61 protein-coding genes and 1 pseudogene are annotated in these 54,839 nt (G+C 51.8%); 24 read left to right on the top strand and 38 right to left on the bottom strand.

Annotation, left to right across the window (positions count from 1 at the left end; all coding sequences use genetic code 11):
- Positions 1–431: 431 nt before the first annotated feature.
- Both ACGYLY_RS27865 and ACGYLY_RS27860 read right to left on the bottom strand, forming a co-directional pair.
- The gene (locus ACGYLY_RS27865; RefSeq protein ID WP_395285919.1) at positions 432–1,748 is read right to left on the bottom strand and encodes a Cdc6/Cdc18 family protein; all 1,317 of its coding nucleotides are present in this window, start codon (positions 1,746–1,748) and stop codon (positions 432–434) included.
- Positions 1,749–2,209: 461 nt separating this feature from the next.
- Positions 2,210–2,470 carry a helix-turn-helix domain-containing protein gene (locus tag ACGYLY_RS27860; protein WP_395285920.1) on the bottom strand — a complete coding sequence of 87 codons (261 nt, stop codon included), beginning with the start codon at positions 2,468–2,470 and terminating at the stop codon, positions 2,210–2,212.
- Positions 2,471–2,715: 245 nt separating this feature from the next.
- On the opposite strand from ACGYLY_RS27860, the gene ACGYLY_RS27855 reads away from it, so the two are divergent.
- Entirely contained in the window at positions 2,716–3,969 is a 1,254-nt protein-coding gene (locus ACGYLY_RS27855) for an RNA-guided endonuclease InsQ/TnpB family protein (protein WP_395285921.1), read from the top strand.
- Between the two features lie 234 nt (positions 3,970–4,203).
- On the opposite strand, the gene ACGYLY_RS27850 is transcribed toward ACGYLY_RS27855, so the two are convergent.
- The 3 genes from ACGYLY_RS27850 to ACGYLY_RS27840 all read right to left on the bottom strand — a co-directional run bounded on the left by ACGYLY_RS27850 (position 4,204) and on the right by ACGYLY_RS27840 (position 5,955).
- Positions 4,204–4,695, bottom strand: coding sequence for a DNA-binding protein (locus ACGYLY_RS27850; protein WP_395285922.1), 492 nt, complete (start codon positions 4,693–4,695; stop codon positions 4,204–4,206).
- Positions 4,688–5,398, bottom strand: coding sequence for a nucleotidyltransferase domain-containing protein (locus ACGYLY_RS27845; protein WP_395285923.1), 711 nt, complete (start codon positions 5,396–5,398; stop codon positions 4,688–4,690). Before ACGYLY_RS27845 ends, ACGYLY_RS27850 begins: the two co-directional genes overlap by 8 nt.
- Before the next feature lie 137 nt (positions 5,399–5,535).
- Positions 5,536–5,955 carry a hypothetical protein gene (locus ACGYLY_RS27840; protein ID WP_395285924.1) on the bottom strand — a complete coding sequence of 140 codons (420 nt, stop codon included), beginning with the start codon at positions 5,953–5,955 and terminating at the stop codon, positions 5,536–5,538.
- 328 nt (positions 5,956–6,283) lie between these two features.
- Between ACGYLY_RS27840 and ACGYLY_RS27835 the strand changes: the two genes are divergently transcribed.
- On the top strand, positions 6,284–6,520 hold the full coding sequence (locus ACGYLY_RS27835; protein ID WP_395285925.1) for a hypothetical protein: 237 nt from the start codon (positions 6,284–6,286) through the stop codon (positions 6,518–6,520).
- Between the two features lie 69 nt (positions 6,521–6,589).
- On the opposite strand, the gene ACGYLY_RS27830 is transcribed toward ACGYLY_RS27835, so the two are convergent.
- Entirely contained in the window at positions 6,590–6,835 is a 246-nt protein-coding gene (locus tag ACGYLY_RS27830) for a HalOD1 output domain-containing protein (RefSeq protein ID WP_395285926.1), read from the bottom strand.
- A 943-nt stretch (positions 6,836–7,778) separates the two neighbouring features.
- On the opposite strand from ACGYLY_RS27830, the gene ACGYLY_RS27825 reads away from it, so the two are divergent.
- Positions 7,779–8,027, top strand: a complete 249-nt coding sequence (locus ACGYLY_RS27825; RefSeq protein ID WP_395285927.1) for a hypothetical protein — start codon at positions 7,779–7,781, stop codon at positions 8,025–8,027.
- A 4-nt stretch (positions 8,028–8,031) separates the two neighbouring features.
- On the top strand, positions 8,032–10,131 hold the full coding sequence (locus tag ACGYLY_RS27820) for a type B DNA-directed DNA polymerase (protein WP_395285928.1): 2,100 nt from the start codon (positions 8,032–8,034) through the stop codon (positions 10,129–10,131).
- 207 nt (positions 10,132–10,338) lie between these two features.
- On the opposite strand, the gene ACGYLY_RS27815 is transcribed toward ACGYLY_RS27820, so the two are convergent.
- Positions 10,339–10,497, bottom strand: a complete 159-nt coding sequence (locus ACGYLY_RS27815; protein WP_395285929.1) for a ribbon-helix-helix protein, CopG family — start codon at positions 10,495–10,497, stop codon at positions 10,339–10,341.
- A gap of 310 nt (positions 10,498–10,807) precedes the next feature.
- Here ACGYLY_RS27815 and ACGYLY_RS27810 point away from each other — a divergent pair, with 310 nt between their 5' ends.
- The gene (locus ACGYLY_RS27810) at positions 10,808–13,273 is read left to right on the top strand and encodes a PAS domain S-box protein (protein ID WP_395285930.1); all 2,466 of its coding nucleotides are present in this window, start codon (positions 10,808–10,810) and stop codon (positions 13,271–13,273) included.
- Between the two features lie 755 nt (positions 13,274–14,028).
- On the opposite strand, the gene ACGYLY_RS27805 is transcribed toward ACGYLY_RS27810, so the two are convergent.
- From ACGYLY_RS27805 to ACGYLY_RS27795, 3 genes are all read right to left on the bottom strand, one after another.
- Positions 14,029–14,280: a hypothetical protein gene (locus tag ACGYLY_RS27805; protein ID WP_395285931.1), complete on the bottom strand. Its 252-nt coding sequence runs from the start codon at positions 14,278–14,280 to the stop codon at positions 14,029–14,031.
- Positions 14,281–14,409: 129 nt separating this feature from the next.
- Positions 14,410–14,808 (bottom strand): type II toxin-antitoxin system VapC family toxin, encoded by a 399-nt coding sequence (locus ACGYLY_RS27800; RefSeq protein ID WP_395285932.1) that lies wholly within the window; start codon positions 14,806–14,808, stop codon positions 14,410–14,412.
- Positions 14,805–14,948 (bottom strand): hypothetical protein, encoded by a 144-nt coding sequence (locus ACGYLY_RS27795; protein WP_231186359.1) that lies wholly within the window; start codon positions 14,946–14,948, stop codon positions 14,805–14,807. Before ACGYLY_RS27795 ends, ACGYLY_RS27800 begins: the two co-directional genes overlap by 4 nt.
- A gap of 370 nt (positions 14,949–15,318) precedes the next feature.
- Between ACGYLY_RS27795 and ACGYLY_RS27790 the strand changes: the two genes are divergently transcribed.
- Positions 15,319–15,732, top strand: coding sequence for a HalOD1 output domain-containing protein (locus ACGYLY_RS27790; RefSeq protein ID WP_395285933.1), 414 nt, complete (start codon positions 15,319–15,321; stop codon positions 15,730–15,732).
- A 107-nt stretch (positions 15,733–15,839) separates the two neighbouring features.
- On the opposite strand, the gene ACGYLY_RS27785 is transcribed toward ACGYLY_RS27790, so the two are convergent.
- From ACGYLY_RS27785 to ACGYLY_RS27715, 15 genes are all read right to left on the bottom strand, one after another.
- Positions 15,840–16,022 carry a hypothetical protein gene (locus ACGYLY_RS27785; protein WP_395285934.1) on the bottom strand — a complete coding sequence of 61 codons (183 nt, stop codon included), beginning with the start codon at positions 16,020–16,022 and terminating at the stop codon, positions 15,840–15,842.
- A 441-nt stretch (positions 16,023–16,463) separates the two neighbouring features.
- Positions 16,464–16,715: a hypothetical protein gene (locus ACGYLY_RS27780; RefSeq protein ID WP_395285935.1), complete on the bottom strand. Its 252-nt coding sequence runs from the start codon at positions 16,713–16,715 to the stop codon at positions 16,464–16,466.
- Between the two features lie 90 nt (positions 16,716–16,805).
- Positions 16,806–17,579, bottom strand: coding sequence for an ABC transporter permease (locus tag ACGYLY_RS27775; RefSeq protein WP_395285936.1), 774 nt, complete (start codon positions 17,577–17,579; stop codon positions 16,806–16,808).
- Entirely contained in the window at positions 17,576–18,556 is a 981-nt protein-coding gene (locus tag ACGYLY_RS27770) for an ABC transporter ATP-binding protein (protein ID WP_395286017.1), read from the bottom strand. Before ACGYLY_RS27770 ends, ACGYLY_RS27775 begins: the two co-directional genes overlap by 4 nt.
- Before the next feature lie 944 nt (positions 18,557–19,500).
- Positions 19,501–19,674 (bottom strand): hypothetical protein, encoded by a 174-nt coding sequence (locus tag ACGYLY_RS27765; RefSeq protein WP_395285937.1) that lies wholly within the window; start codon positions 19,672–19,674, stop codon positions 19,501–19,503.
- A gap of 5 nt (positions 19,675–19,679) precedes the next feature.
- Positions 19,680–20,078, bottom strand: coding sequence for a hypothetical protein (locus ACGYLY_RS27760; protein ID WP_395285938.1), 399 nt, complete (start codon positions 20,076–20,078; stop codon positions 19,680–19,682).
- Between the two features lie 111 nt (positions 20,079–20,189).
- Positions 20,190–21,248, bottom strand: coding sequence for a DMT family transporter (locus tag ACGYLY_RS27755; RefSeq protein WP_395285939.1), 1,059 nt, complete (start codon positions 21,246–21,248; stop codon positions 20,190–20,192).
- 380 nt (positions 21,249–21,628) lie between these two features.
- Positions 21,629–21,946, bottom strand: a complete 318-nt coding sequence (locus ACGYLY_RS27750; RefSeq protein WP_395285940.1) for a hypothetical protein — start codon at positions 21,944–21,946, stop codon at positions 21,629–21,631.
- 365 nt (positions 21,947–22,311) lie between these two features.
- Positions 22,312–22,704: a PIN domain-containing protein gene (locus ACGYLY_RS27745; protein WP_395285941.1), complete on the bottom strand. Its 393-nt coding sequence runs from the start codon at positions 22,702–22,704 to the stop codon at positions 22,312–22,314.
- Positions 22,701–22,955 (bottom strand): antitoxin VapB family protein, encoded by a 255-nt coding sequence (locus ACGYLY_RS27740; RefSeq protein WP_395285942.1) that lies wholly within the window; start codon positions 22,953–22,955, stop codon positions 22,701–22,703. Before ACGYLY_RS27740 ends, ACGYLY_RS27745 begins: the two co-directional genes overlap by 4 nt.
- A gap of 785 nt (positions 22,956–23,740) precedes the next feature.
- Entirely contained in the window at positions 23,741–24,193 is a 453-nt protein-coding gene (locus tag ACGYLY_RS27735) for a TRAM domain-containing protein (RefSeq protein ID WP_395285943.1), read from the bottom strand.
- 145 nt (positions 24,194–24,338) lie between these two features.
- Positions 24,339–25,502, bottom strand: a complete 1,164-nt coding sequence (locus ACGYLY_RS27730; RefSeq protein WP_395285944.1) for a hypothetical protein — start codon at positions 25,500–25,502, stop codon at positions 24,339–24,341.
- 473 nt (positions 25,503–25,975) lie between these two features.
- The gene (locus ACGYLY_RS27725; RefSeq protein ID WP_395285945.1) at positions 25,976–26,308 is read right to left on the bottom strand and encodes a hypothetical protein; all 333 of its coding nucleotides are present in this window, start codon (positions 26,306–26,308) and stop codon (positions 25,976–25,978) included.
- Positions 26,305–26,685: a hypothetical protein gene (locus tag ACGYLY_RS27720; RefSeq protein ID WP_395285946.1), complete on the bottom strand. Its 381-nt coding sequence runs from the start codon at positions 26,683–26,685 to the stop codon at positions 26,305–26,307. The genes ACGYLY_RS27725 and ACGYLY_RS27720 overlap by 4 nt, the downstream gene beginning before the upstream one ends.
- 56 nt (positions 26,686–26,741) lie before the next feature.
- Positions 26,742–27,230, bottom strand: a complete 489-nt coding sequence (locus tag ACGYLY_RS27715; RefSeq protein ID WP_395285947.1) for a hypothetical protein — start codon at positions 27,228–27,230, stop codon at positions 26,742–26,744.
- A 286-nt stretch (positions 27,231–27,516) separates the two neighbouring features.
- Here ACGYLY_RS27715 and ACGYLY_RS27710 point away from each other — a divergent pair, with 286 nt between their 5' ends.
- Complete coding sequence (locus ACGYLY_RS27710) at positions 27,517–27,783, top strand: hypothetical protein (protein WP_395285948.1); 267 nt, start codon at positions 27,517–27,519, stop codon at positions 27,781–27,783.
- 33 nt (positions 27,784–27,816) lie between these two features.
- Here ACGYLY_RS27710 and ACGYLY_RS27705 read toward each other — a convergent pair whose 3' ends face one another.
- From ACGYLY_RS27705 to ACGYLY_RS27695, 3 genes are all read right to left on the bottom strand, one after another.
- A complete protein-coding gene (locus tag ACGYLY_RS27705) occupies positions 27,817–28,506 on the bottom strand; it encodes a DUF4145 domain-containing protein (protein WP_395285949.1) in 690 nt (229 codons plus the stop codon).
- 292 nt (positions 28,507–28,798) lie between these two features.
- Positions 28,799–29,950 (bottom strand): hypothetical protein, encoded by a 1,152-nt coding sequence (locus ACGYLY_RS27700; protein ID WP_395285950.1) that lies wholly within the window; start codon positions 29,948–29,950, stop codon positions 28,799–28,801.
- Positions 29,947–31,032, bottom strand: a complete 1,086-nt coding sequence (locus tag ACGYLY_RS27695; protein ID WP_395285951.1) for a hypothetical protein — start codon at positions 31,030–31,032, stop codon at positions 29,947–29,949. Before ACGYLY_RS27695 ends, ACGYLY_RS27700 begins: the two co-directional genes overlap by 4 nt.
- Positions 31,033–31,296: 264 nt before the next feature.
- Between ACGYLY_RS27695 and ACGYLY_RS27690 the strand changes: the two genes are divergently transcribed.
- Positions 31,297–32,721 carry a pentapeptide repeat-containing protein gene (locus ACGYLY_RS27690; RefSeq protein WP_395285952.1) on the top strand — a complete coding sequence of 475 codons (1,425 nt, stop codon included), beginning with the start codon at positions 31,297–31,299 and terminating at the stop codon, positions 32,719–32,721.
- 141 nt (positions 32,722–32,862) lie between these two features.
- Here ACGYLY_RS27690 and ACGYLY_RS27685 read toward each other — a convergent pair whose 3' ends face one another.
- A complete protein-coding gene (locus ACGYLY_RS27685) occupies positions 32,863–33,057 on the bottom strand; it encodes a hypothetical protein (RefSeq protein WP_395285953.1) in 195 nt (64 codons plus the stop codon).
- Between the two features lie 222 nt (positions 33,058–33,279).
- On the opposite strand from ACGYLY_RS27685, the gene ACGYLY_RS27680 reads away from it, so the two are divergent.
- Positions 33,280–33,699, top strand: coding sequence for an SWIM zinc finger family protein (locus ACGYLY_RS27680; RefSeq protein WP_395285954.1), 420 nt, complete (start codon positions 33,280–33,282; stop codon positions 33,697–33,699).
- Between the two features lie 280 nt (positions 33,700–33,979).
- Here the strand turns inward: ACGYLY_RS27680 and ACGYLY_RS27675 are convergent, their stop codons facing one another.
- The 3 genes from ACGYLY_RS27675 to ACGYLY_RS27665 all read right to left on the bottom strand — a co-directional run bounded on the left by ACGYLY_RS27675 (position 33,980) and on the right by ACGYLY_RS27665 (position 36,588).
- The gene (locus ACGYLY_RS27675) at positions 33,980–34,666 is read right to left on the bottom strand and encodes a TMEM175 family protein (protein WP_395285955.1); all 687 of its coding nucleotides are present in this window, start codon (positions 34,664–34,666) and stop codon (positions 33,980–33,982) included.
- Positions 34,663–35,820, bottom strand: a complete 1,158-nt coding sequence (locus tag ACGYLY_RS27670; RefSeq protein WP_395285956.1) for an epoxide hydrolase family protein — start codon at positions 35,818–35,820, stop codon at positions 34,663–34,665. Before ACGYLY_RS27670 ends, ACGYLY_RS27675 begins: the two co-directional genes overlap by 4 nt.
- 390 nt (positions 35,821–36,210) lie before the next feature.
- On the bottom strand, positions 36,211–36,588 hold the full coding sequence (locus ACGYLY_RS27665) for a hypothetical protein (protein WP_395285957.1): 378 nt from the start codon (positions 36,586–36,588) through the stop codon (positions 36,211–36,213).
- 374 nt (positions 36,589–36,962) lie between these two features.
- Between ACGYLY_RS27665 and ACGYLY_RS27660 the strand changes: the two genes are divergently transcribed.
- Positions 36,963–37,547, top strand: coding sequence for an alpha/beta fold hydrolase (locus ACGYLY_RS27660; RefSeq protein WP_395285958.1), 585 nt, complete (start codon positions 36,963–36,965; stop codon positions 37,545–37,547).
- A 331-nt stretch (positions 37,548–37,878) separates the two neighbouring features.
- Here the strand turns inward: ACGYLY_RS27660 and ACGYLY_RS27655 are convergent, their stop codons facing one another.
- Positions 37,879–38,616 (bottom strand): 3-keto-5-aminohexanoate cleavage protein, encoded by a 738-nt coding sequence (locus ACGYLY_RS27655; RefSeq protein WP_395285959.1) that lies wholly within the window; start codon positions 38,614–38,616, stop codon positions 37,879–37,881.
- 70 nt (positions 38,617–38,686) lie between these two features.
- Between ACGYLY_RS27655 and ACGYLY_RS27650 the strand changes: the two are divergent.
- Both ACGYLY_RS27650 and ACGYLY_RS27645 read left to right on the top strand, forming a co-directional pair.
- A pseudogene (locus ACGYLY_RS27650) lies at positions 38,687–38,800 on the top strand (hypothetical protein); the annotation flags it as partial.
- 296 nt (positions 38,801–39,096) lie between these two features.
- A complete protein-coding gene (locus tag ACGYLY_RS27645) occupies positions 39,097–40,023 on the top strand; it encodes a ketopantoate reductase family protein (protein WP_395285960.1) in 927 nt (308 codons plus the stop codon).
- 67 nt (positions 40,024–40,090) lie between these two features.
- Here ACGYLY_RS27645 and ACGYLY_RS27640 read toward each other — a convergent pair whose 3' ends face one another.
- The gene (locus ACGYLY_RS27640) at positions 40,091–40,345 is read right to left on the bottom strand and encodes a hypothetical protein (protein ID WP_395285961.1); all 255 of its coding nucleotides are present in this window, start codon (positions 40,343–40,345) and stop codon (positions 40,091–40,093) included.
- Between the two features lie 154 nt (positions 40,346–40,499).
- Between ACGYLY_RS27640 and sufB the strand changes: the two genes are divergently transcribed.
- Positions 40,500–41,930 carry a Fe-S cluster assembly protein SufB gene (sufB, locus tag ACGYLY_RS27635; protein ID WP_395285962.1) on the top strand — a complete coding sequence of 477 codons (1,431 nt, stop codon included), beginning with the start codon at positions 40,500–40,502 and terminating at the stop codon, positions 41,928–41,930.
- A gap of 16 nt (positions 41,931–41,946) precedes the next feature.
- On the opposite strand, the gene ACGYLY_RS27630 is transcribed toward sufB, so the two are convergent.
- Positions 41,947–42,177, bottom strand: coding sequence for a ribbon-helix-helix domain-containing protein (locus tag ACGYLY_RS27630; protein ID WP_395285963.1), 231 nt, complete (start codon positions 42,175–42,177; stop codon positions 41,947–41,949).
- A 283-nt stretch (positions 42,178–42,460) separates the two neighbouring features.
- Here ACGYLY_RS27630 and ACGYLY_RS27625 point away from each other — a divergent pair, with 283 nt between their 5' ends.
- Positions 42,461–42,679 (top strand): SWIM zinc finger family protein, encoded by a 219-nt coding sequence (locus ACGYLY_RS27625; RefSeq protein WP_395285964.1) that lies wholly within the window; start codon positions 42,461–42,463, stop codon positions 42,677–42,679.
- A gap of 27 nt (positions 42,680–42,706) precedes the next feature.
- Here ACGYLY_RS27625 and ACGYLY_RS27620 read toward each other — a convergent pair whose 3' ends face one another.
- Together ACGYLY_RS27620 and ACGYLY_RS27615 are read right to left on the bottom strand one after the other, a co-directional pair.
- Positions 42,707–43,597, bottom strand: coding sequence for a DUF3267 domain-containing protein (locus tag ACGYLY_RS27620; RefSeq protein ID WP_395285965.1), 891 nt, complete (start codon positions 43,595–43,597; stop codon positions 42,707–42,709).
- Between the two features lie 231 nt (positions 43,598–43,828).
- Positions 43,829–44,407, bottom strand: a complete 579-nt coding sequence (locus ACGYLY_RS27615; RefSeq protein ID WP_395285966.1) for a lysostaphin resistance A-like protein — start codon at positions 44,405–44,407, stop codon at positions 43,829–43,831.
- Positions 44,408–44,899: 492 nt separating this feature from the next.
- Here ACGYLY_RS27615 and ACGYLY_RS27610 point away from each other — a divergent pair, with 492 nt between their 5' ends.
- From ACGYLY_RS27610 to ACGYLY_RS27580, 7 genes are all read left to right on the top strand, one after another.
- The gene (locus ACGYLY_RS27610) at positions 44,900–45,247 is read left to right on the top strand and encodes an ArsR/SmtB family transcription factor (protein WP_395285967.1); all 348 of its coding nucleotides are present in this window, start codon (positions 44,900–44,902) and stop codon (positions 45,245–45,247) included.
- 1,575 nt (positions 45,248–46,822) lie between these two features.
- Positions 46,823–47,740, top strand: a complete 918-nt coding sequence (locus ACGYLY_RS27605; protein WP_395285968.1) for an ABC transporter ATP-binding protein — start codon at positions 46,823–46,825, stop codon at positions 47,738–47,740.
- On the top strand, positions 47,737–48,564 hold the full coding sequence (locus tag ACGYLY_RS27600) for an ABC transporter permease subunit (protein ID WP_395285969.1): 828 nt from the start codon (positions 47,737–47,739) through the stop codon (positions 48,562–48,564). The genes ACGYLY_RS27605 and ACGYLY_RS27600 overlap by 4 nt, the downstream gene beginning before the upstream one ends.
- A 718-nt stretch (positions 48,565–49,282) precedes the next feature.
- On the top strand, positions 49,283–49,669 hold the full coding sequence (locus ACGYLY_RS27595; protein ID WP_395285970.1) for a VanZ family protein: 387 nt from the start codon (positions 49,283–49,285) through the stop codon (positions 49,667–49,669).
- Positions 49,670–50,880: 1,211 nt separating this feature from the next.
- Positions 50,881–51,279: an SWIM zinc finger family protein gene (locus tag ACGYLY_RS27590; protein ID WP_395291315.1), complete on the top strand. Its 399-nt coding sequence runs from the start codon at positions 50,881–50,883 to the stop codon at positions 51,277–51,279.
- Positions 51,245–51,577 (top strand): SprT-like domain-containing protein, encoded by a 333-nt coding sequence (locus ACGYLY_RS27585; RefSeq protein WP_395285971.1) that lies wholly within the window; start codon positions 51,245–51,247, stop codon positions 51,575–51,577. Before ACGYLY_RS27590 ends, ACGYLY_RS27585 begins: the two co-directional genes overlap by 35 nt.
- A gap of 140 nt (positions 51,578–51,717) precedes the next feature.
- Positions 51,718–51,849 (top strand): hypothetical protein, encoded by a 132-nt coding sequence (locus ACGYLY_RS27580; protein ID WP_395285972.1) that lies wholly within the window; start codon positions 51,718–51,720, stop codon positions 51,847–51,849.
- Positions 51,850–52,245: 396 nt separating this feature from the next.
- On the opposite strand, the gene ACGYLY_RS27575 is transcribed toward ACGYLY_RS27580, so the two are convergent.
- The gene (locus ACGYLY_RS27575; RefSeq protein ID WP_395285973.1) at positions 52,246–52,659 is read right to left on the bottom strand and encodes a winged helix-turn-helix transcriptional regulator; all 414 of its coding nucleotides are present in this window, start codon (positions 52,657–52,659) and stop codon (positions 52,246–52,248) included.
- Positions 52,660–52,787: 128 nt separating this feature from the next.
- Here ACGYLY_RS27575 and ACGYLY_RS27570 point away from each other — a divergent pair, with 128 nt between their 5' ends.
- Genes ACGYLY_RS27570 through ACGYLY_RS27560 form a run of 3 tightly spaced genes read left to right on the top strand, consistent with a single transcriptional unit; the run spans position 52,788 to position 54,820 of the window.
- Positions 52,788–53,243 carry a DUF6069 family protein gene (locus ACGYLY_RS27570; protein WP_395285974.1) on the top strand — a complete coding sequence of 152 codons (456 nt, stop codon included), beginning with the start codon at positions 52,788–52,790 and terminating at the stop codon, positions 53,241–53,243.
- Complete coding sequence (locus tag ACGYLY_RS27565; RefSeq protein WP_395285975.1) at positions 53,243–53,845, top strand: NADPH-dependent FMN reductase; 603 nt, start codon at positions 53,243–53,245, stop codon at positions 53,843–53,845. The genes ACGYLY_RS27570 and ACGYLY_RS27565 overlap by 1 nt, the downstream gene beginning before the upstream one ends.
- A 9-nt stretch (positions 53,846–53,854) precedes the next feature.
- The gene (locus ACGYLY_RS27560) at positions 53,855–54,820 is read left to right on the top strand and encodes a WD40/YVTN/BNR-like repeat-containing protein (RefSeq protein ID WP_395285976.1); all 966 of its coding nucleotides are present in this window, start codon (positions 53,855–53,857) and stop codon (positions 54,818–54,820) included.
- The last annotated feature ends 19 nt before the right edge of the window (positions 54,821–54,839 follow it).

Genomic DNA, 54,839 nt, shown 5'->3' with positions numbered 1-54,839 from the left:
AGTTATCTGGGTTAGTCGAGTTATCTGGGTTAGTCGAGTTATCTGGGTTAGTCGAGTTATCTGGGTTAGTCGAGTTATCTGGGTTAGTCGAGTTATCTGGGTTAGTCGAGTTATCTGGGTTAGTCGAGTTATCTGGGTTAGTCGAGTTATCTGAGTTTGTCGAGTTACTATGGTTATTCAGGTTATCCATATACAGCATGTTATTCGCGTTAACTATAAAATTACGGGTTAGACATGCGAATGAAGGCGTGACTCATACAGTTGGGTGTTAGTATACTATACTAACCAGCATGGTCGCTCAACGAAATGAGCACCACCTGTTGCACCCAACAAGAGGGTGCCACTCGCTATATGGGCGCTAGTAGCACAATATCTGACAAATGCCAACAGTAGAAAACAAACAAGTCGGTAAAGGGAAGAAGAGGCTTGTATTAGGGTTCACCCAATGTTCTTCGGAACTTCTGTACGAATGAACGACTAGCAATATCGGCCAGCCTCCCTGACTCCCCATCCTCGTTTTGGGTAACAACTTCACGAGCAACATTATCGTCAATACCTCCCAGTTCGTACTTGCGGTAACTCCCGCCGGACTTACCCTCGTTGCTTTCCTCATAAGCAAGAAAATCGCGGACTAAGAGATCGGAGACACGTCGACGAAAACTCCGAAGAGAAAGAGTATCAGTGTCTGCTGCTTCTGCCACCAGGGAATAGGCCTTGTAAATATCCTTGCTACGGAGCGGCGGATAGCCAGCATCCTCAAGTTTCATTACGGCCATCATCGTCAGTTTGCCCTGAATTGGGAGTTGTCGTATTTCGTCTGCTGTTCGTCCTTGTTCCTCGCGCTGACGGGCTTCACGGACATCTTGCTCAGAGATAGTGTCGCCATCGCGCTCACGACATGACTTCCCAGAGAGGTACATAAGAGAGAGTGCATCGCGAGCGCTGCCAGATTCCTGCGCAACAAGGGCCGCAATTAGCGGAATGACATCGTCGCCCAGAACGCCGTAATCTGTCACCCCTGCTTCATCATGATACTCAACCCCAACGATACCTTTCGTAGCGCGTTGATACAGGATCTTGCGCAAGTCGTTTGCGTCATAAGGGGGAAACAGAATCTCCTCATCACACAAGCTATCCTGGACACGGGCCGACAAGCCACGTTTGAACGAGAAACTATTACAAATGCCAACAACACCAACTTTGGTTTTCTCTGGAGGGACGTTCCCATTATCATTACACCGAGGCAATGAATAAAGAATCTCGTCATCGGACCCGATCGAGTCGATCTCGTCAAGAACAATAACGCAGTGAGTTGCATCTATTTCACGGAGATGGCGATAAAGCGTATTATAAACGTCACCAGCAGGAACACCAGTCGTCGGAAAACGGTTAGCCTCTGTCCGGAATTTATTGATGAGATTGGCCGCAACCTGATAGGAGGTGTTGAGCTGCTTGCATTCGAGGGTTATTACTCTGACTGAGATCTCATCACCATTGACCGAGAGGTCGTTTGCATCCTCGATCAATCGATCCATCACGAGTTCTGTCCCTTTTGTTTTCCCTACGCCCGTTTTGCCATAGAGAAACACGTTCCGAGGTCGTTTTCCTCGGACAATCGGCTTGAACGTTTGTAGATATTCGTTTAGCTCCTCATCACGAGCTACCATCTCCTCAGGAGTATAGGAATCTCGGAAGACATCTTCATCCAAAAATATTGGATCGTCTGCGGATAGATGGCCTAATCCCATGCGTGTCGTATCAGTCTAATTCTATATAAATCCCCCTGACCGTAGTGACAGGAGTATCGTGAGTTACAGCCGTTGCATAGTCCACCCCACTTTGGCAGGAGTTGTGAACTATGATCGCCACACGGTCAGCGAGTAGCCATCGATAGTCAGACACCCCACTTTGTCATGAGTAAATGGCCGCGAGAAGCGTTCTTAGACACGTATTCTACGATACGAATCCCCCACACCCCCCACTTTGTCATGAGTAACGTTGTGCGAAGGGGGATTGTCCAGCGGTCACGATACTACTTCTAGCTAGGAAAATTATTTACCCTAATAGCACAAACAATACCCGTAGTATAGATAACCCAATTCAATTTGCTAGAATGATCAACTCTAGATTTTGATTTCGGTTACTTTGTCTCGATTTACTCATGACAAAGTGGGGTGGGGGTGATCGTCAGTCCGTGGAACTCTGGTAACTAAACGATTGGCTCAACAACAACGTGTTCGTGCTGCAGATACGGCTTCTTCGCACGCCCATCCGTTTCAAAGCTGATCACACCATGGCGGGCCAGCGTTTCGAGGTCACGACTCACTTGCCCCTTATCGCGGTCGAGTTGGCGTGCGAGATCACGGACTGATACAACCTCGTTCTCGGCGAGATATGTGATGAGGTCACGTCGTTTTGGAGTAAGGATTTCAGCCGCGCTTTCGTGGCTCAGGACATGGACGCCGTCCATTCCACCGCGAGCAAGCGCTCGTGCCATCTGTTTTCGGCGGTCACGGCGTGATTGCTCCGAGGAGGGTGTCGAGGGTGTATCCGATCGTGTGGATTCAGCGTGATTCGAGGTGGAGCCTCCGGCCTCAAGGAGCGAACGAAGTGAGCGAGTAGGCCGGAGAGGAAACCGGCCAGGATTACACAACCGCAGCACGGTGGCTACCCGACTCCCGGATGCTTAAGTGCCATTGAGTTATAATCTGAACCATGGAGGTGCGTCGAACTGCAGCGGTTAAACTCACCGTTCCTGACGAGTGGCGCGACGACCTCCACGAATCTGCCCGCCAGTTCCTCCACTGTGCAAACCGTGCGAGCGAATTCTGTTGGGACGATACCAGCTACAAAAACTGCATCACTGCCAACAACACAGCACGAAACGCACTCTACACGGAACTCCGGGCAGAAACAGACCTCACCGCGAACCTCGTTCAAGAAGCTATTCGACGCGCCGTGCAAGCAACAAAAGGCATCGTTGAACGATGGAAACAAGGCAAACGAGTGAGCCGACCAGAGTTCACGTCATGGAGCATGGTCTACGACAAGCGGAGCGCGACATTCTACCGCGACCGTGTTTCCCTTTCGACCGTCAACGGACGTGTCGAGTGCGACTTTGAACTGCCGGCGAGTAGTCCGACACCCTACGAACGATACGTTCTCTCGGAAGACTACGAGTTCCGAGCGAGTACGCTTCAATACGACAAAGCGACCGACGAGTTCTACTTCCATATCACCACACGAAAGTACGACGGGGAAGACGAAGACGATCCCAAGGTTTCGGCAGATACCGAGCACCAAACAGTTCTCGGTATCGATCTTGGCGTTAACAGTCTCGCGGTCGCTTCAACTGGTATGTTCTGGCAAGGCGATGACTACGACCACTGGTGCCGTGAGTTCGAAAAGCGGCGTGGTGAGATGCAACAGCGCGGAACGCAAGCCGCGCACAACGCGCTTCTACGCCTCGGCAAGCGCGAAGAAGCATGGCGAAAGCAGTACATCCACACAGTCGCCAACGAAATCGTCACGGAAGCCGTCGAACACGACTGTGACGTAATCGTGTTTGAAGAGTTGACCGATATCCGCGAACGGCTTCCACACGCGAAGTGGCACCACATCTGGGCATTCCGGCGTCTGTTCGAGTACGTCGAGTACAAGGCTCCGGAACGCGGCGTCACGGCGAAGCAGGTCGCGCCGAACCATACGTCTCAACGCTGTTCTCGAACGGACTGTGGGTTCACCCACGAGTGCAACCGCGACGGTGAACACTTCCACTGCCAGAAGTGCGGCTACGAAGTGAACGCGGACTATAACGCGGCGAAAAACATCGGGCTACGGTATGCTCGAAAGCGACACCACAGACTACGTTCCTCGTCCACGTCGGGGAGCGTAGACGCACCAGTAAACGTGCGTGTGAATGGTGGGATGGTGAACGGCAAGCGTCACCGGCCAATTGCTGGTGACTGATTGCCAGGAGTCCACATCAAAGCCCCACCCTCAGGGAGCGAGCGGGCTATCCCGTGAGCGATCAGGGTGGGGTAGTTTACACATGGTAATATTCTTACCGTTGTGTAGTAGCCACAACTACTAATCACTAGTTCTCGAGTTTCACGAATCGAACAGAGAAAGCACTCTCTGATTTGGATTCGGTCTACTCAAAATGCTGCTCTCAATAAGAATACGACTCCAAAGCGATGATTCTCATCTACAGAGACAATTGAAATGATCTCGTGGATGATCCCGCAGGAACGTATGTATCGTTATCGCAAGTTCGAGCATCGCATCCGCCTGCTCGGCGGTAACTGCCCGCCCTGAATAGTACGACGCCGCTCGGTTCTCGTTGTACAGTGCTTGGAAGTCTTCTTTCAAATCGTCGCTGATCACTCCCAGTTCAAACGCGCGTTGGTACGCGTATTCATGGTCCATGAAATCGTGGACTGCATCGTCGCTCATTGCGATAGCATAGAATTCGAATGAGCGTTCAATCGCCCCAAACGCGAGTTCTACGACTGCTGTATGGTAGCCATTTTGATCTTGAAGCGTCTGTGCAGCGGCAATCAGACGGCATGCCTTCTTGAGCTGTGCTTCCTCTTCGGTCAGTTCGGCAAGTCCTTCTTCCGGCGTTCCACCTCGCTCAAAGGATCGGTGTGCCGTATCGAGTGCATCTGTGACTACCTTTGGATCGTCACTCATCGACTAGGTCCTCCATGATTGATTGGAATTTCTCGAACTCTTCGGTCTCGGACAGCGTGATCCCGGAGACGACGGTTTCAGCGATGTCTTCTGTATGGGCGGGCACAGACGCAGGGGATTCAACAACAATATGAAAATCGTATCGTTCGCCATTGATTTGCTCCGATGCGAGTTCTTTCCCGATTTGCGCTGCTCGTCGTTGGTTGCGGCCTCGGTGTTCGCGGACCAGCACCCAGAGATCAATGTCGCTTTGTCGATCCGCTTCACCCCGTGCGACACTCCCGTAGACGAGAATTCCGAGGACATCATCGAGGTCTTCATTGAGTGTCTCGACAGCAGCTCGTACCGGTGCGTGGAATTCTGCCTGTGGGATACGGAGCAACGGATTATCTGGAATCATCACCCGTTCTCGATTGATACTGACGAGTTTCTTGTTTCCTTCCTGTCGAATGTGGACGAGGTCATTTGCTGCGAGCACGTCGACTGCTTTTCCGACGGTCCGATGTGTGACGTCCACCATGGACGCAAGTGTTCGGATCGTGTACTCCTTGAAAGGACGATCAATTAAAAATTGAAGCAATTTATCTGTTGCTTTGTGGCGATAGAGATTCGGGTTGCTTGCTGGCACTGGAACCTGTATCGTCGCTGCAGATGTTTCTTCACCTCCCGTTGACGCCGCGTGTTGGCTACTTTCGCTCTCCATAGATACCCTATGTAACCACTACTATAAAAACTTTATACGTATAAGATTTGAATAGGTGTATGAGAATTGCTGAGGTGATGGTCGCAATCAGCACGCAGCGAGAGTTAGTATCAAATACTAACTTGCGATAACCACTTTCAGACCTGCTCTTTCCGAATCGTCACGATATCTGCCGCTACACGCTCCGATCCTTCTGTTGCAATCACGAGCAGATTTGGCGCTGGCGTACAGGGCGCTCGATCACCGACGTGGAATCCTGCATCTGCAGCACCCGGTAGTTGGACTTGATAGCCATTCCCTGCGATATGGAGTGAAGCGTTTGTAACGCGGTGGATCGAGACGGTGTCGAGCGCGGCTGAGGTCGCCAGCTCGACCATATTCTCGTCTGTGATACGGTCGATGTCGACGACGAGAAGGAGGCCGTCGAATGCAAACACTCGGATGTCTGCGAAGCGAGTGGGTTCGTCGTCGGTCTCTTCAACGAGTCCAGCGGCTCTGGCTGGCTTTGTGACCTGGAGAGCGAGGCCATCGCCGGACCGTTTGATTGTGTTGGGCATTATCGGTTAGTATGACATACTAACCAATGAGTGTTTGCTTCGTCAGTCCTGTTCTCGGTTCAGTGATAGTGACGAGAATGGTCGAATCGAGTCTGCAGCGGTGCATTCAGTTTCACTTCCGCTGTGGTTGGCTGAAGACTTTATCCGTCGGGTACCAAGCATCGAGTGCAGTTAGCGTAACCCAGCAGACGATGTGGATTCTCGTACTCATCCCAACCCATACACCCACATCGGCTGTTTATTCCCCTTACTACACCCCACTCAGTAGTGGCACGAACAGACTCTGACCGAGGGTTTACCTGTGCGGTAGCTCAATTGGAGCGTACGAATGGGTCCAAACGAGACGTCGCCACTCTCTCCACTCGCCCAAGACGCGCTTGATGCGCTCGCGAGAAATCTTCCAGAAGAGCGCGAGCTCACCTACGGGCACGCCTATTCGATTTTGGACGATGAAGAGGATCTTGGACGACCATCTGCCGAAGATATTATCGAACGATTGCACGATAAGGGCCATATTTACGAAGTGGAGGGAAAGATTCGACTCACGGATTACAGCTCTGAATAGCGACGTCAGTCTCGGTAGTGCTTATTGGTCGATTCGATACGAAAATCTCCTGGACGTTGTTTGGGGTGGTTAGTTCAGGATGGCACTTTCGCTCTCGGTACGTTGTGATCCAAGTGGTTCGTAGATGCGGACGGTGTTGTCGCTCCGAACGCTAACGAGGTGGTTCTCAATCACAAACCGCACTTCGACACCACTCTGTTTTGAGCCACTTGCTTCGATAAGCTCTTCGAGGGCATCCGGATTGACGTGCTGGTATAAATTGAGCGACGTCTGGCCACCTGGTGGTCTCAGTGTCTCGACGACCGTTTCGATCACACTCACTGGTAGTGAGTGATCTGGATCAATCGATTGGGTCGCGATTAGGGCGTATTGTGGTGGGGAATTTGAGCCAGTAGATGTGTTCTCGTTTTCGAACCAGTTTGTTGTCTCGACGGTTCGTATGTTACTGGGCATATTTTCCCTTTGTCCTGTAACTATTTGAGTAATAGCTGCCTACCTCCAAAACTCCCTGAACGTCACTAGAAAAGTTGACTTACAAGGGTATATTGTGGTTTTAGTGCGCTAAATAGATACTAAAATCAAATTTTGTGCTTACGGTATCTCTTTTATACTCCCGACCAGTGGTTTACATGCACTCACACAGCCCACAGCAGAGACACACTGTCTGGTGCCATCACCCAGAGACATCCATCATAATTGGCTCCCTGTGAGTTGCCTCCCGAACTGCCGCCATCCTCCCTTTCTGACTGGATCTTCCATAGCTTATTGCATACTGATTGTGATGAGTCGTTGGCTTTCGGAAGCACGAATCGGAAACAGACAAATCGAGGAGGATTTGCTCGATATGGCCGGGTTGCTTTGGAGTGAAATTGATGTACGTTTCGGTCCGATAGTCCAGTGCACACCGCTTCGGAGCATCTATCGACCTCCGAGGAACTAATCTCGTCACTCATAGTGTTATCTTCGATCGATTCATCGAGCCGATTTCTCCACAAGTAGCTCCATACCGCCCGAATTTCGCATATGGAGTGAACTCCTATCTAGTCGAAAACGCTTGGGCTGAGTCGAATGCGTTGCACCCTTCTCACGGTGGTGTCGTCCGGTCAGAACTCCCGTCAATAGCGGTCTTGCTCCTCCCAGTATGGTAGTCAGCAGGTGGCGCTACCGATGCGTGTTGACCGGGGTATTTCACCTATTGGAATATTCGGAAGCGACCCTGGCTTGCCTAAGGGACTCTCGGTGGTCGTGTTTACTTGCAATGAGCCAAACCAGCCAAATCGCGACGGGATGGGACGAGTATCGCCGAGCGCTTCGACCAACTGATCAAGCAGTCTTTGATCGACTTTTCGAGTATGCCCAGCTGCATACCGATCCAAGCACGGTTCACAAGCCATTGTTCGTCGAGACGCCCATTCTCATCTCGATGTTGCTCGAACAGCAGATCCAGATCGACGATTTAGAAGAACGGCTTGATCACGTAGAGGAAGATTTGAACGGCCAGGGATGAGGTCATGGTGTACAAAATCGACTACGTCGACGGCGACGTGCTCAGATGGTCGGTAACTGAGACGGGGGTGGAGTGTGAAGTCGATGAATCGTATACACCCACAATCTACGTGTCCATCCATGGCGACGGTGAGTTTTCAACAGCACGTGCTGCACTTCGTGATCATCCCGCTGTTGCTCGGGTTGTCGTCGTTGATGAACGTGTGAGTTTTCGGCACGATCCCGAGCAAGTACTTCAGGCGGATGTGGTGGACCTTAAGGCGGTAAATTCAGTGGCACGAATGGTGAGTAAGTGGGGCTCTCCCGGTGAGTATCGCTGCTACAACGTTGATTTCTCGCGGGAGTTTCGCTATTGTCTTGAAGAGGAGATTGATCCATTGCCGAAACACGAACTCTCACAGATGCAGATTGCCGTCTCGGAGACAGAACTCGCGAGTGAGCGGGTTACTGAACTCACGATCGATGATGAGACGGTGACTGGGAGTGGCGAATACGTGTTAGCAACATTTTCGGCTCGTGTGGAGTCAGTTGATCCGGATGTACTCTTCCTGAATACCAGCGACCTCATTCCCATTCTCTTCCAGCAGGCCAATCGGCTCGATGTGGAGTTCCAGCTTGGACGACGTCCGGGGTGGCAGCAACTGGCGGGTGAATCAACCTACGAAAGTTATGGCCAAGTCGGACACTCCCCGGCACGGTACAATCTCCCAGGTCGGGTGATTATCGATGGCTCGAATACGTTCATGTGGAATCAGACGAATCTCGATGGTTGTCTGTATCTCGTTGAGCAGTCGGGCAAACCACTGCAGGAGTTGGCGTGGTCGTCAATCGGGAATATTCTGACTGGCATTCAGATCCAGGAAGCTCGGGAACGTGATGTTCTTGTTCCGTGGCGTTCGTGGCGTCACGAGAAATTCAAAACGATGCGCCAATTGCACGATGCCGACCGAGGTGGGTTCACCTTTGCGCCGGACGTCGGGTTACACGAGGACGTTCACGAACTCGATTTCTCCTCGTTGTACCCGAATATCATCGTCACGCGGAACGTGAGTCCCGAGAAGATCCGGTGTGAGTGCCATGCCGATCGGGAGGACGTGCCGGGTATTGGGTATTCGATTTGTGATGAGCGTGGCTATCTTCCGGATGTGCTTGAGCCGTTGATCGAGGACCGTGATGCGATCAAAGCCGAGATTCGAGCGACTGAGGATGAAGAGCGTCGTGAGGAGTTGGAAGGCCAATCGAGTGCGATCAAGTGGATTCTAGTCTCCTGTTTCGGCTATCAGGGCTTCTCGAATGCGAAGTTCGGACGAATCGAGTGCCACGAGGCGATCAACGCGTATGCGCGGGAGATTCTGTTGGAGACGAAAGCAGTGCTGGAGGAGCATGGGTGGCGGATTGTGCATGGTATCGTCGATAGTGTGTGGGTCACACCGATCGACGGCGAGGAACAGAGGTCGTTGTCTGCGCTTGTATCGGAGATTTCTGAAGAAGTAGAGATCCGACTTGAGCACGAAGCGCACTACGACTGGATCTCGTTCGTTCCGTTGCGTGATTCGGATGCTGGTGCCTTGACGAAGTACTTCGGGAAGGTTGCTGGTGAAGACGAGTACAAGTATCGGGGCATCGAGTGTCGCCAGCGAAGCACACCGTCGTATATTGACGATGCGCAGAAAGCGTTGATTCGAGCGGTGGATGCGTATCGTGATCCAGAGGCAGTTTGTGAGGAATTACGGTTGTGGGTTGATCGCCTTGAACGGGGAGCGGTTGATCCGAATGAGTTGGTGATCACGAATCGGGTTTCGAAACAACGAGAGGACTACACGCAATCAACGCGGAGTGTGGCGGCACTGGAGCGAGCGGCTGATTTGGGGCTGGCGCGGTCGCCTGGTCAGAGTGTGTCGTATATGGTGGTGGAGGATACAAAGCAGTCGCGAGAGCGGGTGAGGTTGGCAAGTGAGGAGTTGGACGAGTATGATGTCGGGTTTTATCGACAGTTGTTGGTTCGTGCGGCAGCGAGTGTGGTATCGCCACTTGGGTGGCGTGAATCGGATATCGAGCAGGAATTGGGGCAGTATACCGAGTCGAGTTTGGCGTCGTTTGGGTGAGGAATGGCGAGAAAATCGGTATTAAGATAGCGCAACTTTGCGTTGAGGAGGGAGACAAACGAGTGGTTCGTTGATGAGGAGTGCCTCATCTATGAATGCCGACACTGTGGCACATCGCTGGCAGCCACCGACCAAGTGTGTTCTACGTGTGGGTCGATCGAAATTGTCGAATTTGACGTGTCGTGATCTTTCCGCGACAGACTTAGATTACTTATCACGAGCTTTCAACCACTGATCGAGGAGCTCACGGATTGCTGCATCACGGTTCTCTCGATGGTGAGCAAATGCAATGTCATCGATTTGTTCAAGTTCCTCGGCTGTGAATTCGAGGGTGACTGAATCCATATCGAGAAAGTCCTGATCCATCAAGGGAAGTCTCGAGCGCCCTCAATAAGTAGATTTGTCAGACACCCATTTGGCTTATGGATACATTCTCGTAAGCGATCATGGACGGTTACAGCTCTCAGATTGCTACAAACACCACTGACACACTATCCTGATAACGTGTGTATTGAGGTCGTAGAGTGGAAATTCTACCGAAGAAAATTGGTTATTACTTTTCTCTTTAGTAATCATCCATGATCCGGACCAGAGTGGATGAAATAATCCGAAGTGTTATAGTGGTTCTTGCTCTTCATTTGCTCCACTAAATGGTGTTACACCACCGCATATCACCATGACCCACCAACCTGATCACGATACAGCTGCTGAAGAGTTCGCAGCGCATCTTAGCACTGAAACCACCTTTTTTCGTGACCTCGTCGAACATGCACTCGATGGGTTTCTCACCTTCGATCCGAGCGGAACCATCGTATACTCAAATCACGCAGTGGAACGCCTTTTCGGGTGGTCTAAAGACGATCTCGTCGGTCAATCATTCCTGCAATTGTTTCCAGACCAACACCGGGAAGCCTATCGTGAATCATTCTCTCGACGTGTCTATGATGATCCGCGGGAGGTGAACCATGAGTACGCTGAACGAGTCGGATTGCACAAGGACGGGTACGAATTGCCCTTAGCGTTCTCGCTTTTTGAACATGAGTACGAAGGACAGCAACTTTTCACGGCAATCATCCGTGATATCTCGGAGCGAAAACAGCGAGAGACAGAACTCGAGAATGCCAAACAAAAATACGCAAAACTCGTTGAAACCACCCCTGATGCGATTTTCATCGCGGATGCTGAAACAGGAATGGTCGAGGACGTCAATCAGGCCGCTGTCTCACTCATGGGGAAACCACCGCACGAGCTCTGTGGGATGCATCAATCGGAGCTCCATCCTCCTGACCAAGCAGACCAATATACGGCAAACTTCCAAGAGCACGTTGAGCGCGGTGGCGTCCGCGGTGATTCGACGGGTGTGATTCGGCACGATATGGACCAGCACGTCGTTCACGACGATGGCTCTCGCGTTCCTGTCGAAGTTAGCTCCGGCGTTACTGAACTGGACGGGAAAACAGTCATACAGGGAATCTTCCGGGATATCTCTGAACGGCAAGAATGGGAAGAAGAGCTCCGACAGGAACGCGATCTCACGGAACGAATTCTTGAAACGAGTCCGATTGCAATCGGCGTCTTCACACTTGATAGGCAACTCGTTCGGGCGAATGAACAAGTTGAAGAGATTCTTGGGGTTTCAGTAGACCAGTTGACAAGCCTTCCCACCTTAGATGAGGAATTTACCCTGTATGATGCCGAGAACCGACCCATCGATCCTCAAAACGGTTTAATGACAGAAGTCATCGAGACTGGTAGCCCAGTATACGATTATGAAGCTATTCTTGAGCGAGCAGACGGAGAGCGGTGTTGGATTTCGTTGAATGCAGCTCCGCTCTGGTCGCCAGATGGTGATCTCGAATATCTTGTTTTGGTTGGCGAGGATATCTCCGAACGAAAAGAACGCGAAAACGCTATCGAACAACAGCACGATCGCCTCGAAACGCTGAATCGGATTAACCGACTCATCCGCGAGGTCAACCAAACGCTGGTTCGAACGACAACGCGAGACGAAATTGAGACCAGCGTTTGTGAGCGACTCGCTGCCTCCGATCTCTATCAGGACGCGTTCATCGGTGAACGTGCGTTACCGAGTGGTAGAATTAAGCCCCGTACTGGTGCAAACCTTGATGCAAGCTATTTCGATTTACTAGACGAAGTCGATTCGACGGAGACGAGTACTGGTGGTGCCGCCGAAGCGATCCGAACACAAGAACTCCAACTGATTACGTCAATCCAATCTGATTCTCGATTTCCCGATTCATTGCGAGACGAAGCACTGGCTCGGGGGTATTGCTCTGTGTTGTGTATCCCGATCGTGTATCGTGAGACGACATATGGAGTGTTGGTCGTCCATGCCTCCCGATCTGACGCATTCAGCGAGCGAGAACAAGCGGTCTTCGAGGAACTAGGTGAGACGATTGGTTACGCGATCCATGCTGCGGAGAGTAAGAAACTACTCCATACCGATAGCCATTATGAACTCACATTTGATCTCACCGAGACGACAGCGTTTTTTGTTACTGCATCTGCTGATTTACAGTGCTCGATCACGCTCGAAGATCTCGTGCCTTCAACGGACAAAGAACTGCTCTACTATATCACGCTGGAGAACGCTCCAGCCGACGCGTTTCTCGAGATGGCACGCAACCAGCCGATTGTTAGAAAGGCTCGCTGTATCAGCACAGCGGCGGAGAGCAGTTTGCTCGAAATCGTGTTTATGGGGGCGTCGACGTCTCCACAAGTTCTCATCGAACGGGGTGCCCGCATCAAACACGCGAAGGTGACTGAAGGGAGGGGGTCGCTTGTTGCTGAAGCCCCTGCCGATGCTGATATCCGTGCGCTTACGGATGCTGTGCAGTCAATTTATTCAAATGCTCGTCTTACAGCGAAACAGGAGGTCAAGCGTTCTCGCCCACCGCTCAGAAGACAGCACGCGCGGCTGAGGGACCAATTGACTGACCGCCAGCAAGCATCCTTGACCGCAGCATATAATGCAGGCTTCTTCGAGTGGCCGCGTGAGAGTACTGGTGAAGCGGTTGCTGATTCACTCGGGGTTTCGGCACCGACGTTCCACCAGCATCTCAGAGCAAGCGAACGGAAGCTCTTGGCAGTGTTCTTCGGGGAAGCAGAACCGATGGACTAGCACGCAGGTCCTAACTGTTTAGGAGTGCTGCTTTTTGAGAGAGGTTTACAAGCAAGATCCATGAGTACACCGCAATCGACGAGTACGACAAATCTTTCCACAGGCCATGTGGTAGGCCTGCTGAGGCATGAACAGCGTCGTGCAATCATTACGTATTTCGATCAAGAGACGACCGATCGCGCCAGCGTTGACGACCTCATTGAATATATCGTCTCTTTGGATTCGAGGAGCGGAACAACGTCAACTGAGCACCGTGAGCGGGTTAGAATCGGGTTGTTCCACAACCACTTGCCACGATTAGCGGATGCTGGCGTGCTTGAATACGACCAGCGGAGTGAAACGATACGCTATTGGGGGTGATTCTCGACTCGAAGCGCTTCTCGAGACTGCTCCCAGCAATAAAAAATCGATTTGACTCTTCACCCGAGCGCTGGAAAGCGGAATTGAGCGAGAGAACGAACGTTCTCTAATAGACGGAAGTTACTCTCGTGAGATATTTGTGGGTCACCAAACGCTGTACGATTGTGATTATATTCCCTCTTTCCGTCGGTTGTCGCCAAACTGTACCGTCGATTATACCGTTGTAATAGAGGGGGGTCGCTCTCGCGACCCCCTCGCTTTCGCAGAAATAGACGCACTCCACCGTAACCAACCGATTACTACCACCATGTGTCACCTGCAACGCGGTGTGAATCTCGTGTGGTGGCTTGGTTCGAATGGGGGTTCGTCGAACCCCCGTGATTACAACGCTATAATTAGCGTCCTCCGTTGCCTCCCGCGTTGGCTTCGTGTGCTCGCATCCACCCGGCTAAGTCGGGATGAGCGAACGTGATTTCGATGTGATGCCCCCCGACGCCCATTGCATCGTCCACACACAACGTCCGTGACTCTTTGTAGGTCTCGCCGGGAACGCGTTCGGCCATTTCCTCCATCACGCGATAGCCGTCGTTTGTGTACACACAGCCATAGTGCGTTGCAACTTCTCGATAGCCTAACCGTGCGACCATCACGTCATTCGTCTTGGCGACGTTCTTCGCGTGCTCGAGGACATCGAGATACTTGTTCTCAACTTACTGGTGTTTTTATTTGCGTGAGAATGAAGCGAACGCTGGTACCCACTGATTCAATAACACTGTCTATGACTCGTCGATGATTTCTTCTGGTGAGCGTGCTCCTGCTTCGATGAGTTCCTTGTCGAACGAGACTAATGTCGTGTCTTGGCTTTCGGCGCATGCTAAAATAAGACAGTCCATCGGATAGAGCAGTGTTTCCTGATGCCGTTTGTTTGCAGTAAGCATGTCGGATGCATCTGGAACGACAATTTCAACCTGGGATGTGACCCGTCGTTCTAATTCGGCAACACGCTCTTGTTTGAGTTGCTTCTTTTTCCCGAGGACACTCCGCAACTCCATCACATTTAGCAGCGAAGTGTAGAAGTCTGCCTTGTGGTTCAAGAAGTCAACTGCAACATCTCCTCGGTTCGGTTCATCTGTAAGTGCCGCAATGAAAATATTCGTATCGACAAAATACCTCATTCGCGTTCCCGTAGCTCCCGAACCGCAGCAACAGAATCCACGTCAAGCTCGCTTGCTTCGCCAGCAAGCGCGTCACCTAATCGCGCTTTTTCATCGGTGGTTTTCGTCAGATCCGTGAAGTCGCTCGCTAAGATACTCATTACATAGCCATTTGTGTGCCAGCCTAAGAAACCTTCCCCCTCACAATGAAATACCGTACCGCGCGCTTCCCAGAAGAGGAGAGCTTCTTCCCGTTCCTTCTCCTATTACTCGCCGGTTCGGTCGCGCACTTTTTTTATTAGTCCTGATTCGATTCTCGCCGATATCCCCGAAGTTGTCGTTCATCTGGGGGTTTCAATTATTCTCCTTGGATTTATCTATCGAACCTCGCGCCACGGGTACGACGAGAGCCAGCTCAAGCAGATTATCCGATTCGGCTGGATCGGGGCACTCGGAGCGTCGAGTACAGGAGCTGTGTGGATAATTCTCAACCTCTCTCGGGAGTCACCCATCGTCAGCCTGACTAACGAGATGATAACCGGCATCAGCATCGGAATCGCAGGGGGAATTCTCGTCGGCCAATACTCTCTCCAGACTATTCAACGGGCTGAGTCTGTAGAAGCCTTCGAACCAAGACACAACCGGGTGGTGACCGAATCGACGTGGACACACCAATCTCACCCGAATCCTATCCTTGCTGAGATTGTCACACAGATCGCAGACCTCAAAGATACCGACCCTCTGTCAATAACTCCTATCTCGGAATATATCGATCCGGACGTGCTTGCGAAATTGACCGAGGAAACCGAAACGGAGTGGCAGATAGCATTCCAGATCGAAAACTACGAGGTTCACGTAAGCAGTCACGGGACCGTCACGGTGTACGAGACTGATTACAGAGGAGATGGGGCTGGAGAGGTTTCCAGCCCTCGCGATACGTCATGACCAGCATAGACCATCCAATCCGTCGACTAATCCTCTCTATCCTCTCTGAGCACAGTGAACACACTCGGTCGGAGCTCGCTAAACGGCTCGCAACCGATTCAGATATCTCAACGTGTGATACCCATCATCTTGAGATCGTTCTCCACCACAATCATCTTCCCCGACTTGACGATGAACAGTATATCGAGTACGACCCGCGGTCGGGCGATCTTAGGCGCTGGGAGGATCCCGAGGTAATTCGAGCTCATCTTGGCGAGTGAACAATCGTGTCCCGCGGTTCGGTCGGTCATCAACAGACCTGTTCCCCATCCTTCTGACTGCGGAGAGAACACGGTCGAGTTGATAGGTATGTCCACCTACTCCACGGATGATTCACTGCAAAGAGGCGGAAGAAACGATAGCTGCTTGTTGCATCATCCTCTCTATCTGGCACACCATCCCGAACAGGTCATTGGTGGTTGACGTTCAACTACTGGCCAGTCTGCTCGGAACACTTTGCCCCGTTCTCAACCAAGCCGTCCTCGACTGTCGCTAGCGGGAGTCGTCGATTACACCGTTGTAATAAGGGGGGGTTGACTCTGCCAACCCCCCTCGTTTCGCAGAAATAGACGCACTCCACCGTAACCAACACACTACTACCACCAATGTGTCACCGGCAATGCGGTGTGAATCTCGTGTGGTGGCTTGTTCGAGAGGGGGTTCGCAGAACCCCCGTGATTACAACGCTATAATCAGCGTCCTCCGTTTCCTCCCGCGTTCGCTTCATGGGCTCGCATCCATCCGACGAGGTCGGGGTGGGCGAACGTGATTTCGATGTGATGCCCGCCGACGCCCATTGCGTCGTCCACACACAGCGTTCGAGATTCTTTGTAGCTCACGCCGGGCACACGTTCGGCCATCTCTTCCATGACGCGATACCCGTCGTTCTTGTACGCACAGCCGTAATGCGTCGCCACCTCTCGATAGCCCAACCGTGCAACCATCACATCGTTCGTCTTGGCGACGTTCTTCGCGTGCTCAAGAACATCGAGATACTTGTCCTCAACTTGCTGACTCTCTTGAGAATTGGTCGCTTAGTACTGTCCAAGTAGCCCGTCTCGGCGGGCACGATGTTGGGACCATCGGAACACAACGTAGCCTAAGCCCAAGTAGACCACTGCAGTGAGTAGCAGGATCAACAGTTCGGCCGACGGCAGTTCCCAGAGAGTGCGATTTTGTTCCATACTTTGGCGGAGGAGGTAACTTCCTTGCGCAAGTGGAAGTAACTTCAGCCACGGGAAATCTCCAACTGGTGCGGCAATGAGACCAATGAATCCGATATTCATGAGCTGGATGAAACTCTCGATGCGCTTGTACACCAGTGCAAGTCCAGCAAACACGAAGCCAACACCGACTGCAGAACAGAGGGTTACCATCCCAAGGATGAGAATTGAGCCGCTGTTCAGATGGAGGGATTTGCCCGTTGTCAGTAACATCAACAAGAGCATGATCACTCCCCACGTGAAATTGAACAGCATGCTCACGATCGCTTTCACTGCCATCACTACCCGCAAGCCAAACGGAGACATGTAGAGTTGTTCTAACGTTCCCCACTGAGCTTCCAAGGTCACGGTCCAAGCGAGACTGCCAAATGCGAGTGAAGCAATCGTCCAGAGGAAAAATCCGACAATCACGCCGTCAAATGATCGAGTGATTGCAGGTCCCACGAGTAGTTGACCGCCGAAGAAGATAGCGATGAAATACACGTAAATCGTGAGCACCTGCGAGAGACTATTGACTGGGTACCGAACAAGCAAAGTCAGATCCTTTACTGCGATCGCTTTGATCAGGGGTCGGAATGCACTCATTGATGGTCCTCCTGAAGTAGGTTCGCTGGAGTCGCGTCGTCTGTGAGCTTGAGGAACGCGTCACTGAGGTTCTGTTCGAGTGATCGCACCGAGCGTAATGTAACGTCTTTCTGGTGAAGTGTCTCCATGAGGTCGTAGAAGGAATTCCCAGATTGGAGTCGAACCTCAAATTCGATCTGATTCGACGTTCGTGTCCAACTGTGTGCGTCGTAGTGTTCGGTGAGCATCGTACGGAGGTGGTCTGGTAGCGACGGTTCGGTACTGATTCGATACGATTGGGTCTGGAAGAGATCAATGAGTTCGTTGACACTGCTGTCCTTTATAATTCGACCATCATGCAGGATGATAACCCGATCACAGATTGCCTCGACGAGGTCCATATTGTGGCTGCTCAGGACAACAGTCATCGATTCGACTTCTGTAAGTCGACGAATCTCGCGTCGAAGTTCGAGTGAACTCTCGATGTCCAATCCGAGTGTTGGTTCATCGAGAAAGACAACGGTTGTCTGTCGTGCAAGCGTACAGATGAGTGATGCTTTTTGTTTCATTCCGCGTGAGAGCTCGCTGATTGGCATGTCTGCTTTCTCTATGAGGTCGAACTGTTTGAGCAACTGTTCGTGACGATCTGATGCATCGTCTGGATCGATACCATTGAGGCTCGCAAAGAAGGCGAGATTCTCACGGACTGTCAATCGCCAATAGATGTTTCGTGCCCCTTCCAACATCGCGGCAACGTGGTGATACCGATCAAGTCGGTCGTCTGCTCCGTCAGTACCGGCGAATTGAATGGATCCGCTTGTCGGTTTGACGAGCCCGAGAATCATCTTGAGCAGGGTCGTTTTCCCGGCTCCGTTTGGACCGAGAATACCGACTACTGTCCCAGGTTCGATGTCGAAATCGACGCTATCGACGGCTCGAAAGGCTGAGTCGTCCTCTCCGTAAACCTTCGTGATGTCTTGGACGGAAATCACAGGCATTGACTCCCTGTTTGTGGAATTGCCTGCAGTCATCCGAGAATCACCCCCGTTGCGCTTACTCGGGGCACCCACGGTGGATTCTGAGATACTGAGCTCTGAGAGATTACGGTAGGTATGCTGGTCAGAACACTGCTATTGCTACGAAAACTCCGTACTAGCGAATCGTGGTTGCTCTGTTTGCAGATTCTCGTCCCTATACAGCGTATCTGGGTCTGCTTTCCAGGGATTTGGTAGCAGAGACGGCTGTCCGAAATCTCAGCTGCAGTGCGTTGGTCTTGCGTTATGCGGGGGTTGTGTGCCAGTTGTTTGGCTACTGTCGACATGTGGTTGATGTGGCTTCATGGGATATGGTTGGAACTACGCAACGCGTAGAACAATGGTGCTTGTAGCTGGAGTTCACACTACAGTGCGTGGTCTACGCCATGCAGAGCGAACAGATCGCAAAAAGCCAGCTACAATAGTATCATTGGAAACCAGTTGACCTCTCCGATACTTAGCCTTTTTTGTAGTATGTGATCGCTTGCCTAGGCCCTTTTTTGCTAAAATCCTATTCGTTCGTCATCTCGCGGAGTGAATCCCCATTCGCGTTTCTGAAGTTCTCGGTCCGCTGCAACAGAGTCAATCAATAGATCACTAAGACACATCTTATCTCGTCCTTTGCGCGCCAGACCGAGCATCTTCTGCCGTTTTTGCACCCCCAACGTGACTCTCAAGTGAGTAAGGAGTATCATTGTCCCGCTCCGACCACAGACGCGGTGGCCAGTACCAGCTCTCCCCCTCCCGCTGGCTCCTAGCCGATAGATGCCGATACAACTGCCGTACTTACGAGTAACCGTACGGCGTCAGTCCCGAACTGTGTCAATTCGAGACGTCCACGACCGCGTTTGCGTTGGTATTCGTGTTAGATTTGTGTCCCTCTCGGGCGTGATTTGGCTCCGACCACGCTACTCTCCGGCAACCCCGTCTGTGGTCGGAGTGTCGTTTGTGTTCTCCGCTGAAACCTCACCGGGCAGCTCGACATCGGCCTTGAGGACAAGACGTGTTTCTTGGTAGCTCAATCCGTCCTTGGATCGCTGGCGTTTGATCTTCCCGAGGCGGCCATTCGAGAGTTCGTGCATTGCGTCTATCGTCCGCCGGGCAAGTGGAAGTAGGTCTTGCCGTCGTCTTTCGTGATGCATTCCAGTTTGTTGCCATCGACAGTGATCTGCTCTTTGTCGACATTGTCGGCGAGCAAGTGGGCACTTTTCTCGAACTCCCGGGCTTGTAACTCATCGATGCGTTCGCCAGCGGACTGCGTTTTGCGGGCCAGTGCCTTTCTGTGGGCTTTCGCTTTGGCTGCCTTGTTTTCTCTGGCATCGACTCGTTGTTCGAGCTCGTCGATTCGCTCGTCTTTCTCAGCGACTTCCTGCTCGAGGTTGTCAACACGGTCAGTGAGCGACTGGACATGGTCAACGAGGTCGCTAACCGAGACGTCGTTATCATCGAGAACACTGGACGCTCCGGACGTAGTGGGGTTACTCATTGGCGGACACCTCCACGATACTGTGATGTCCTCTGCTGACGTGGAGAGACGCTCATGCATATATTGTGTGAAATAGAGAATCGACGAAGTTAGTCCGCTGTTGGAAGCGAATCAGATTCCCGATTCGGTGACGACATACGCGTTCCCGTTCACGACAACCACACCGTCATCCTCCTGTGATACGGATCGTGAACCCACCACAGGCACGCTTGTAAGACTCGTCAAAACCACACGCCCTTTCAGCACCACAAATCCACTCATAATGAGGATGAACCCAGCCAGGGTTGCGGGCGTGACGTGATCGCCAAGAAGCAGCCACCCCGCAATTGCCGTGACGACTGGTGTCGCATAATTCACCAAGCTGGTTTCGTTTGGCCCGACGGTTTCCACCAACTCGAAATAGAGAACGTATGCGAGTGCACTCGCAAAGACCCCGAGGTACACTAACGGAGCGATTACATCGATAGCTACGGCAGCTTGTGGGATTGGTTCGCCAACAAGTCCGTAACTGATGCCGTGGAGAATAATCGCGCTGACAGCCATGCTCCAGGCGTGTAGTGGAATCATTGACATTGATCGAACGTATCGTGCAGCGAGAACTGAGCCGAGCGCAAATGCACTGGTTGATGCGGCGATGAGTCCGACACCAACGAGTTGCCCGGTCGTTGCAGTGTCCGGATTGGCGATTACGATAATGCCAGCGAGTCCAAGGAGTGTACTGACAGCTCCACGCGCACCCAATCGTTCATCGGCGAGCAAGACGTATGCGAATACCGGTGTCAATACCGGCGTGAGACTGATGAGCACTGCCGCGATAGCACTGGTCACATACTGCTGGCCAACAAATAGGAAAATCGATGGAACGCTAATAATCAACACGCTCCCAACGGCAATGAGTTGGAGATCACCGATGGATTGCGGGCGAATATCTTTTCGTAGTATGAGCGCGGTGCTAATGAGGGCGAGACTGGCAATGTCGTATCTCATCGCGGCGAATAAGACCGGTGGGAGTGATTCAAGGCCGAGATTCATTGCGACAAAGGAGCCGCCCCAGAGGCATGCAACGGCAACGAACAGGAAGGCAGGGTGTTGAAGAGTGTTATGGCGGCGCATGTTGGTTGAGAGGGTTGTAACGTATGCAATATGTTGTAATGAATCTGTTCGGAACATTGTTATCAGGGAACACCCTTGCGGATCCGGTCAGAAATCGATTAGTGGTTAGTATCCAATACTAACACAGACGAGTTCCACTCCTTGGGAGCAGATTTCTCGCGGTGATACGCGAATGGCTTCTTTTAGACTTGTTCCAATCATACTCGTACTCGGTAAACAGCTCTCGCGTTACACTGTCGTAACGCACCCCGAACGTCCAGTGTAACGCACAATGAGTCCTTCTTTCGCCTCGCAATCGAGAGGAGAAAAGAAGGATTCGTTACACCCCACAGTAACCAGATGATAATTACGAATCAGAACGGACGCAATTTGCGTCCGTTCCTCATCTCCGCTGGTACTGTGGGGGCGGTGGTGTTACGCCCGTTCGTGGGCGGGCGTTACGACAGCGTAACGCCCTCCGTGCCTGTGGTGTCCTCTGACATTCCGACCGTGTCGTCCGTTGCGCTCGTGACTGGGGTTGCGTCCCAGAGAGCCTCGTCCTCGGCTGTAACCGCGTCTAATCGATCGTCTTGCTGGGTACGTTTTTTGTCCTCGAGATGGTTGTTGACGCGACTCATGTACGTTTCCCACTCGTCTTGATCGGCGACGAGCGTGAGCTTCGATCCGCCCGTTGAGAGCGTAATCAGATTGTCCTGGTCGTGTGGATCTCGCTCGTCTTGAGGCTTCTCACTCGAGAGCTTCGCGACGAATTTCATCGTTCGGCGCACTGGTTCCGATTTGTATCGAGCCCGTGTTCATCGAGGATGTTCCGCACCTGTGCAGACGAGAGTTTCCACTTGCCCTGTTCTTTCACCGCTCTCGCGTGGAATGTTTCCCACACGAACGTGGCTCGATATTTGTCCCCCGAAAGGCCGTGGGTCTCTGTTTTTAGTGCCTTGGTCTTGCGGTGGATGGGAACAAGTTGCTTTGGGTCGGCTGTGACAGTACCGCTGGTTGTACTCCCATCCGCGGCATTTTCACAATCATCAAGTGTGCCGTCGGGGAGATCAGTTCCGGTGTGCACGTCGACGATCTTCCGATCCCAACCAGCGAGCAAGAGCAGCGCGTTGCCAAAAAGATGCTAATATTCCTTTACGAGGACACCGTCAATGCGGTCAAAATGATCCACATTACGGGTGACAACTGGTTCTTCGACTTCGATTGCAGTCGCTGCAATCAAACAATCGTCAAGCCCAACGGTTATCCCATCGTTTTGTAACTCACCGTAGAAGCGTCCACCACGGCGGGCAATCGATTGGGTGACTGGGATGATCTCTTTACTCGCGGTGACGTCGGTGATTTCGGTGTACTCCGCAAGCGAGTTATCGACACGCGGAACACCTGCTTGTAGTTCAGCAAGCGTGATTGCCGACACGCGAAGTGGTTCTGGCGACGCTTCGAGGTCACGTGCAGATGCCACTGCATCTGGATCTGTGTGACGCAGATCGAGGAGAAATGTCGTATCCAGAATCACGTGTCGTCCTCGTGCTCGTTACGGAGGCTCTCACGGACAGCATCTGCGCCCTCACTAAGACTATTCCCGGCGCGCTCGACAGACTCAGCATAGCCATCGTCTGGTGAGCCAGTGCCGACGATTTCAAGTAGCGATCGTTCCCCTGCTAATCGCTCGACAACATCGCTGAAGCTTTCACCCTTTCGTTTCCGGGCTTTCAACCGTTCGTACGCACTCTCATTGAGTGCAACGGTTTTGGTGTCGGAGCTCATATTTATAGACTAGTGTGCAAATTCTATAAGGGTTTGTGTTCTGCTATCCTGTACGACGTTCTTTGCACATTCGAGGTCATTGAGATAATTATCCTTGATCTGCCAACTCTCTACGCGCTTTTTGAGGACGTTCACGAGTTCAGTATTCTGTTCTGAGTGCTGGACCGTCTTGAAGAGTTGGCGACCTGCATTCGAACAAAACGAATCGAGAAAGCCACCACGATGCGTTTCTCGATTGCTTGGCTGTCATCGTCAGAGACGAGTGATATCACAATCAGTCGTGTTCTCGTCGTTCGCGTTTCTCCCGCAGTCGTCCGGGGGGAGGGCCGAAACCAACGAAGAGAGACGCCGATTCTTCAACAACACGCGAGAAAACACACGGTAACTGGCAACCAAACAAAATTAAATCGCTTACAATTGGGGGAAATTTTAAATAGCTATGTACTCTAGAAGTCCGTAGGAGAGCTTTTGTGGTGACGGACGACCACGAGTCGTCCGGAACGGCGTGGTTTGTCGGTGCGTCGTGTCCCTTCGTGGTTCGTGTGTCTTCGTGGTGCTGTCCTCCGTGAGAACCGTCTTCGGTTTCATCGACTGGACGGCTTCAGGGGAATCGTGTGGACGAGAAGAAGACCGACAGTTGTGATATCACTCTGTTTGAGGGTGTTTCGTGGTATCGAGAACAGGGTATTCTGCAGAATTGGATTTTGCGGTTGGATGACGATTCGCCGAGTGATATCACTCCTATCGAGTTGTTGTTGAGGAGGCGAGGCGTAGGAATGGACGCTTTACTCGTAGTAGGCTTTACGCTCGACGACCTCAGCAAAGGCAACAGTGGGTGTGACGTTGTTGACCTCGACTGTAACGCGGTCACGCTTCTCCGTGTCGGGCACGATGATCACGTACCCACGGTCGACGCGGGCGATGCCATCGCCCTGCTCGCCAACACCTTCGATTTCGACCGTTCGGCGATCGCCTTCTTCGACTGGAGCTGTCGAGTCCCTCGACTGTCGATTGTGATTCTGTTCTTGTGACTTCTGCTCTTGTTGTTTCGTCGGTGCTGTCTCTCGCTTTGTGCTCTCTGCTGGTGACGGCTGTTTCAGTATTGCCACGCGGTATGCACCATTTGGTTGGATGTCGCCATCCACAATCTCACGGGTCGGCACGGTAAGCGTGTATGATCCATCATCTGCTTCTATTTCACTGCTAAAGAGACAGTATAATTCGTCAGGGATTTCCATCTATCTATATCCTTATTCTGTGACTACATGAATCTGTATTTGTATCCTCCATTAGAGCCAGCATTACGGGAATGAGACGTGATTCAGCAATCAGAATGAGAGAGCTATCGCTATCGACCGCAGGCGACCACTGCCGGAGCACTCGTTAGTCGAAATGGGCGGCGGCGAGCAATGCGTCGTCGAGTGACTCGATGACTGTGACTTTCACGTCCGCGGAGAGCTCGTCAAATTGTTCCCGAGCATCATGCAGGTTCGAGTGCAATGCGTTGAACGCCGCTTTATCGTCTTGTGCCGGATTGTCGTACTCACCTGACTGGAGGGCAGCAGCATGCATGCGGCCGACGTGCTTGGCACGTGCGAGGTCTCCCATCCAATAGACGAGATCCTCAATCCACATCTGTCGCACTTCCTCATCGGTTGCGCTGTCGAGGTCAGCGGCCACTTCCTCTGAGTCTGTGTTGGCGATTTCTTTCTGTCTTGCTTTCCACGCGTCGATATCGGTGATCATGTCGGCGCGTTCACGGACAGTCTGTGAGGTATCCACTTCTGCCTGGAGTCGCTCCTCGAGCCGATTTTTGCTCCGGTAGTACGATTCTGCAGTCGGTGCCGGATTCTCGTAGAGGTGGGCAGCGACGAGTTCTGTGTACGTCTCGCGGATATGCGCTTTCCCGCGTTCCTGCTCATCGGCCGTGATTCGATTCGTGAGATGCAGACAATACTCATCGATGAGATCCTCGATCATCGGTCGTGGGAGAATACCGTTCTCAGTCGCCTTCGAACGAGCCAACGCCGTGAGAATGCGGGCTGTTGGTCGATGGCTGGCTTTCAGCGTCTCCTCGCCAATCCGGCTCTCGTGAATCTCGAGATCGTCGTGCCAATAGCCACCATCCTCCGGATTTGTGACGGCATTACGCAACGTCTCCCAGTCAAGCTCGGGACCAGGTTCCGCGAGGTCGTCTGGTGTGACTGTGAGATAGTACGAGTTCGGTTCGTACTCTGTGACGGAGTCGGTTGTATTGGTTTCAAGATCGAGTTCATCGACGGTGAGCTCATCGTTTGCGAGTGCCTGGAGGTCCTCGACAGACACTCGACCCTGTTCGATGTGCTGGGGATTGAGGTCATCGAACGCTTCGGTGTAGGTCTCCTCAATGAGTGAGCGAAGCAGTGCACCCTGCGAACAGTCGTTGAGTGCTGCAAGTGCATCGAGTTGGGCGTCGCCTTGACTGTCCGTCCAGAAGGTTTTCTGGACGTTTTTCGGCTTTGGCTGGGACGGATGTGATTGGCTGACCGCGTCGATTGTTGCCCCCATCTACCGGTCACCTCCTGAAACCGAATCTGCTGTTTCTGGTGGTTTCAGCGGTGCTTTTTTGACGAATTCAGTGGAAATCGTGGGGTCCTCATTGTCGTGTCTCTTCACTGGTACTGCAGTGTCCTCTGCTGGCGTCGAAAGACGCGGCAGATGAGCAATGGTAGTGAGCGAACCGATACAGCGAGACGTCGTGTCAGTGGCGGTGTGAGTGTACTCGAGAACAGTCATGGCAGAATCGGGCTGACTGGTGCAGTGGAAAGTGGCTTGCTGGATTTCGTCCTGTGCAGTCGTCGTAATCGGTGGAGCCGTCAGAACGAGATCCGGTCCAGAGCGTGTCGGTGGGTTCGTTGCTTTGACCGTGCAAATCGTCCGCGGCAACTCGGTCGTGGTAATGCGAACGCAGTCATTCGGTGCGAGGTGTGTGACGAGTGCGTCGGCATCGCGCGGATTCAACGGCGCGGGCGCATACCCACTCACGCCTGCTCACCTCCCGTCGGGTTGACGATGCACTCGACAGTGGCGTACGTGCGCAACCAGGCGTACGAGCCGGAGGGGGTGCGTCCGTAATGATCGAGATCGGCCTCGGTGTGCTCGTACTCGTCGTAATAGCTGTACTGCAGTCGGTACAAGTCGTTCGACGGCGTGGCGACGTACAGGACGTGTTCACCGGGCTCGGGACCACGACAAGAGAGTGTGGGCTCCGAATGCTCACACTGATAGACGATACCCGTCAGCGTGCGCTTCCGCGTGTGGATCTGAATCGGGTCCGTACACTCTAAAGCAAGCACAGTACGCTGGTCGGTCATTGGTCTGCCTCCCGTTTTTGACGAAGGCGCTGACAGAGCTGGCAGGGTGCGTATTGGTCGTCTTGTGCCGCTTCACGCGTGCAATAGGCGAGTGGATTGTCGGTATGCAGCGTACAGAGCGAGTGGTTGTCCGCGTCGAGTTCGTGATAGGCAAAGGCATCGCCTACAAATTGATCGACGATGGCGACCGTCTCATCGCCAGGATAGGGGTCGGCGGCGATGCGCTGGTCGCGTTCGGCATCGGTGAGATTGCTGGTGAACCGGCTGTCACAGTAATGGGAGTCGGTGATCTTCACCGCGTAGGTACCACAGTGGGGACAGCGTTCGAATGTGTTCTCGATCTCCTCGACGGTGATCGAGGTAGACGTGCGGGTCATCGTCCCTCACCACCGATGGCTGTCGCTCTCTGAGAAGGGCGTTCTTGGGGGTGCATCTACGCGTGTACCTCTGTGGTGGTGTGGGTGGCGTCGATGCCATAGCACTGTTCGAGGATGTGTTGGTAGTGCGTGCGGGTTTTGGCTTGCGTTTCGCCCGGTGGTGTCGAGGGGAGCTGTGGATTGCCCGTTTTGGTGGTGGCTACCGAGCGGTACGTGTCGGTGTCCTCGGGAATCTGGAAGCCCTCCTCGCCGTAGTCGATTGGGCAGCGACGTTCGAAGAATTGCTGGCAGTCCGGCGTGGCGTAGATGCAGTACAGGTAGGGCGCTTGGCTGGTGGTCTTGGTTCGGGTTTGAAAGCCCACGCGGAGTTCGACGAGGTACGCGCGGGTGATTGGCTCGTCGGTAGTGGGTGTGGGTTGGTCTGGATCCTGAGCGGCGGTGTCGGGTGTGGGTTCGAGGCGCTTGATCGGGTGGAAGGTTTTTGCGCCGAATTGGGCCTCGAGTGAGAGTAGTCCGCCGTTGGGTTTCTCGTCGAAGGACGCCATTAGTTGAGTCCTCCGACAGCGGGTGGTTGGTAGTCGATGCGTTTTTCTACGGAAAGGGTATTGCTAGTCATGCTTCTGTAGTCCAGAAGCGCGGTCGGTGTTGCAACCACCGGCCTTTCTTCGAAGGTATCCCGCGCTTCTTAGTTACTACTTCAACCGATAGGGACTTAATTGTACCGAATACAGTACAAAATACCATATTTGAATAAGGCAACCGTAAATAGTATGAATCTCACGATGGTACATCGTACCGTATATGGTGAAGCAAGGAACAAATCAGCAAGTAATGGCACGACGCGCGATTCTAACCGAGACTGAACGAAAGTATCTCAATGGCGAACTTGAGGAAGTCGATTCTAACCGTGCCTCATCGATGAATTGGCGAATTGAGAAGAAGGTTGATCAATTAAAAGACGACTACGCACTTCTCTGCGAGACCCGCCCGGAGATTGCGAACCAGATCCATGACATTGTCTGCACAGAGGACCTTGATGAACGTGTTTCTCGTCTCGAATCAGAAATAGAGCAGCTCCGTAACCAATTACAAGAGTAATAATTGAATGGAAACAATCGTACTCGACCATTTCTAATTGGTTTCTGGTACAGTCATTCCCTCATAATCCTCAGGATCTACACGATTATATAAGTATGCAAGCACTTGTGTTCCGATATCGATTATATTGTATGCATCCTTTTTGCTGATTTCACCTCCATGCAGGGCTTCGTTCCGCAGATCACGTATTTGGTGAATAGCATTTAGAAGCTCCTTTGGGATATCCTCATCCTCGTGTAATATCTTGAATAATTCCTGAAAATTACGTGGATTGCTATTCTGATTTTCTTGTATTAGTGCCCTCAAAGCATCTTCTAATTCAATCCATAGGGTAGACACTGCGACCTTTGGGTCGTCGTCCGCATAGGTGAGTAGTTGATTTTTAACCCTGTTTTGGCGTTCGACAGTTTGCCCGGTCCTGGAAGCCGCGTCGTTTGCTGTAGCCGACAAGGTGGCCACGCTTTGACGTGTTTCCTCGATTTGTCGGTCAAGTTCAGCTTCGAAAGGACCCCATTTAACACGCTGAATATACTGAACATAGGGAAGAATTAGAAGAACACCAATGAGTGCAACGTGAATAAACGTGAGCTCAAATGCACTTGGGAAGATGATATCACCGATAAGAAGGATAAGAACGAGAAAGAAAATGATGGGTGCAGAATAGCGACGGATTGTGTCTTCCAGGTCCCGGAAATGCTGTTTGATAGATCCCGTTCTACTCATGTGTGTCCATCTTCATTTATATTAGAAAACAACTATGGAAAATATCTGTCAATATTCAATTCATGATCGCTCTCTACTTCAGTTAGAACTAGCTGGTTTGCTACCGATGAACACTTGCAGTCTTAGACCAAAGATGAGGTTCACCCATTTCCAAAATTATAGGTGGATAGTTGGCTCAGTGTCCGTTAGTGACTTGTGTATTTGTTCACTGCTATAATTCCGACCACCGTATCTGGCACTCGACAGCGGATGCCAACTCAGAAGGTTAATTAAATTCTTTCAAGAAAAACCGTCACGCGTCAGAGAAATTCGTCAATGAACGCTGCTCTCCCTCCTCTTCGCGAATATCCATTAAAGTCCGGCGTCGTGCTTCTATTTCTATTTTAAAGTCAGTTGCCAGTTCAGTGTAATTGTCTCGAACTGCACCGATTGTAGTCTTTGAACCTTGTGTTCCAGTCTTATACCGGTAATAGTCGGACCCGTCATCCAAGCGCGTTTGACTCTGTGTGAGTGATTCAATTAGGTCCATACCACTCCATCTGAGCACCATTTCTTCAACCATCGGTGAGGCTGCGTCAATCGCATCACTCCCCGACAGTACTCGGGTAAGATAGGTTTCTAGATCCTCACTGGAGAAGTGCGTAATCTGCGCGCCATCCCGTTTTCGTTGGGCGATCATTTCGCCGACTGTTGCCTCAGCAATCGTCTCGTGATGCGAATCGACAAAAAAGTCGGGGAGAGAGTGTATGCCCTTCGCGACCTTGATACCTTGTTGCAGCGGCTCCGAAAGATCGTAATCAGGTAAGCACTCATCTGGAGATCGACGATTAATGTCAGTATGCGCCTGAATCCGCTCCTCATCGGTTCCAACGACCTTCCAGAGATAGATTTGTTCGGACAACCCCACACCAACCTCCATAGTTTCAATTGCCTCTACAGCCTGACGCTCGCTAGTACTCGAAATGACGATGGTACCTTCGATTCGACGTTCATCGACACTCATTCCACTCAGGTCCTCTTGCAGAAGTCGTGTATTTGCTCGCATCGTAGCAATTGCCTCGGTAAGCTCCGTTATGGCTGTCTGTGGACGCTGTCGCTCCTGAAGCACTAATATCCCGAGCACGGAGCCGGACTCCGAATGTCCAAGTGCAATATCGACTATCGGTGCATCAAGAGTTTCTAGTGGCCTAATTCCTTTCAGTTCCCAGCCACATCTCCTAGCTATTGGATTCTGTCGATGAAACGCCGCTATAATACGTTTCCGTTGTTCATCTCTTGCAATTGCTTCGGAACGGAGGTTGTAGTAGCTGGCTTCTGACCTCTCAGCCCACTCGCTGGTTTGGATACTCTCACGGTGTTCTCCCTTACGGGAGTCCCAATGCTCGGAGCGTTCTTCTTCGTATCTGCGGTAGACCTCATCCCACTCCAGCCCGTCACCGCTCATGCTTCAAGTTGCTCAATGTTCGCACGATCATCGATGTAGTCTTGGATGAATTCAAAAAGGTGGTAAAACGACCCAATGTCCTGTTCTTCACGTGGGAAGACACGAATTTCGTCCTGATTTGCTCGGAGATCAAAGAAAAGGTTATGCTCGTCATCATAAACCTTCCCCGAGAAAAAGAGTGAACCTTCCTCATCATACTGATTTAGAACAATGTAGTTGTCATTTTCTAGCTCAGAAATAAAACCATCTATCTCGTGATACTCTAACTCATTCTGAAGGGAAATGACAGCAGGCGTAGCGCTGGGTAGTGTAAAGGAATCAGACATCCGAAGCATCTCGAAATCACTGTCTCGGTACGCATCGGCGATTCTGAGACTCTCACGGATACAGTCCCCGACGTACTCGAAGAGTACAGTAAGCGAGCCTGACTTAAGGGTAAAGATACCTTCCTTAGTGATACGGAACTTCAGCGCACTAGGGATATCAAACTGCATAATGTGCGGCAATACTCCCAGCTCGTTTTCCCAGCGGCGAAGTTGTTGCAGGCCGTCGTCAGCATAATAGTTGACAGTACGGCTCATATCACTGCTGACATTCGTGGCTGTCGGCATGTCTGTCCGCTTTGTTCGCTTGGCAATGAACTCAGTAACTTTCGCACTGGGTTCAGCTTCTACAATGCGTTCTCGTGCGTTACTCAGAACATGAGGACTCAAGTACAGATAGTGAACATCCGGTGCGGCGCTGAAGAAGGGTTCAATACCACCTTCAATCTCGATTGTTTTCCGCTGATTAGTGTACAGGAAGAAGAGACCATGATCTGAGTCGAACGTTAAATATGCCTCTGCGATCGAGTCGTCGCTGGAACCGTACTGATTCTCTACCTTCTTGACAGCCCCATATTCTTCTTTAACGGTGAACCTATGATCAGCAAGGCGCTGTTCAAACCCCGATTGATCGAGAGAAGTTATCCCAGAGATGATATAGAGATTCCGTGAGCTGAGGTCTGAGTAGTGATTACTCAGGTACTCATTAAAATCGAAGCGGTCACGGAAGTTCGACCGCTCAAGCTCAAATAACTCCATACCTCACCTACTCATCCGCCTGGTAATTAAATCATTGTATTGAGGATAGCGCGTAAGCGTTTTTCCGGGACATTTATTTGATAGTCATGACACTGTTGGTAATTGATGAGTCTACACTCTTCCTGCGGATTCACTGTTGACCCATCAGTGCTTCCGCAGTTCGTACAGCCAGAACCATGTAGTCGGGAGCGCGCTGAGGGTGAGAGATGGTGTATTCTGCATACGAAAGAATCTAATAAAGATATATCAACAGTTGCCACAGCGATGGAAGAGGAGTCGTCCCGGATTGATGGGATTCAGCTTGAGGATATTTCATCAGGGTCGAACCTTCCCCTCTCAGGCCGAACACTTTACGCGGCACAGTTCGATGGTGCAGATCTCAGTGATGCTGATTTCACAGAAACGACGTTAACGAACAGTTCGTTCGTCGGTGCGACTCTTGACGCAGCGAGCTTCGATAACGACTCAGACCTAACTGGAACTGACCTAACTGAGGCGAGTCTCCGTGGAACGAAGTTTTTGGGGGCACGTCTTGAGAACTGCACCCTTACTGATGCTACCGCATATTCAGTTGAATGTCCGGGAGCTAAACTTATGGATACAGACTTATCTGGGGCAAACCTAGATGATGCAACGTTCACTGGTGCTAATCTTCGAAATGCTGTTCTTAATAATGCGATTCTTCGTCGAGCCAATTTCGTAGGCTGTAATCTCGAAAACGCAAACCTAGCCGAAGCCGATCTTCGAGATTGTTCGCTCGTTCTGTCCATGCTTAAGGACGCCGATGTCCGGGATGTTATCGCTGACCACCGAACAAATCTCGGAGAGTCACTAACCAAGCGTGAACAAACATGCATCGAAGAGGTTGATAACCTGTTGCCTGGTCTCGGGTATCGATTAAACTCTGATACAATCACAAACCTTCAAGGTCGATGCTGGTATGAACTCATCGCTGATACTTCTCCGGAACAACTGGAGCTTGGGCGGCTGAATTCGGGACATTCATTGTCTGATTCTAATCTTAACCTAGAAGATTCCGAGAACGGGCACAAAACTAGCGGAGACGATATGATTGATGAACCGAATTCCGAAACAAATATTGAGGCTAACAGAACACAATCTTCTGCTACAAATTTAGTGAGCTCGTGGTGGGAACGGGTCATGCGGAAGTTCCGAAGTGATACCCAAGGAGCGACTGAGCAATTGGAGATTGCGGCGCATGTGTACCGAGATTATCAGCGTATTTTCAGTGAAAACCATCTCTCACGGAAGCATCGAATATATCGTATTCGTCAGGGACATGCACAACGGAAGCACCAATTAGCGGCGGGCCATTCCAGAAATTGGATTAAGGCTGCCATCTCTCGGTGGACGTTCCTCTATGGCGAAAGTCCGAGTCGGGTGGTACTTTGTTCGGGATTCCTTATCGCATTTTTCGCTGGTATATACCCAATTTTCGGTATTAAATCACCAAGCGGTGTTGAATTTCGGTACCAATTGACGACGAATATCAATGCCGAAGCCTTCTTAGCTGCAATTCAAGTAAGCCTCGGTCAATTCTTTGGCATCTCAAGTGGCGGCTACACACCAATTGATGGCGGTAACTTTGTCGGCCAATTGCAGTTAGTAGTTGGAACAATATTTATTTCGCTCTTCATATTTACATTAGGTCGTCGTGCAACCAATTAACAAGTATCTTCACTTACTCCGATGACTAACTAAACCCGCTAAATTCTTTGTGGGATATCATGGGTCTGTCACCCTCGTCAAACTGGAAGCACTGTTGCGGTCAAGATCACAGACCCCAGTATCTACACGGGATTCAATCACTTACTCTTCGTTGATCCCTTCACAAACAATCTCACGGAGTTCTTCGAGCTTGTCGGGTCGATGCTCGGCAAGCACAGCAATATCCTTCGGGAGTTCCTCGATAATTCGCTTACTCACCCGATAAACGGCCTGATCACGCTGTTGGTTCGAGGGGTCGCTCTCACCACTAATATGCTCTCGATCGGTTTCTGTCATAATCGCTCGGTATCGACTCATTGTATGCGGTTTTTTGTACCATCATATTTCAATCTATGCACCTCTGCCTACTTCAACTCTATGCACTGGTGCAAAGTCGACGGCTTTACTATGCATCAGTGCATAGTTTAGCGTAGGAAGAACGGTGCCCTCGGGCGTGTGTAGAAACGCGCCGGGTGCTGGTACACCCGGCACTGGTCTTCCTAATTGGACTGAAAGACCATGTCAACGAAAACGCCTAGTGAACTTGAAGCTGACGAGACGGCACAGAAACGCGCACAGGCCGAACAATTCTCCTTCGACATCGATGCCCCCGGACTCATCCAAGTCACCAACGAGAGCCACGAGAACCCGGAAGAGCACCAGTACACCGTCTCCATCGACGACGTGACTGAAGAACTGATGGCCTGCACCTGCCCGCACCACGTCCACCGGAACGCCGTCTGCAAACACATGGCCGCCGTCGAAACCGCAACCGACGACGGCACGCTCGACGCCTTCCCCTCCGAAGACGAAGATGAGCGTATCAGTGGTCCGTACACTGGCTACGACAAGTACGGCGCTGTCGATCACACGTTCTGGAAGTGTGAGAACTGTGATGCGGAAGCCACCCGAAAGGGCGCACTCACCGACTGCTGCTAACCCACTCCCCCTTTTCAGTTCTGTCTCGCCAACCAACGCTGTCCGAAGTAGTTGCCCAATGAACGCTGACCGAATATGCGGATTCGACCGAACGCGATGACACACCGACGACAGAGCGCGGCCTTGCTCGACCGTGCCCAGCAGCATGTGGTGATGTCGCCGCCGAGCACTTCCCGGATCTGCCGGTCGAAACGATCGATTGGGAGGTGTCTCACCGTACGAAACAGCAGGCGGGCATCACCAAGTACGACCCTGCCAGGGCTACCGAGTGCCTACGCGATTACTGGTGCATGAGCCGGCCCAGTGGTCCCTCGCGGAGCCCCTCGCTTGTAACTGCGTGGTAGGTGATCATGACCGCGATTCCGATCAAACCGAGCAATGGGTTGACGAACCAACCAACCACCGCGGCTAGGCTGTAGAGCACTAGGCCGGTCAGGGGTCGCAGGGTTTGCGTACGGAAATAGTGGGCAGGCAGATCCGGAGTAGCTAGTGTGGGGTGTCGGCGCAAGTACGAGAAGGCCACCAGCCAAGGAGCGGACATAATTGCAGCCATAAGGGCGTAGAAGGTGACGGCGGTTCGCAGATCGTCGTAATTACCCCCGGCTAACGCGGTTGCGAGGACGGCAGTTGGGAACGGAATGATCACCACACCGAAAAGGATGCCAAGATTGATCCAGTTCAGGCTCAGGGTCATTTCCCGGATATGGCGAAAGAGTCCATGGTGATTGAGCCAGAGAACCCCTACGTAGACGAATGACAGCACGAACGCTAGATAGGACGGCCATTCCCCGCGCAATCCCGCAAGCAGTCTACCAGGTTCGGTGTGCGGTACCCCTAACTCCAGCACTAACAGAGTGATGATAATCGCGAAAACGCCGTCGCTGAACGCCTTCACCCGATCAATCTCCGCGTACCGTTCCTCCGCCGTCGGCTCGTTCGCTGTCTGATCTCGACTGCTTGCCGTCATCGGTATTGGCGGAAGAAATCCCGTATGTCTTCGGCCAAGAGATCCGGTACCTCCATCGCAGCGAAGTGGCCGCCGTGGTCGAATTCTGACCAGTGGGTAATATTGTGATTCTGTTCGGCGTACCGTCGGATGGAAGGATCCTTGGTGAACACCGCCACACCAGTCGGCACTTCGGATGGCTGCAGCCATTGGTCTGAATGAGCGTTCTCGTAGTACAGGTTGGCTGACGAATTAGCCGTACCGGTCAGCCAGTAGAGCATCACGTTGGTGAGCAGACGGTCACGATCGACCGCGTCCTCGGGTAACTCCTCCGTGTCGTCGGTCCACTCTTTGAATTTTTCCACGATCCATGCCAGTTGACCGATCGGCGAGTCGGTGAGTCCGTAGGCGAGAGTCTGCGGCCGGGTGGACTGGATCTGCGAATATCCAGACTGTTCGTCCAGAAAATCTTCGATCATCTCCACACGAGCTTTCTCAGAATCGGTGAGCTCGGCTAGTTCGTCATCGTCGAGCGGTGGAAACGGCATGAACCCGACGGTGGCAGCATTGACGTGGATGCCGACAACGTGGTCGGCGTCGACCCGCCCCAGGTCTGGAGAGACTTCAGCACCGACATCACCACCCTGAGCGCCGTACCGGTCGTAGCCCAGTCGACCCATCAGTTCAGCAAACGCAGCCGCAATGCGTTGCTTGGTCCATCCGCCTTCCCTGGTAACCCCGGAAAACCCGAAGCCGGGAATTGAAGGGATCACTAGGTGGAACGCATCGGTAGGATCGCCGCCGTGTGCGCGCGGGTCTGTGAGTGGACCGATAACGTCCAGAAACTCCACGATCGAGCCGGGCCAACCATGGGTGAGAATCAGCGGGAGCGCGTCAGATTCCTCAGAGCGAATGTCCAGGAAATGAATAGTCTGGCCGTCGATGGTCGTGGTGAATTGGGGAAACTCATTGAGTTTAGCCTCGTGTTCATGCCAGTCGTAACTAGTCTGCCAATACTCCGTAAGGTCCTTGAGATAGTCCACTGGCACGCCACGGCTCCACCCGTCACTAGGCAGCTGATCGGGCCAGCGGGTATGCGCCAGGCGGTTTTGTAGGTCGTCGAGCTTGCTCTCGGGAATGTCGATGCGGAAGGGGTGAATGTCAGTATCGGTCATCTTTCTCACCTCGATTTCGGCGGACTAGAGTCGCCGGCTAGCATCGTAACCCTACCGACCGCATACCTACTATTCGAACATCGAGATTTGCAAGCGGTTTGCCGCTGTCGAAACCGCAACCGACGACGGGACGCTTGAGGCCTTCCCCTCGAAGGACGAAGACGATACCGAACCGGACAACTGTGACTGCGCTGGTCTCGGTGGCTTCCTGTGCTGGCCGTGCGTGCGAACGGGACAGAAGGAACTACCGAACTAACCACTGTTTCAGCTCTTTTTCCATGGTACGCCACTTGGTGATCTCGGATCTCACTGACTAGTAGACGCATACCTGGCGTATGCCCCTAAAAGAATGATGATCGGCCGAGAGCTGTGCTGTTCGAGCGGTATCCTTCACTTCATAGTATACAGATAGGCAGCGGCCAGTGCAAGAACGGCCTCGGCAATCTTCGCAATAATCGATATCGGATTGACTGGTCCATCCATGACGAAGAACGCAATAATCGTCACGATCGCATAGACTATCGCAATCAGGTAGAATTCACGTCGCCAGTATCGACTCAGAAAAAGCAAGATACCCCCAAGGAATCCGAGCCCATTCAAATAGAAGAGTATCCCTGTCGTCTGATCGAATCCGATTACTTGCGGTGCCAAATACAGATGAATCGCTGCAGTAACCAGTGCAGCGAGAATGGCAACATACGCGACTGGGTTTGATGGAAGGCTTACTAGCGCTTCGCGTGTGTCTGTGGCAGCTGAGCGACTGGACATAGTAACTATTGGGTAATGAAGATCTAAAAATTATCCCTTCACTTTATTTTTTCATTTTCCCACATACAAAATATGTGGTGATGAGGCATGCAGAACAATCTGAAAAACTATATTTGAGAGACTTGCCGCTCAGGGACGAAGACAATGCCGAACCCGAAAAGTGTGACTGTGATGGCCTCGGTGACTTCCCGTGCTGGCCGTGCGTTCGTGCGGGTCGCAAAGAACTGCCGAATTAACCACCGCTTCAGCCATTTTTATTGCCACTTCGGCGGTTAATACGGTGATCAGAATCTCAAGCTGGCAATGATTGGCTAACCGTCACAGAAGAGAGCTAGTCCATAATAGCCACCCAGCGCATCTATAAGTCGATTAAAGTGGAACAGATACCCGTAGAGAGGAATGCTATGGATCATCAAGTGCTGTTCATTCATGGTGCTGGAGGGTACGAAGAAGATGAAAAACTAGCAGTGGATCTCCAGGATGTATTGGGGGCCGCATACGAGGTGCAGTATCCACAGATGCCAAATGAAGATAATCTCGAATACGAGGCATGGAAACAGCAGATCGTAACGGAACTTGCTGCATTGGATGATGCGGTGATTCTTCTCGGACACTCTTTGGGCGGTTCGATTCTGTTAAAATGTCTTTCCGAGGAGAAGATAGACGTGCATATCGCTGGTCTCTTCCTTATCGCAGTACCTTTCTGGAATGCCGGAGGGTGGCAAGTCAGCGAGTATGAGCTGGTGGAAAACGTTGCGTCGAAGCTCCCAAGTGAACTACCTCTGTTTTTTTACCACAGCCGGGACGATGAAATAGTACCGTGTTCCCACCTCGAGTTATACGCGGAAAAATTTCCGCAGGCAACTATTCGTGAGTATGATACTGGTGGACATCAGTTCACCAACGATTTGTCTGACGTTGCTCGGGACATAAAACGACTAGAAAAGGAGAACTCTTAGCAAGATAAACACTGGCTCTCAGACTACGTCGACAGTTGAACCAGGAACCGCTGATGTAGTATTATCCATGTCACGATGAGTGGCGTTCTCAAATATCACCGACCAGCGAACGCTCACGGAAAGCGCGAACGCTGTGATCGACGATCTCCTCGAGACATCGACAGTCCTCCTTGACCCAGCACAACAGCCGCAACGAACGCCGCCGAGCACCTCCCTGGCCTACCGGTCGAAACAAACAACTGTGAAATTTCGTACCGACCCCAACGACAGACAGAAACAGAAAGTATGACTCTGCGACGAACAAGGGTATAATTGCACTATCGTAGATGGCTTAGTCCTGTATCTCGTTTTCTGCCAATATTGAGGTCGCGGCGTCAACAAGTTCGCCGTTTCCAGAGGCAGTACGTCCGTCAGGCAGTGTTGTCGTGTCCTCCAGACCCGTGCGGATAGCATGTCCCCGCGCCACAGCGCGCCGATTCACTGCCCATGACGCAATGCCATCGCCGTGATGGACTTGCTCAAGATCGATTCCGGCTTTATCGAGGGTCCTTTCAATGGCTTCGGCGTGGGAGACTGCCTCATCTGGATTCGAATCCAGTGGTTCAACCATTGCCCGTACACACTGGGGGGCGATGCCCGATTCAACGAAGATACGTGCATCTTCGAAGGACAATAGGCCCGCTTCAATCCCAATACTTCGTTCAGTGAGCAATTCGCAGAGTTCGTAAATTCCCTTCTCACCTTGGTTAGCCGTTACGAGGTCTGGGAGCTCAGTCCAAGCAGAAATGAGTTCGTATCGCTGCTCCGGATCAGGTTCGATATCCGCGGAGGTACTAAGCGAAATTGGGATACCTGAGCATGTAGATCGGACTGCGTAGAGTGCCGCAGCACACGGTTCTGGTGCGAGTGTCTCACGGCCGTGCTCATCATACGGGTGTAAATGAAGTGAAGTGGCTCCGGCGTCGACTGCCGCGCGAGCCTCGACTGCAAGTTCTTCTGGGGTGTGGGGGACGGTAGGATGCATACGACTACCATTGAGAGCTGCCTGCAGTGTGATCTGATCATTCATTAAGTTGCTCCCTAGTTCGTTGGCGGATAGTATAGTTAGATCGTAGCACTCGTCAGTAGTACTCCATGACTTGCGAGATCTCGACCACCTGACCTGGACGGCCTACGAACAACACGACTGGAAGCAATTCAGCGAAACCGTCCGCCACGAACTCATTCACGCCTGGCAGTATCATGAGTTCGGTGATGCGGATCATGGCGCAACCTTCACTCGCTGGACGGACCGTCTCGACACTTCGAAACAGTGCGAACGCTTCACTGCGCCACAGTGGTGGTTTGTGTGCAAGGACTGTGGCGGTGGAAATGCCCAGTATCAACACTCGAAGACGGTGCACAGCTCCGAGCAGTACAATTCTCATGGAGTTTCTTTCTATGATGGATTATTTCCCACTGATTGTATATCGAGAGGAGAATCTCCATCTCAATTGCCGCTCATGCCGCATTACAGGCGTTTAAGACGTCTCGAATCAACTCAAGAGATATGCGTATTGCAGTCATTGGTGCTGGATCGCTCGGTTGTTTGTTCGGGGCACGACTTGCTGCTAACGAGCACGATGTCTGGTTGCTTCACCATCGTCCGGAATACGTCGAACAGTTATCGGAACATGGGGTTCGAATCCAGGGCGACTACCACTCTGACACACTTGAAGTCAATGTCCCTGCAACAACGACTGCCGATGACATTGGCCCCGTTGATCTTGTGCTGGTTTTAGTGAAGGCCCATCACACGAAAACTGCGGTGCGTGACCATACCGCGTGTATCGGACCAGAAACCCACGTGTTATCTCTTCAAAATGGCTTACGAAACTACGATTATCTAATTGATCTTGTTGGCGCTGAACGGGCCTTAGGGGGCGTTACGTACCAAGCGGCAATCACTAACTCCCCAGGTGAGATTCAACACACATCACAGGGAGAGACGGTTTTCGGAGGGCAAGATCATGCATTCGCTAATCAGGTTCAAACGATGTTTGAACAGGCCGGTTTTGAGACAACCGTTGCAGAGAATCCAAGACCTCCCATCTGGGATAAGCAGTTACTTGGGCTTGCGACGCTTCCACTGGCTGCACTCACGCGACTAACGGTTAACAACCTAATGACCGATGATGGCCTTGAATGGATTATGCACCAACTTATCACTGAAGCGCGAACTGTCGCGGAGGCCCACGATATCGATCTACGGACTGATAACGTGTTAACATCTTTCGAAGAGAGAGTCGGCACGTATCCACCACACAAAATTAGTATGCTCCAAGACATCGAACACGAACGAAAAACCGAAATCGACGAACTCAATGGAGCCATCGTCGATCTCGCCACCGAAGCCGACGTTGACGTTCCGATAAATCGCAGTGTGACTGAACTCGTTCGGAGTCTTGAACAGAGTTATCTGAATCAGAACAGTTGAGAGTAGCGGTCTGCTATCCAACTACAGATGCAGTATCAAAACAGACAACGCTGCGAGACCGGTTTTTCTATTTTTCTCGGTTTAGCTGATTTAGTACATCGTTTCGGACTTCATCTGCAGAGTTGTACGTTTTTTCGTCGGTTGAACCAAGCACTTCTTCGATGGATTGTGTGCCGTCGACTGATTCGACCTCATAGTCGCCAAATGCGGAAACTAACTCATCTCCTGTTAGTGGATAGTCCTGTTTTTCGAGGGTCTGATCGAATTCACCGAGTTCGCCACTTTCTGCTCGGTCTTCAACCGAAGGTCGATCATCACTCATAAGAACGTAGTTGATCGCGAGCCAGAATAAAATATTGGCTAATTGGTCAAATGAAGACAGAAAGGAACGGATCCTCGTTGATCCCAACATACACTCGTTGTCCATCGTTAACCTACCCACCAGCCTCATCAGTCTAGAGCACTCACCTTTAAATATGAGTTCAGATCAGGATCACCTGCGCAACACAGATACAGAAGAGCGATTCGGGTTCAAGAAAGAACAGCAGGCTGCAGTCACATCCGGCAAGGGGCTGACCGAAGAAGTTGTCCGCCTCATCAGCGAGGACAAGGACGAACCGGAATGGATGCTCCAGCGCCGTCTCCGCGCACTGGAACACTACCAGAACATGCCCCTCCCGACGGACTGGCCCGGCCAGCCCGACCTCACGGAACTCGATGTCGAAGAGATTATTCCCTATATTCGCCCCGATGTCGACAAACGTGAAGGGGCGGACAGCTGGGACGACCTCCCGGACGACATTAAGGACACTTTCGAGAAACTCGGCATCCCGGAAGCCGAACGCAATGCGCTCTCCGGCGTCGGTGCCCAGTACGAGTCCGAGGTCGTCTACCAGAACATGCAGGAACAGTGGGAGGAAAAGGGCGTCATCTTCTGCAACATGGACGAGGCAGTTCAGGAGCACGAAGACCTCGTCAAGGAGTACTTCATGACGAAGTGCGTGCCGCCGAGCGACAACAAGTTCGCGGCGCTCCACGGTGCGGTCTGGTCCGGCGGGTCGTTTGTCTACGTCCCCGAGGATGTGACGGTCGAAATGCCGGTGCAGGCGTACTTCCGCATGAACTCCGAGGGGATGGGGCAGTTCGAGCACACGCTCATCATCGCGGAAGAGGGCAGCGAAGTCCACTACATCGAGGGCTGTTCCGCTCCCAAATACTCCGCGTTCAACCTCCACTCAGGCGGCGTCGAGGTGTTCGTCGGCGACGACGCTCACGTCCAGTACTCGACCGTGCAGAACTGGTCGAAGAACACGTACAACCTCAACACCAAGCGTGCCATCGTCGAAGCCGGTGGCCGCATGGAGTGGGTCTCGGGAAGCATGGGGTCGAAATCCACCATGCTCTATCCGTGTTCCATCCTCAAGGGTCGTGGCGCGTCCGCGAACCAGATTTCCATCGCCTTCGCGGGCGAGGGACAGAACATCGACACCGGCGCGAAGGTCTACCACAACGCGCCGAACACAAACTCGACCATCGAGTCGAAGTCCATCAGCAAGGACGGTGGTCGCACGAACTATCGCGGCCTCGTCCACATCAGCGAAGGCGCGGTGGATTCGTCCACGTCGGTCGAGTGTGACGCGTTGATGTTTGACAACGAGTCCACGTCGGACACTATGCCGTACATGGAGATCAATGAGAGTCGCGTCAACGTCGCCCACGAGGCGACCGTTGGAAAGATCGGCGACGAGGACGTCTTCTACCTCCAGAGCCGTGGCCTCGACGACGACGACGCGAAGCAGATGATCGTGAGCGGGTTCATCGAACCCATCACGGAGGAGCTTCCCATCGAGTACGCGGTCGAACTCAACCGCCTCATCGAACTCGAAATGGAAGGCAGTCTTGGCTGATCCGTTGAAATAAAGATTAGAGCGGATCGTTGTATTGGTCGGCCGGATCCTGTTGCTCATCGACAGCTTGCGTAAACAGATCTTCATCCAACTCCTCGTCGGATTCATCGCCGGTTTCCTGGGCCGATAACCCCAATGTGAGAAGCTCTTCGATCGCTTGTTCCCGATTCAGAAAATCACCTTGTTCGACAAGGCGATCGATATCACTCTCGATGCGGTCAGGCAAGGCTACCTCAAATGTGGCCATGGACATAATCATGTTCTAGAGACAGATTAACTCTCGGGCTACTTTCTCGATGTGGAGTAGTGCTATTCCTCGGTGCTTGCTATTTTTTACTCCTTCTTTGGAACAACCACGGAATTCAGGAATACGAACTCATCTGCAGCCTGCGACGCTGCCCGAGACGGCACAGAAACGCACACAGGCCGAACAGTTTTCCTTCAATGTCGATCCCCCGAACTCGTTGAAGTCTCCAATGAAAGCCACGAGACGCCCGTAGACCCACCAATACATCGTCTCCATCGACGACGTGACTGAAGAGCTGATGGTCTGCACGTACCCGCATCACGTCCACCGGAACGCCTTTTGCAAACACATGGCCGCCGTCGAAACCGCAACCGACGACGGACCGCTCGAGGTCTTCCCATCAGAGGAGAAAGATGAACCCGAAGACTGTGACTGTGACGGCCTCGGTGACTTCCCGTGCTGGCCATGCGTAAGAACCGGACGAAAAGAACTGCCGAACTAACCTACCTTTCAGTTACCAACAATTCCTTCAATTGTTGTCCACCGACTTTCGTACTACAATGCTGTAACATACACCTAGTATCGTACCAACTCCAAGCAATCCGACCATACCGACTTCTGAATTGATTCCCTCCGCATTTTTCTCGAAGTGGTAGAGGCTCCACAAAGAGTCAGGTATCCCAAGTGTAAACGATGTAACGCCGAGGTTGTCGAGTACTATCGGAGCTATCATCATCAAAAGGAAGGCACTGCCGATAGTGATTCCAATTCCAACAATCATCCCATGAAGCACTTCATGACGTGGTTCAACTGAACGAATGGCTCTGGTGTCGCCATAAATTTTGAGACCGGTTATATTATCTACGACACGAATGGTTTTCGGATACCGAAGCAGTAACCGGGTCATCAAAAGGTCACCGACTGCACCGCCTGCATTCACCGCAAGCGGAGCCAACAAGATCGGCCACTGAAAAATAATTGCGAGCGTGAATAGGACGATTGTCAGTACGACAAGCGGGGCTATGGCGACAACGAGAAACTGATTTCGTGTAAGTGATTCATCGCTCGTAGCATAGGCATACGGAAGGACAAACTGCGCTACACCGAAGCCATACCGTGGATTTGCACCAAACTGTTTCATCACCGCTCCATGGATAAGTTCGTGAATGACGATGACGCCAAATGTGAGGCCGAATATGAGCACGCCTATTCCAATCTGACTCGCTGCATTCTCCGCCCCAATTGTCAGCGAAAAATATCCCGTCTGATTTGTGAATTCAGTATAGAGACCGCCAAACACGAATAGGGCGGCAACAAATCCAATACTACTGAATGCTGTCCACTCCAATGCGACACGGCGAGAAACAGTAAATTGTTCAAGAAGGTTCAATTCATTGATTTCATCCGATTTATTGGCCATGATGTGATTCCTCCATTGATATTTTCAAATTGAATGCCATTTTATACTAATTGCTCGGGAACTAAATAAGGATAGTGAGACCTCTTTTCTCCTTGCAGGAGTGTGTCTCATATCCTCGCAAGTTCGTTGAGAAGGAAATTGATGAACACAGTCACACGAAGATCATAATTACTAATCAATTGAATAGACCTAGTAGTTGGAACAATATCCACTACTGCAGGGCTAAAACAATCAGAACGCAGTAAAGTAGGTCGCCATGAACAGTGTCGCGTTATAGATGCCATGACACAGGATTGGAATTGAGAGGTTATCGAATTTCTCGTAGAGAATGCCTGTAATAATGGCTAGAGAAAACGGAGCCATGCTGAGAAGGACAATTCCCTCGATATTTCCTATGTATCCAACCGCGTGAGGGAGTACAAAGATGAGTGCTCCAATGAGAATTGCTACGGGCGTCGAAAACGATCGCATCATCCGACGCTGGATTACTCCTCGGAAGAAATACTCTTCAGCAGGAGCGATCACAATGAATGCGAGCACTGCCAGTATGAGGACGGTCGATTGACTTCCCGTTAGCAATTCTTGATCGACTCGTCCAGTCGTAATACCAGTGTGAGTGCTAACCATGGTAATCACAGCTCCAATTGCAAGCATCACAATCGCACTTCCGAGTATCCAACCAAATTGCCCTTTGGTGGGCATCGTGATCCTGACCCTCTCATCGAACCACTGTTGAAGATATATCCACGCAGTAAGTACATAGCCTACTTCTGAAACCGTTAGTATTGCAAGAAATGCGAGCGAACTCATCCCACCAAAAAGGAGTGGTCCAAGCGAGAGTATCGTTCCTAGAATAATTGCACCTACGGTTAATCCGAGTCCGACTATAATAGTACGTCCACGAGTTTTCCAATTGGATGGTTGTGGTGCATTACTTGATTGAGTGGTTTGAAATACTGTCTTCATTATTGTTTATTTCCTATTATTCTCATCAGCCGCAGTATGTGGTTCAATTCACACACCTGTTGTGCTGAAAGGGCTGAATAGCGGGGGAAACCATTCTGCCGGCAATTAGACCATCACACGATAAGAGAATATAATGAGTGGACGTTTTTCTGGGTCAGAAAATGAACGGGGTCCTCTTTATCAATATGCTTCAAATAGGTGGACTAATGTACTGGCAGAAGGTACGAAGATTATCTATCGTCAGGACCCACAAACCACCCATCTTACAAATCGATCGTGACTGGAAATTGAATAGAAAAACAGTGACTCGTACAAATCAGATTCGAACGTATACGTGTGAATGTGGAGTATGATTCAACTGATGTCTTTGCCCTCCTCGATGATACCTACGCGAGGACTATCCTCATCGCAGTCAGCAAACAATCCATGTCCGCAAAGCAATTAGCAGAGGAATGTGAGATGTCCCTTCCAACTGTCTACCGGCGAATCGAACGTCTCATTGATACTGGATTAGTGCGAGAACAAACGAGAATCGCGCCTGATGGCCATCACTACAGTGTGTATGATGCCCGCTTACAGCGACTCACTGTTGAGCTTGACAATGGAAATCTTGAAATCGTCGTCGAATCACAGCCAACTGACGACGTCGCCGACCGATTCACCGAGATGTGGGATCAGGTATGATTCCCCTTCAAACAACGCTTCAAGCTTCGTATCTTGCTTATCTCGTTTTACTTTTACTAACAGTCGTTGCGATTGGCATGGGACTCTACATCTCGTTTCAGGCATATCGTGGCTTTCGACGGAACAACAATCGTCGAATGCTGTATCTAGCCCTTGGTCTCGCACTGGTCACTGTGATTCCATTCTGCTTGACGATTGTCGTTACTATACTTGGCGCTCAGCTATCGCTTGACCCTCACGTCTACAGCTACTATCTCCCCATTGGTAGTCGACTTGTAGAGATTACTGGATTGGGGTGTATCATCTATTCACTGAGCATATCTGGTAGACAATCTCGTCCATCGAATGAGAGTCAAACAGTACAAATACGCCACAAGGAAAAATGACAACGAAAATTTCATCAGGCAACCCAACAGTATTCAAGCGTGTCTCATACCACCGAATGAATTTCGAACTGATTCAGCATCCCCCCAATACACATTACTATGACTGACATCCCTCGATCTCTCTTCCGCGAAGGCATTTCACGTTTGACGACTCGTAATGGTCTCGTACTGATGAGTGGCTATCTTCTGATTACTCTTTTCCTCACCGGACTAACTTCGGTTGCATCATCCTCATATCTCCCACTACAAACGGATTCAGCACTCATAGCCACCAGCAACGCCCAGACATTCTCTCCCTCAGCTGAGGTCCCGCTAATCGTGAGTTTGTCTGCGACTTTTATCACGCTTGGACTTACGACTGCAATTACTACTCCTATACAAATCGTTGCAATTCGTACCTTCGCGAGTAATTATGATAACTATATCCCAGATCGGTTTCTCTTTCATCGAATGGGGTGGGCCATAACTCACAGCTATCTAGCGATCTGGCTCTCGATATGCATTGTTACGTTCGGTTTACTACTCACAGTTATTCTCGGAATTGGTCTCGTTTACTTACTTGGAACCGCTACTGTGGCAACGCTCTCTCATTCGATCATTGGTATAGGAGTAGCCGTAATTGGAGGTATTATCCTTCTCACACCCGCAATTATTCTCCTCACCGGACTGATTTTCATTGCCCATGAAATTGCGATACGAGATAGGAACATCTTCCGAGCGTGTATTGGCAGCTGGAAACTCGCCTCTCAGAATCTGCTTTTCTTGGCACTCCTCGCCACTGGTTTCATTATCGCTCTCTGTCTGGTCTCTGTCGTTGTGCCGATTCTCGCTCCTCCACTCATCTCTGATGTTGGTTTGATAGTCATTTCAACTATAATTACATTTCTCTATCTGAGTGTGTCTACTCGTATTTACTGTCGAAGTCTCAATACGGACCTTTCTCATCAGCCCGTTTTCGATCGATAATTGTCTACCTATTAGATTGCGATCCTCACGCTAACTCACTGTTCTTCTGTTAATCCACCCTCATTCACATGGATTTCTAGTAAGAACGTAATGTGGATTCCTAATTGTTCTGCTTCCGACGACGATCATCGACTGAATAGGATAAATACCTTGAATGATGATTTTCTGGGGTAGAAAATTGTCATAGGGGACCAATAGATACTCGTTCTATAGTCTAATTGCAATGACTGCAATTGAACTCTCAAATGTCACAAAGCAGTTTGGCAGTTTTACTGCGTTAGACAAACTTGATCTCACGGTCGAACACGGAGAAATATTTGGGTTTCTCGGTCCAAATGGGGCCGGAAAATCGACCGCGATCAATATTCTCCTCGATTTTATTCGGCCAACTACTGGACACGCGAAAGTCATGGGCTACGATGCTCAAACAGACTCCCTTACTATTCGCCAACAAATTGGTGTTCTTCCGGACGCCTTCTCGGTATATGATCGACTGACTGGTCGTCAGCACCTCGAATTCGCCATCGAATCAAAGCATGCGGAGGATGATCCGTTGGCGATCTTAGAGCGAGTCGGCATCGCTGATGCAGCAGATCGAAAAGCAGGAGGATACTCAAAAGGCATGGCCCAACGCCTTGCACTCGGTATAGCACTCGTTGGCCAACCCGATTTGATTATTCTCGATGAGCCATCTACCGGCCTCGATCCGAATGGCGCCCGTGAAATGCGAGAAATTATCCTTGAAGAAAATCGACGTGGTGCGACGATCTTCTTTTCGAGTCACATTCTTGAGCAGGTCGATGCGGTCTGCGATCGCGTTGGGATCCTTCAAAATGGTAAATTGATCGCACAAGATTCTGTTCAGGGACTTCGTCAATCGACCGAGACAGCATCCATCCTTACACTCTCTGTCTCGGAAACGACATCCAATGCACTCACGGCAGCACGAAACTGCACAGGGGTCATTGAAGTTCAAGAGCACCCCGAGACAATAGTGGTCACGATAGCAGATGGATCTAAAATTGCTGTCATCGATGCTATTCGAGAAGCAGACGTAGAAATCAATGACATCGCCACTGAAGAGTCGTCACTCGATGACGTGTTTGCCGCCGTCACAGAGCGGCAGGAGGTGTATGCATGAGTTGGATCGCCGTGGCAAAAAAGGATATTCGAGATGCTGCTCGTTCTCGGCGCCTTCTTTCACTAATTGCACTATTCGTGCTGTTCTTTGCTGGAGCGTCGTACTTCTTTGTGAAAGTAACGAACACGTACGAAGTGGAAAACGCAAATGAACTCGCGATTATTCTATCGCTCACAACTCCGACAGCAATTTTCCTCCCTGCAGTTGGGATTCTTTCCGGCTATCGATCAGTTGTGGGTGAACGCGACTCGGGAAGCTTGAAATTACTCCTCTCACTGCCTCATACGAGAACAGACGTTCTGCTCGGTAAATTCATCGGTCGAGCTACTATCGTCTCAGTAGCGACAGTCATTGGCTTGATTGCCAGTGGGGTTGTAATCGTTGCACTCGGTGCGCCTCTACCGATAGTGGATTACCTCCTGTTTGCGTTTCTCGCAATCTTTCTCGGAGCGAGTTTCGTTAGTATCAGTGTTGGCCTCTCAGCTGGACTATCATCCGAGAATATTGTCGTCGCGATCGGGTTTGGACTTGTAGTATTGTTCACTATGTTGTGGGATATCTTGAATATCGTTCTCGCACTTGGCCTTGATTACTTCAATATCGGCTCACAAATCGTCCAGATGGATATCATTTCATTCATTAATTCGATTAATCCTCGACAAGCGTTTTACGCTGCATATACACTAGTGAATTCCGCGAGCCAGACAAGCACTGCTGATGTATTCTGGCAGCAAGGTTGGTTCGGCTTTGTCGTCCTGCTGCTCTGGCTAATCATGCCGCTAGTATTCGGCTATTGGCGATTCACTCGTGCAGAGCTCTCCTAATCTCTAAATAGGCCAAATACTGGAGGAGGAATAAGCTTCCTATAGACTACTAACAAATCACCTCGATTGATGACGTGTTGAACGAACCAATGGCTTACACCTGCCCGTACTGTGTTCATCGCAACGCATTCTGCAAGCACATGGCGGGCGTCGAAAACACGACTGACGATGGGACGCTCGACGCATTCCCATCGGATGACGACCATATCAGTGGCCCGTACACTGGCTACGACACGTACGGCAACGTCGATTAACATACTGGCAGTGTGAGGAGTGTGGCACAGAAGCCACCCGGAAGGGTGCTCTCACCGACTGCTGCTAACCTGCTCACTATTTCTATTTATGTCACGCCAAACAACGCTGTCTGATGGTGCCCAGCGAGTGCTCAGCGAAAGCGCGGCTGGTTCAACCGAACGCGTCAACACACCGACGACACAGCGCCCTGCTCGACCGAGCGCAAGCGCATGCGGCGGACGTCACGGCCGCGTATTCCTCGATTTGCCGATCACAATGGATTTCGATTCGGTCTTGCGTAAATCGATTCTGGGGGCACCTACGTGGAACGTCATCCGTGTGGGCTCATAGTCCGATTCCGATCGAACTGTGCCCAATTCTCTGAGTCCTTCGTACTTGAGGCCCGTCAGTGTTTTCACAAGGATCTTTTCTGAAGAGAGTCCCAAGACGAAAAACACTACACCGACCGGTAATTAAAAGCCGTATGCGCTATCAGGTTCGCTGGCTGCCAGCAGTTGTCATCGCCGTCGCCATCTTCGTGATGTCTGTCGCCCCACGTGCGCCAGGAGAGGCCTTGATAGGCCCCTTTGGTCTCATGGGCCTGGACAAATACGGGCACGCATTTGCGTATTGTTGTCTCGCTGGAACAGTCACCTTTGCTCTCGTCCCGCGAGACCGGTGGGTCACAACGATTGTTCTTAGCATCGCCGTCGTCTCCCTCTACGGTGGTGGGGTTGAGATTATCCAAGGGGTTGTGGGCCGCGACCTATCGGTTTTCGACTGGATAGCGGATATACTGGGTGCAATCGTCGGTGCGCTTCTCGCTACCGGGCTTGACCCATGGCTAACACGATTCCGACTGACAGCATGACGAATATTGGGCCATCTTTCCCGATAAACTCGGACACGCGGTGGAATGTCTGCTAAAGTTACGTACTGATGCCGCGGGCGTTCTACCGTAGAAAACTCGGATTCTCGAATCACCCGAAGAATATCGCCAGCCTTCTCTGCAGACTGGCCGCACGTATCGCGCTTATTCGTCTGTAGTCTTCAGTACTCGCTTATTCTCCTCTGTTTTTCTCGATCCGACTTTCGTCCACTGATTCAGTGGATTTAAGCCATCTTGTCACAAATACATACATTCAATGGTCATCTCCTACCGCTGGTTCGCCCTCCTCCTCGTCGCCTGCCTCTGTGTCACCGCTGGCTGTAATTCTCTCATTCAGGAACCCGGCCCTCAAACGACGACTACGTCAACTCTACAGGGGCAACTTGCCCCCGGATTGACTGCTCAAGGGGTGACTGACCTCAGCACACTTACAGAGGCACATGAACGAATTCTCCAAGAAGACTCCTACACTGTCACACAGACCAGTGTCCAGCGATATTCGAATGGGACAGTGCGATATCGGTTTCACAGCCGAATACGACGTGGTTCCAAGGGTTCCCACTTCTATTCACGAATCCAATATCCCACATCATCACTGACTTTTGCCAATTCTTCATTACAGCGCTACGAGTACTATGGAACGAGCAATGCCGTCTATCAGAGGTATATCGCACAGAATAACACGACCATGAGAGTTTACAATCGTTCTGAAACCCCGGTGCTTACCACGTTCACTTCTCGTGAGTATTTGTATACTGTTTTGAGTGCGTTCAATCACACTCACGGTTTCACAGTCACGGAGGTTCCGAATTCATCCCCTCCTCGCTACCACATACATCTGACACGACTCGATAGTCCGGCGATTTTTGCAAACTATCTCGGCCTACAGACCGTGACAAACGCATCACTGACAGCGACCATTGATCGCTGGGGCGTGATTCATAAATACCAGCTCACCTACACTGGTCAAGTGGACAACCGGACTGTGTCCGGAAGGAGAACCGCTCGCTTTACCAAGACTGGTAGTACTCACGTCCCACAGCCGTCTTGGATTCACAATGCTACGACCAGTTCATCACCAAGGAGAGAACGCGACCATGGATAGTGTTCCTACTCGATACTGACTTCTTGCTGTAGTCGGATGTTACGCGGAGAATCTCTTATAACTTGTACTGTTGCTGGATGGCACACCAATGCCCACCGGCCGAACAGTTTTTCTCCCACGTCGATGCCCCTGGACTCGTCGAAGTCACCAACGAGAGCCACGAGAACCCCAAGACCACCAGTACACCGTCTCCATCAACGACGTGACCGAGAAACTGATGGCTTGCACTTGCCCGTATTACGTCCACTGGAACGCCTACTGCAAACATATGGCCGCCGTCGAAACCGCAATCGACGACGGGACGCTCAACGTATTTCCGTCGAGGAGAGTGAAGACAATGCCGACCCCGAAGACAGTGACTGCGACGGTCTCGGTGGTTTCCCGTGTTAGCCATGCGTGCAAACGGGACGGACAGAACTGCCAAACGAACCATCGCTTCAGCTCTTTTATCCATGACACGCCAATTGATGTTCTCAGACATCACTGACCAGCGAACGCTCACCGAAAGCGCGAACGCTGCGACCGACGATACTCCCGAGACACCGACGGTCCTGTTCGACCGAGCACGGCAGCATGCAACGAACATTGCCACCGAGCATTTCCCTGACCTGCCGGTCGAAACGATCAAGTGGGAGATTTCACACCGAGCGCAACGACAAGCAGGCGTCACCACGTACGATCCTGCAACAGAGGCAATCACAATTGCGCTCACCTGGACGGCCGACGAACACCACGGGTGGGAGCAATTCAGCGAAACCGTCCGCCACGAACTCATCCACGCATGACAGTATTACGAGCTCGGCGACGCGGATCACGGGCAAATGTTCGAGCGGTGGACGGATGCGCTCGACACAACCCAGCACTGCGAACGGTTCAAATCGCCGAACTGGTGGGTGATTTGCGAGGAGTGCGGTGGACAACTTGCATGCTTCCAGCGCTCGAAGGAATCACACAGCCCAAGGATTACAGCTATAGCGACTGCAGTGGGTCGCTGCGCGTCGAGGAGGCTGTCGACGAACGACGAGCGAACGCTGTCCGACGTGCGGTCATGAGGTGATGGTGACGGCGGTTCGTGGCCCGACGGCGGTCACGATCTACCCATGTGGCCACGAGATTGATCACTTGGCGGCGTTGATCGACGCTCCGAACCTTGACCCGCTGTCATCCGGTGAGTGGCTCACGCAGGTCCTTGCCGACGCTGCCTACTCATACCCCCGACGTTTCGGCCCTCCCTAGTCTCGCATTCGTTCGTTTCCGTACGGTACGGGTGCTTATATGGGTTAGTATAACATAATAATCTTGGCGTATTCCCGTTCACACTGGCTGGCGACTGATTACAGCGATTCGGAACTAACCGTCTATATATGCCCCTTGTGACGCCCCTGTTCGATACGCTCCACAGCCGAGAACAGTAAGCGGTATCGATAATTGCCCTGCCGAGATTTAGCGTGTCTCAATCGTCATCGGTGGCAATCGGTTTGAGGTCATGCCGCTCGGTCCAAACGCCGAGATACCAGAAGACAGGGGATAGTTCTTTGGCCTTCTCCGTGGCGTTGTATTCGACACGCGGTGGGATTTCGTTGTACGCTTGCCGCGTCAATAACCCGACCTCCGTGAGTTCTCCGAGCCGATTCGAGAGCGTGTTTGGAGCAATGTCGACTGCCTCTTCAAGATCACTAAATCGCAACGGCCCATCTCCAGTTGCGAATTGGTGGAGGATCACGATGGTGTGTTTCTTTCCCAAGAGATTGAGGAGCGTAGCCATCGTTCGATTGTCATCCTTCGCTTGTTCTGATCCAGGTAGACGCGCTGTCTCATTGGAGAGGATAGTCTCGATGAATTCTTCTGCCTGCGGTGGTTCGACCATCGCCTAACTATGGGTTCTGAAGTCACATAACTTGTTTCTTCGAAGATTCTAAGTAACTACACAGTGGAGGAGCTGCTTCATAACTTCTAACTTGATAGTATATTGCTACAGCTACTGTACTGTTGAGTATGGTATCCACGACCACCGTGAACAACACGGAATTGAGCAGATCCGTTGGTACGTTCCGACTCGCAAAATTCGGCCTCTTAGCGTTGCTCGCCGTGAGCATCGTGAACGTCCTCGTCCTGTTCATCGGACTATCGATCGTCAAATTCCCGGCTGAATTCGTTGGCGGCGCGTTCGGACCGCTCGCGGTGTGGCCGGTTGTTATGAATTCAGCCGTTGCCGCTATCGGGGCGACCCTTGTGTACGGAGTGGTCACGCGATACGCGGCACGACCGAACCGGACATTCACCATCATTGCAGGGGTGGCGCTGGTGCTCTCCTTTGCGATGTTCCTCGCACCAGACATGGCCGGCGCTCCGCCGAGGGTCTTTACTACACTCGCGGTGATGCACGTGACCGCCGCGGTCACTATCGTCGCCGTCTTGGCTCGGGCGACGTACCAGGAGGTCGAATCCTAATGAGTTCTCTCAGACGCGCCGGTCGATCATCGGAGAAGGCACGACCGTACGTCGTCGCAGTGTGCGGGAGCCGACGCGAAGCAAGTTACACCCGTCGAGCGCTCCACGAGGTGCTGGTCGGCGTCAAAGCAGCTGGCGGCACAACCGAGTTGCTTGACCTCGCGAAATTGGATCTCCCGCCACTCGATCCCGACATCGATGGAGCACGAGACGGCGGCGTGGTGAGACGGACGATCCGTGAGGCCGATGCGGTCATCCTCGGAACCCCCATGTACCACGGCTCGTATTCGGGCGTGTTGAAGAACGCGCTCGATTACTGCGGATTCGACGAGTTCGAGACCACGACCGTCGGGCTTCTCGTCGTCTCGGGTGGGCCGTTTCCCACGCCGGCACTCACTCACCTCCGCGATGTCTGTAGATCGCTACACGCCTGGGTTCTCCCGTACCAGGCGGCGGTTCCGCAGACACGTACCGCGTTCGACGATGATGGAATCATAGACGAGGACCTCCGAGAACGCGTTCGGACGCTCGGCGTACGTGCTGTCGAGTACGCATCAATCGAACCGGCCGAAACCCAGGCGGCGCAGCTTCAGGAGGCGTGATCAAGTCCCATGACGGTCCTCATCGGGACGCAGGACGGCGTCTACCGCTCGCAAAGTGGTGAGCTCAACGATGTCGAACGAGTACTTGACTCGGGAGTGACGCTTGACGTCCATACGTTCGAAGAGCACGGGTCGTTCACCGCGTCGAAAACCGGCCTGTACCACTCGACAGATCAGGGAATAACATGGGATCGGCTTGGCGTGCCACAAGAGGGGGTGTACGTCGTTGCGGTCAGTCCAGACGGTAGTCGTCTGTACGCGGGCACGCATCCGGCTCACATGTACGTCTCGACTGATCAAGGCAGGACATGGACGGAACTGGAGGGATTCCAGGAACTTCCCTCTCGTAACCAGTGGCATACTTCTCGTCATCGAGGGAAGTCACACGTCCGGAGTCTCGGTGTACATGTCGATGCACCCGACCGGGTAGTTGCTGGTGTCGAAGTCGGCGGAGTCCACATTAGTGATGATAATGGTAAGACATGGACTGAGCGACGTGCGGGTCTTGAGCTAGAACGCGGGGATGATCTCCAATATGATGTTCACCACGTGTTAGTGGTAACCGCCGACGAATACGTCGTCTCGTGCGGCGGTGGGCTCTATCGAACCACTAACGCCGGGCATTCATGGACACGACTAGACACGGAGTTGCCTGGGCCGTACTTTCAGGAGGCGTTTTCCTATCGAGGAATCCTGTACGCTGCTGCCCAAACGCTTCCACCGACCCTCCCGATGGGCAGCAGATATGACAAACGAAGCGTGAACGCATCGCTGTTCGAATCAACGGACGACGGAACCACGTTCAAGAGCAAGCCATATCCCGGCGCACCGGACGAGTTCGTCTATGCATGGGCGGCAGCCGACGAACGCGTGCTCGCAGGAACAACTGAAGGGCGGGTGATTGTTCGCGAGAATAATGCGTGGACCACGCTCGGACACGTTCCGGAGTGGATTCGATCGCTATCTATTGAGTGAATCCACTTCACCTCGTTAT

The sequence above is a fragment of the Haladaptatus sp. CMAA 1909 genome (assembly GCF_043952005.1).
Taxonomy (GTDB): Archaea; Halobacteriota; Halobacteria; order Halobacteriales; family Haladaptataceae; genus Haladaptatus.
Note: the sequence above shows the minus strand (reverse complement) of the source record. Positions and strands in the feature narration are given on the sequence as shown.

Coding starts and splice junctions, on each gene's coding strand:
- ACGYLY_RS27865 (WP_395285919.1), bottom strand. CDS start 1,748: ATGGGATTAGGCCATCTATCCGCAGACGATCCAATATTTTTGGATGAA.
- ACGYLY_RS27860 (WP_395285920.1), bottom strand. CDS start 2,470: ATGGACGGCGTCCATGTCCTGAGCCACGAAAGCGCGGCTGAAATCCTT.
- ACGYLY_RS27855 (WP_395285921.1), top strand. CDS start 2,716: ATGGAGGTGCGTCGAACTGCAGCGGTTAAACTCACCGTTCCTGACGAG.
- ACGYLY_RS27850 (WP_395285922.1), bottom strand. CDS start 4,695: ATGAGTGACGATCCAAAGGTAGTCACAGATGCACTCGATACGGCACAC.
- ACGYLY_RS27845 (WP_395285923.1), bottom strand. CDS start 5,398: ATGGAGAGCGAAAGTAGCCAACACGCGGCGTCAACGGGAGGTGAAGAA.
- ACGYLY_RS27840 (WP_395285924.1), bottom strand. CDS start 5,955: ATGCCCAACACAATCAAACGGTCCGGCGATGGCCTCGCTCTCCAGGTC.
- ACGYLY_RS27835 (WP_395285925.1), top strand. CDS start 6,284: ATGGGTCCAAACGAGACGTCGCCACTCTCTCCACTCGCCCAAGACGCG.
- ACGYLY_RS27825 (WP_395285927.1), top strand. CDS start 7,779: ATGAGCCAAACCAGCCAAATCGCGACGGGATGGGACGAGTATCGCCGA.
- ACGYLY_RS27820 (WP_395285928.1), top strand. CDS start 8,032: ATGGTGTACAAAATCGACTACGTCGACGGCGACGTGCTCAGATGGTCG.
- ACGYLY_RS27815 (WP_395285929.1), bottom strand. CDS start 10,497: ATGGATCAGGACTTTCTCGATATGGATTCAGTCACCCTCGAATTCACA.
- ACGYLY_RS27810 (WP_395285930.1), top strand. CDS start 10,808: ATGACCCACCAACCTGATCACGATACAGCTGCTGAAGAGTTCGCAGCG.
- ACGYLY_RS27805 (WP_395285931.1), bottom strand. CDS start 14,280: ATGGTCGCACGGTTAGGCTATCGAGAAGTTGCAACGCACTATGGCTGT.
- ACGYLY_RS27800 (WP_395285932.1), bottom strand. CDS start 14,808: ATGAGGTATTTTGTCGATACGAATATTTTCATTGCGGCACTTACAGAT.
- ACGYLY_RS27795 (WP_231186359.1), bottom strand. CDS start 14,948: ATGAGTATCTTAGCGAGCGACTTCACGGATCTGACGAAAACCACCGAT.
- ACGYLY_RS27790 (WP_395285933.1), top strand. CDS start 15,319: ATGATAACCGGCATCAGCATCGGAATCGCAGGGGGAATTCTCGTCGGC.
- ACGYLY_RS27785 (WP_395285934.1), bottom strand. CDS start 16,022: ATGACCGACCGAACCGCGGGACACGATTGTTCACTCGCCAAGATGAGC.
- ACGYLY_RS27780 (WP_395285935.1), bottom strand. CDS start 16,715: ATGGTTGCACGGTTGGGCTATCGAGAGGTGGCGACGCATTACGGCTGT.
- ACGYLY_RS27775 (WP_395285936.1), bottom strand. CDS start 17,579: ATGAGTGCATTCCGACCCCTGATCAAAGCGATCGCAGTAAAGGATCTG.
- ACGYLY_RS27770 (WP_395286017.1), bottom strand. CDS start 18,556: ATGCCTGTGATTTCCGTCCAAGACATCACGAAGGTTTACGGAGAGGAC.
- ACGYLY_RS27765 (WP_395285937.1), bottom strand. CDS start 19,674: ATGCACGAACTCTCGAATGGCCGCCTCGGGAAGATCAAACGCCAGCGA.
- ACGYLY_RS27760 (WP_395285938.1), bottom strand. CDS start 20,078: ATGAGTAACCCCACTACGTCCGGAGCGTCCAGTGTTCTCGATGATAAC.
- ACGYLY_RS27755 (WP_395285939.1), bottom strand. CDS start 21,248: ATGTTCCGAACAGATTCATTACAACATATTGCATACGTTACAACCCTC.
- ACGYLY_RS27750 (WP_395285940.1), bottom strand. CDS start 21,946: ATGAAATTCGTCGCGAAGCTCTCGAGTGAGAAGCCTCAAGACGAGCGA.
- ACGYLY_RS27740 (WP_395285942.1), bottom strand. CDS start 22,955: ATGAGCTCCGACACCAAAACCGTTGCACTCAATGAGAGTGCGTACGAA.
- ACGYLY_RS27735 (WP_395285943.1), bottom strand. CDS start 24,193: ATGGAAATCCCTGACGAATTATACTGTCTCTTTAGCAGTGAAATAGAA.
- ACGYLY_RS27730 (WP_395285944.1), bottom strand. CDS start 25,502: ATGGGGGCAACAATCGACGCGGTCAGCCAATCACATCCGTCCCAGCCA.
- ACGYLY_RS27725 (WP_395285945.1), bottom strand. CDS start 26,308: ATGACCGACCAGCGTACTGTGCTTGCTTTAGAGTGTACGGACCCGATT.
- ACGYLY_RS27720 (WP_395285946.1), bottom strand. CDS start 26,685: ATGACCCGCACGTCTACCTCGATCACCGTCGAGGAGATCGAGAACACA.
- ACGYLY_RS27715 (WP_395285947.1), bottom strand. CDS start 27,230: ATGGCGTCCTTCGACGAGAAACCCAACGGCGGACTACTCTCACTCGAG.
- ACGYLY_RS27710 (WP_395285948.1), top strand. CDS start 27,517: ATGGCACGACGCGCGATTCTAACCGAGACTGAACGAAAGTATCTCAAT.
- ACGYLY_RS27705 (WP_395285949.1), bottom strand. CDS start 28,506: ATGAGTAGAACGGGATCTATCAAACAGCATTTCCGGGACCTGGAAGAC.
- ACGYLY_RS27700 (WP_395285950.1), bottom strand. CDS start 29,950: ATGAGCGGTGACGGGCTGGAGTGGGATGAGGTCTACCGCAGATACGAA.
- ACGYLY_RS27695 (WP_395285951.1), bottom strand. CDS start 31,032: ATGGAGTTATTTGAGCTTGAGCGGTCGAACTTCCGTGACCGCTTCGAT.
- ACGYLY_RS27690 (WP_395285952.1), top strand. CDS start 31,297: ATGGAAGAGGAGTCGTCCCGGATTGATGGGATTCAGCTTGAGGATATT.
- ACGYLY_RS27685 (WP_395285953.1), bottom strand. CDS start 33,057: ATGACAGAAACCGATCGAGAGCATATTAGTGGTGAGAGCGACCCCTCG.
- ACGYLY_RS27680 (WP_395285954.1), top strand. CDS start 33,280: ATGTCAACGAAAACGCCTAGTGAACTTGAAGCTGACGAGACGGCACAG.
- ACGYLY_RS27675 (WP_395285955.1), bottom strand. CDS start 34,666: ATGACGGCAAGCAGTCGAGATCAGACAGCGAACGAGCCGACGGCGGAG.
- ACGYLY_RS27670 (WP_395285956.1), bottom strand. CDS start 35,820: ATGACCGATACTGACATTCACCCCTTCCGCATCGACATTCCCGAGAGC.
- ACGYLY_RS27665 (WP_395285957.1), bottom strand. CDS start 36,588: ATGTCCAGTCGCTCAGCTGCCACAGACACACGCGAAGCGCTAGTAAGC.
- ACGYLY_RS27655 (WP_395285959.1), bottom strand. CDS start 38,616: ATGAATGATCAGATCACACTGCAGGCAGCTCTCAATGGTAGTCGTATG.
- ACGYLY_RS27645 (WP_395285960.1), top strand. CDS start 39,097: ATGCGTATTGCAGTCATTGGTGCTGGATCGCTCGGTTGTTTGTTCGGG.
- ACGYLY_RS27640 (WP_395285961.1), bottom strand. CDS start 40,345: ATGAGTGATGATCGACCTTCGGTTGAAGACCGAGCAGAAAGTGGCGAA.
- sufB (WP_395285962.1), top strand. CDS start 40,500: ATGAGTTCAGATCAGGATCACCTGCGCAACACAGATACAGAAGAGCGA.
- ACGYLY_RS27630 (WP_395285963.1), bottom strand. CDS start 42,177: ATGGCCACATTTGAGGTAGCCTTGCCTGACCGCATCGAGAGTGATATC.
- ACGYLY_RS27620 (WP_395285965.1), bottom strand. CDS start 43,597: ATGGCCAATAAATCGGATGAAATCAATGAATTGAACCTTCTTGAACAA.
- ACGYLY_RS27615 (WP_395285966.1), bottom strand. CDS start 44,407: ATGAGTTCGCTCGCATTTCTTGCAATACTAACGGTTTCAGAAGTAGGC.
- ACGYLY_RS27605 (WP_395285968.1), top strand. CDS start 46,823: ATGACTGCAATTGAACTCTCAAATGTCACAAAGCAGTTTGGCAGTTTT.
- ACGYLY_RS27600 (WP_395285969.1), top strand. CDS start 47,737: ATGAGTTGGATCGCCGTGGCAAAAAAGGATATTCGAGATGCTGCTCGT.
- ACGYLY_RS27595 (WP_395285970.1), top strand. CDS start 49,283: ATGCGCTATCAGGTTCGCTGGCTGCCAGCAGTTGTCATCGCCGTCGCC.
- ACGYLY_RS27590 (WP_395291315.1), top strand. CDS start 50,881: ATGCCCACCGGCCGAACAGTTTTTCTCCCACGTCGATGCCCCTGGACT.
- ACGYLY_RS27585 (WP_395285971.1), top strand. CDS start 51,245: ATGACACGCCAATTGATGTTCTCAGACATCACTGACCAGCGAACGCTC.
- ACGYLY_RS27580 (WP_395285972.1), top strand. CDS start 51,718: ATGCTTCCAGCGCTCGAAGGAATCACACAGCCCAAGGATTACAGCTAT.
- ACGYLY_RS27575 (WP_395285973.1), bottom strand. CDS start 52,659: ATGGTCGAACCACCGCAGGCAGAAGAATTCATCGAGACTATCCTCTCC.
- ACGYLY_RS27570 (WP_395285974.1), top strand. CDS start 52,788: ATGGTATCCACGACCACCGTGAACAACACGGAATTGAGCAGATCCGTT.
- ACGYLY_RS27565 (WP_395285975.1), top strand. CDS start 53,243: ATGAGTTCTCTCAGACGCGCCGGTCGATCATCGGAGAAGGCACGACCG.
- ACGYLY_RS27560 (WP_395285976.1), top strand. CDS start 53,855: ATGACGGTCCTCATCGGGACGCAGGACGGCGTCTACCGCTCGCAAAGT.